This window comes from Dokdonia sp. Dokd-P16 (assembly GCF_003095655.1).
In the GTDB taxonomy this organism is placed as follows: domain Bacteria; phylum Bacteroidota; class Bacteroidia; order Flavobacteriales; family Flavobacteriaceae; genus Dokdonia.
Genome location: NZ_CP029151.1, coordinates 3,053,342 through 3,111,012 on the forward strand (window position 1 = coordinate 3,053,342; position 57,671 = coordinate 3,111,012).

The 57,671-nt window shown below is 36.4% G+C and carries 44 protein-coding genes (1 of these 44 cut by a window edge); 18 read left to right on the forward strand and 26 right to left on the reverse strand.

The window, feature by feature from the left end:
* Positions 1-491: the 5' end (the start) of an acetyl-CoA C-acyltransferase gene (locus DCS32_RS13600; protein ID WP_108878774.1), read on the reverse strand. Its footprint begins 691 nt before the window's first position; only the first 491 of its 1,182 coding nucleotides appear in the window; it begins with the start codon at positions 489-491; the stop codon falls past the left edge of the window.
* A gap of 139 nt (positions 492-630) precedes the next feature.
* On the opposite strand from DCS32_RS13600, the gene DCS32_RS13605 reads away from it, so the two are divergent.
* On the forward strand, positions 631-2,679 hold the full coding sequence (locus DCS32_RS13605; protein WP_108878775.1) for an HD family phosphohydrolase: 2,049 nt from the start codon (positions 631-633) through the stop codon (positions 2,677-2,679).
* 118 nt (positions 2,680-2,797) lie between these two features.
* On the opposite strand, the gene DCS32_RS13610 is transcribed toward DCS32_RS13605, so the two are convergent.
* From DCS32_RS13610 to purL, 8 genes are all read right to left on the reverse strand, one after another.
* Positions 2,798-5,206, reverse strand: a complete 2,409-nt coding sequence (locus DCS32_RS13610) for a thiamine pyrophosphate-dependent enzyme (protein WP_108878776.1) — start codon at positions 5,204-5,206, stop codon at positions 2,798-2,800.
* Between the two features lie 182 nt (positions 5,207-5,388).
* Positions 5,389-8,154 carry a metalloprotease gene (locus DCS32_RS13615; protein WP_239057527.1) on the reverse strand — a complete coding sequence of 922 codons (2,766 nt, stop codon included), beginning with the start codon at positions 8,152-8,154 and terminating at the stop codon, positions 5,389-5,391.
* 171 nt (positions 8,155-8,325) lie between these two features.
* Complete coding sequence (locus tag DCS32_RS13620; protein WP_035337030.1) at positions 8,326-9,015, reverse strand: TIGR00730 family Rossman fold protein; 690 nt, start codon at positions 9,013-9,015, stop codon at positions 8,326-8,328.
* Between the two features lie 48 nt (positions 9,016-9,063).
* A complete protein-coding gene (uvrA, locus tag DCS32_RS13625) occupies positions 9,064-11,895 on the reverse strand; it encodes an excinuclease ABC subunit UvrA (protein WP_108878778.1) in 2,832 nt (943 codons plus the stop codon).
* A 159-nt stretch (positions 11,896-12,054) separates the two neighbouring features.
* Positions 12,055-12,489, reverse strand: coding sequence for a methyltransferase family protein (locus DCS32_RS13630; RefSeq protein WP_108878779.1), 435 nt, complete (start codon positions 12,487-12,489; stop codon positions 12,055-12,057).
* A gap of 75 nt (positions 12,490-12,564) precedes the next feature.
* Positions 12,565-14,334, reverse strand: coding sequence for an AMP-dependent synthetase/ligase (locus DCS32_RS13635; protein WP_108878780.1), 1,770 nt, complete (start codon positions 14,332-14,334; stop codon positions 12,565-12,567).
* 129 nt (positions 14,335-14,463) lie between these two features.
* Positions 14,464-16,851, reverse strand: coding sequence for a M14 family zinc carboxypeptidase (locus DCS32_RS13640; protein WP_108878781.1), 2,388 nt, complete (start codon positions 16,849-16,851; stop codon positions 14,464-14,466).
* A gap of 201 nt (positions 16,852-17,052) precedes the next feature.
* Positions 17,053-20,790, reverse strand: a complete 3,738-nt coding sequence (gene purL, locus DCS32_RS13645; protein WP_108878782.1) for a phosphoribosylformylglycinamidine synthase — start codon at positions 20,788-20,790, stop codon at positions 17,053-17,055.
* A gap of 174 nt (positions 20,791-20,964) precedes the next feature.
* Here purL and DCS32_RS13650 point away from each other — a divergent pair, with 174 nt between their 5' ends.
* A complete protein-coding gene (locus tag DCS32_RS13650; protein ID WP_108878783.1) occupies positions 20,965-23,961 on the forward strand; it encodes a GEVED domain-containing protein in 2,997 nt (998 codons plus the stop codon).
* A gap of 126 nt (positions 23,962-24,087) precedes the next feature.
* Here DCS32_RS13650 and DCS32_RS13655 read toward each other — a convergent pair whose 3' ends face one another.
* On the reverse strand, positions 24,088-25,299 hold the full coding sequence (locus DCS32_RS13655; protein WP_108878784.1) for an RsmB/NOP family class I SAM-dependent RNA methyltransferase: 1,212 nt from the start codon (positions 25,297-25,299) through the stop codon (positions 24,088-24,090).
* Between the two features lie 69 nt (positions 25,300-25,368).
* Between DCS32_RS13655 and DCS32_RS13660 the strand changes: the two genes are divergently transcribed.
* Entirely contained in the window at positions 25,369-26,481 is a 1,113-nt protein-coding gene (locus DCS32_RS13660) for a sialidase family protein (protein WP_108878785.1), read from the forward strand.
* Positions 26,482-26,491: 10 nt separating this feature from the next.
* On the opposite strand, the gene DCS32_RS13665 is transcribed toward DCS32_RS13660, so the two are convergent.
* The 4 genes from DCS32_RS13665 to DCS32_RS13680 form a co-directional block, all read right to left on the reverse strand.
* Complete coding sequence (locus DCS32_RS13665) at positions 26,492-26,959, reverse strand: hypothetical protein (protein ID WP_162533663.1); 468 nt, start codon at positions 26,957-26,959, stop codon at positions 26,492-26,494.
* A 3-nt stretch (positions 26,960-26,962) separates the two neighbouring features.
* Positions 26,963-27,490 carry a hypothetical protein gene (locus tag DCS32_RS13670; RefSeq protein ID WP_108878787.1) on the reverse strand — a complete coding sequence of 176 codons (528 nt, stop codon included), beginning with the start codon at positions 27,488-27,490 and terminating at the stop codon, positions 26,963-26,965.
* A 36-nt stretch (positions 27,491-27,526) separates the two neighbouring features.
* Positions 27,527-28,063, reverse strand: coding sequence for an RNA polymerase sigma factor (locus tag DCS32_RS13675; protein ID WP_108878788.1), 537 nt, complete (start codon positions 28,061-28,063; stop codon positions 27,527-27,529).
* Between the two features lie 345 nt (positions 28,064-28,408).
* Positions 28,409-29,275: an RNA polymerase sigma factor RpoD/SigA gene (locus tag DCS32_RS13680; protein ID WP_013752207.1), complete on the reverse strand. Its 867-nt coding sequence runs from the start codon at positions 29,273-29,275 to the stop codon at positions 28,409-28,411.
* A 239-nt stretch (positions 29,276-29,514) separates the two neighbouring features.
* Here DCS32_RS13680 and DCS32_RS13685 point away from each other — a divergent pair, with 239 nt between their 5' ends.
* Both DCS32_RS13685 and DCS32_RS13690 read left to right on the forward strand, forming a co-directional pair.
* Positions 29,515-29,967 carry a Dabb family protein gene (locus DCS32_RS13685; RefSeq protein WP_108878789.1) on the forward strand — a complete coding sequence of 151 codons (453 nt, stop codon included), beginning with the start codon at positions 29,515-29,517 and terminating at the stop codon, positions 29,965-29,967.
* 84 nt (positions 29,968-30,051) lie between these two features.
* Entirely contained in the window at positions 30,052-31,803 is a 1,752-nt protein-coding gene (locus DCS32_RS13690; protein ID WP_108878790.1) for an ABC transporter ATP-binding protein, read from the forward strand.
* A 78-nt stretch (positions 31,804-31,881) separates the two neighbouring features.
* On the opposite strand, the gene DCS32_RS13695 is transcribed toward DCS32_RS13690, so the two are convergent.
* A complete protein-coding gene (locus DCS32_RS13695; RefSeq protein ID WP_108878791.1) occupies positions 31,882-32,259 on the reverse strand; it encodes a DUF2237 family protein in 378 nt (125 codons plus the stop codon).
* Between the two features lie 134 nt (positions 32,260-32,393).
* On the opposite strand from DCS32_RS13695, the gene DCS32_RS13700 reads away from it, so the two are divergent.
* The gene (locus DCS32_RS13700; protein ID WP_108878792.1) at positions 32,394-32,756 is read left to right on the forward strand and encodes a DoxX family protein; all 363 of its coding nucleotides are present in this window, start codon (positions 32,394-32,396) and stop codon (positions 32,754-32,756) included.
* Here the strand turns inward: DCS32_RS13700 and DCS32_RS13705 are convergent.
* Both DCS32_RS13705 and DCS32_RS13710 read right to left on the reverse strand, forming a co-directional pair.
* Positions 32,749-33,099, reverse strand: coding sequence for a DoxX family protein (locus DCS32_RS13705; protein ID WP_108878793.1), 351 nt, complete (start codon positions 33,097-33,099; stop codon positions 32,749-32,751). The genes DCS32_RS13700 and DCS32_RS13705 overlap by 8 nt on opposite strands.
* Before the next feature lie 87 nt (positions 33,100-33,186).
* Positions 33,187-33,510 (reverse strand): hypothetical protein, encoded by a 324-nt coding sequence (locus tag DCS32_RS13710; RefSeq protein ID WP_108878794.1) that lies wholly within the window; start codon positions 33,508-33,510, stop codon positions 33,187-33,189.
* Positions 33,511-33,819: 309 nt separating this feature from the next.
* Between DCS32_RS13710 and DCS32_RS13715 the strand changes: the two genes are divergently transcribed.
* Positions 33,820-34,266, forward strand: coding sequence for a cold-shock protein (locus DCS32_RS13715; protein WP_013752200.1), 447 nt, complete (start codon positions 33,820-33,822; stop codon positions 34,264-34,266).
* Here the strand turns inward: DCS32_RS13715 and DCS32_RS13720 are convergent.
* From DCS32_RS13720 to DCS32_RS13740, 5 genes are all read right to left on the reverse strand, one after another.
* The gene (locus DCS32_RS13720) at positions 34,263-34,838 is read right to left on the reverse strand and encodes a pseudouridine synthase (protein WP_108878795.1); all 576 of its coding nucleotides are present in this window, start codon (positions 34,836-34,838) and stop codon (positions 34,263-34,265) included. The two genes, DCS32_RS13715 and DCS32_RS13720, sit on opposite strands and share 4 nt — an antisense overlap.
* A 61-nt stretch (positions 34,839-34,899) precedes the next feature.
* The gene (rlmF, locus tag DCS32_RS13725) at positions 34,900-35,784 is read right to left on the reverse strand and encodes a 23S rRNA (adenine(1618)-N(6))-methyltransferase RlmF (protein WP_317047373.1); all 885 of its coding nucleotides are present in this window, start codon (positions 35,782-35,784) and stop codon (positions 34,900-34,902) included.
* 124 nt (positions 35,785-35,908) lie between these two features.
* Positions 35,909-36,193 carry an acetyltransferase gene (locus DCS32_RS13730; protein WP_108878796.1) on the reverse strand — a complete coding sequence of 95 codons (285 nt, stop codon included), beginning with the start codon at positions 36,191-36,193 and terminating at the stop codon, positions 35,909-35,911.
* Between the two features lie 2 nt (positions 36,194-36,195).
* On the reverse strand, positions 36,196-37,596 hold the full coding sequence (locus tag DCS32_RS13735) for an exonuclease domain-containing protein (RefSeq protein WP_108878797.1): 1,401 nt from the start codon (positions 37,594-37,596) through the stop codon (positions 36,196-36,198).
* Between the two features lie 108 nt (positions 37,597-37,704).
* Positions 37,705-37,974, reverse strand: a complete 270-nt coding sequence (locus tag DCS32_RS13740) for an EF-hand domain-containing protein (RefSeq protein ID WP_108878798.1) — start codon at positions 37,972-37,974, stop codon at positions 37,705-37,707.
* A 209-nt stretch (positions 37,975-38,183) separates the two neighbouring features.
* Between DCS32_RS13740 and DCS32_RS13745 the strand changes: the two genes are divergently transcribed.
* The 9 genes from DCS32_RS13745 to DCS32_RS13785 all read left to right on the forward strand — a co-directional run bounded on the left by DCS32_RS13745 (position 38,184) and on the right by DCS32_RS13785 (position 53,658).
* Positions 38,184-39,293 carry an alkene reductase gene (locus DCS32_RS13745; RefSeq protein WP_108878799.1) on the forward strand — a complete coding sequence of 370 codons (1,110 nt, stop codon included), beginning with the start codon at positions 38,184-38,186 and terminating at the stop codon, positions 39,291-39,293.
* 29 nt (positions 39,294-39,322) lie between these two features.
* Positions 39,323-40,279 (forward strand): YihY/virulence factor BrkB family protein, encoded by a 957-nt coding sequence (locus tag DCS32_RS13750; RefSeq protein ID WP_108878800.1) that lies wholly within the window; start codon positions 39,323-39,325, stop codon positions 40,277-40,279.
* A gap of 49 nt (positions 40,280-40,328) precedes the next feature.
* Positions 40,329-41,372 carry an NAD(P)-dependent alcohol dehydrogenase gene (locus DCS32_RS13755; RefSeq protein ID WP_108878801.1) on the forward strand — a complete coding sequence of 348 codons (1,044 nt, stop codon included), beginning with the start codon at positions 40,329-40,331 and terminating at the stop codon, positions 41,370-41,372.
* 147 nt (positions 41,373-41,519) lie between these two features.
* Entirely contained in the window at positions 41,520-42,143 is a 624-nt protein-coding gene (locus tag DCS32_RS13760) for a fasciclin domain-containing protein (RefSeq protein ID WP_108878802.1), read from the forward strand.
* 213 nt (positions 42,144-42,356) lie between these two features.
* Positions 42,357-47,396 carry a translocation/assembly module TamB gene (locus DCS32_RS13765; RefSeq protein ID WP_108878803.1) on the forward strand — a complete coding sequence of 1,680 codons (5,040 nt, stop codon included), beginning with the start codon at positions 42,357-42,359 and terminating at the stop codon, positions 47,394-47,396.
* A 3-nt stretch (positions 47,397-47,399) separates the two neighbouring features.
* Positions 47,400-49,670: a BamA/TamA family outer membrane protein gene (locus tag DCS32_RS13770; RefSeq protein ID WP_108878804.1), complete on the forward strand. Its 2,271-nt coding sequence runs from the start codon at positions 47,400-47,402 to the stop codon at positions 49,668-49,670.
* A 137-nt stretch (positions 49,671-49,807) separates the two neighbouring features.
* Complete coding sequence (locus DCS32_RS13775) at positions 49,808-51,061, forward strand: NAD(P)/FAD-dependent oxidoreductase (RefSeq protein ID WP_108878805.1); 1,254 nt, start codon at positions 49,808-49,810, stop codon at positions 51,059-51,061.
* A gap of 608 nt (positions 51,062-51,669) precedes the next feature.
* Entirely contained in the window at positions 51,670-53,157 is a 1,488-nt protein-coding gene (gene mqo / locus DCS32_RS13780) for a malate dehydrogenase (quinone) (protein ID WP_108878806.1), read from the forward strand.
* The gene (locus DCS32_RS13785) at positions 53,158-53,658 is read left to right on the forward strand and encodes a peptide-methionine (S)-S-oxide reductase (RefSeq protein ID WP_108878807.1); all 501 of its coding nucleotides are present in this window, start codon (positions 53,158-53,160) and stop codon (positions 53,656-53,658) included.
* On the opposite strand, the gene DCS32_RS13790 is transcribed toward DCS32_RS13785, so the two are convergent.
* Together DCS32_RS13790 and DCS32_RS13795 are read right to left on the reverse strand one after the other, a co-directional pair.
* Positions 53,655-54,410 carry an acyl-CoA desaturase gene (locus DCS32_RS13790; RefSeq protein WP_108878808.1) on the reverse strand — a complete coding sequence of 252 codons (756 nt, stop codon included), beginning with the start codon at positions 54,408-54,410 and terminating at the stop codon, positions 53,655-53,657. The two genes, DCS32_RS13785 and DCS32_RS13790, sit on opposite strands and share 4 nt — an antisense overlap.
* A gap of 50 nt (positions 54,411-54,460) precedes the next feature.
* Positions 54,461-55,033, reverse strand: coding sequence for a Crp/Fnr family transcriptional regulator (locus tag DCS32_RS13795; RefSeq protein ID WP_108878809.1), 573 nt, complete (start codon positions 55,031-55,033; stop codon positions 54,461-54,463).
* A 162-nt stretch (positions 55,034-55,195) separates the two neighbouring features.
* Here DCS32_RS13795 and DCS32_RS13800 point away from each other — a divergent pair, with 162 nt between their 5' ends.
* Positions 55,196-56,128, forward strand: a complete 933-nt coding sequence (locus DCS32_RS13800) for an EamA family transporter (protein WP_108878810.1) — start codon at positions 55,196-55,198, stop codon at positions 56,126-56,128.
* Positions 56,129-56,192: 64 nt separating this feature from the next.
* On the opposite strand, the gene DCS32_RS13805 is transcribed toward DCS32_RS13800, so the two are convergent.
* Both DCS32_RS13805 and DCS32_RS13810 read right to left on the reverse strand, forming a co-directional pair.
* Positions 56,193-56,504 (reverse strand): YtxH domain-containing protein, encoded by a 312-nt coding sequence (locus DCS32_RS13805; RefSeq protein ID WP_204161779.1) that lies wholly within the window; start codon positions 56,502-56,504, stop codon positions 56,193-56,195.
* A gap of 215 nt (positions 56,505-56,719) precedes the next feature.
* A complete protein-coding gene (locus tag DCS32_RS13810; protein ID WP_108878811.1) occupies positions 56,720-57,046 on the reverse strand; it encodes a hypothetical protein in 327 nt (108 codons plus the stop codon).
* 422 nt (positions 57,047-57,468) lie between these two features.
* Here DCS32_RS13810 and DCS32_RS13815 point away from each other — a divergent pair, with 422 nt between their 5' ends.
* Positions 57,469-57,660: a cold-shock protein gene (locus DCS32_RS13815; protein WP_108878812.1), complete on the forward strand. Its 192-nt coding sequence runs from the start codon at positions 57,469-57,471 to the stop codon at positions 57,658-57,660.
* The last annotated feature ends 11 nt before the right edge of the window (positions 57,661-57,671 follow it).

Sequence of the window (57,671 nt, forward strand, 5' to 3'; positions counted from 1 at the left end):
CATGCATCTGCACATACACCCATCGCGTTACCATCATAAGCATCTACTAGACCGTCTTTTTGCATACCATCTACCATAGTCTGCGGTCCAAATTTATGTCCATTACGTAACTGAACATAATGAGGAATAAGACTCATATTTTCCATTCCACCAGCAACAACAATATCTGCATCTCCTAGAGCGATGGCTTGTGCGGCCATCATCACAGCTTTCATTCCTGAAGCACATACTTTATTTACAGTAGTACAAGGCACAGTATCTGGAATTCCAGCTCCTAGTGCAGCTTGTCTTGCAGGTGCTTGGCCTACACCAGCTTGTACGACGTTACCCATATATACTTCACTTACAAGTGAAGGGTCAAGGTTAATTTTATCTAAAGCGCCTTTTATAGCGATTGATCCAAGTTTACTAGCAGTAACAGAGGATAAAGCTCCCATGAAGCTCCCTATCGGTGTGCGTGCAGCCGCAACTATAACAACGTTCTTACTCATATATTTGTGTGTTTGAAGTACTAAATTTTTCTCTTGCGAATGTAAGGAAAATTTGAAGATTTTAGAATCTATAGCGACGCTCTAAGTGGTATATCAAGCGATAATAATTTAGTACTTTAGCTTTATACTAAACAACCCTATGAGCAGCACTGCACAAAAGTTTTATAAACATCAAGATCTCATCTACAAGCTCTTGCTTGTCTTTATTTGTGCAGGATTTATTGTTTATTTTTTCCCTAAAAGCGGGAAATTCCAATATGAGATTCAAAAGGGATTTCCATGGCAATATGAAAATCTATATGCAGATGAGGATTTTGCCATTCTAAAGAGTGCTACAGAACTAGAAGAAGAGCGCAGTCAGGTAAAGTCTCAATCTGCAGTGTACTTTAATTACAATCAAGATATTGTAGATAACATCATAGCGTCTTACGATGAAAATTTTGATAAGGTATTTCCTGATAGTATTGATTATCAATTTCCAAAATCAGAACTGAGAAGGTATGGTAGTAATTTGCTTAAAGGAGTATACAAAACTGGGGTTATAAAAAACAAGCCTGTCTATGATTCTGGCCGACTTATCTTCATAAAAAAAGGAAATGAAGTATATGAAATGAGGTTGAACCAAATTTCAGTACTTAACAATGTAACAGATGACCTTACATCTGTCATTGAGAATGGTGCTTACGCAGCATACTCTAATAAATATCTTCAGCTTTATTTTGATGGATTAGAAGCAAACGTTTCGCTAGATGAAGTTCTTACAAAGGAGACGCTTGATATAGAGCTTGGTCAGATTTCAGAAACACGTAATATTGTACCTAAGGGAAGTATTGTAATTGCAAGAGGTGAACTCGTAGAGGGAGATAATCTACAAAAATTACTATCTCTAAAAGCAAAATACGAGTCGCAAAACATAAGTGATTCACGTTATAATTGGGTGCTCTTCGGGTACATTTTATTAGTACTACTAGCACTTGTAATGTTGCTCCTTTTTATACGTACGTATAGGCTTTCTGTATTTTTAAATAATACTAAAGTAACCTTTATATTTTTTAATGTTTTAGTGATGGTGCTTCTTACAACGATAGTTGTAAAGTGGAGTCCTCAGTATGTGTATGCAGTACCTATGTGTATATTACCACTCATTATCAAAGCCTTTTTTGACGCTCGTTTGGGACTTTTTACACATGTAATTGCAATACTATTATTAGGATTTATAGTGCCAGATAGTTTTGAATATTTTTTCTTACAAGTCATTGCAGGTATCGTAACTATTTTAACAATACCGGAATTATATAAAAGAGCAAACTTATTTATTTCTATAGGTCAGATAACACTAATTTATATTCTAGCGTATTTTGCTTTTAATATTATAAGTGAAGGTGGAATGGAGGGGCTGCAGTGGGAAGACTTTGGTATGTTTTTACTCGCTGGTCTAGCAACACTATTTGTACAGCCGCTCATCTATATTTATGAAAAGGTTTTTGGTTTGGTGAGTGATGTATCACTGTTAGAATTATCAGATACTAACTCAAAACTACTTAAGCGTCTTGCAGATGAGGCTCCAGGAACTTTTCACCATAGTCTTAATGTGGCAAACTTATCTGAAGCAGCAGCAAATGAAATAGGTGCAAACGCTATGCTTGTTAGGGTAGGAGCACTTTATCATGATATAGGCAAAATAGAAAATCCTACAGATTTTACAGAAAATCAAGCCACGGGAATTAATAGTCACGATGATTTATCTCCAAAAGAGAGTGCGCGTATTATTATAGATCACGTCATTAATGGAATTGAGCTCGCACGTAAATACAATTTACCAGATCGTGTAATCGATTTTATTCGCACGCATCACGGTACCAGTACAGTACAATATTTTTATTTTAAGGAAAAGGAGATTAATGAAGACACGCTAATCACAGATTTTCAATATCCAGGACCGTTGCCTTTCAGTAAGGAAACTGCGATACTCATGATGGCAGACAGTGTAGAGGCTGCTTCAAAGAGTCTTAAAAATCCAACTTCAACACTTATAGATGCTTTTGTAGAAAAAATTGTCAAGAAACAAATGGATGAAGGGCAGTTTCTAAATGCAAATATTACGTTTAAAGAAATTCAGCAGATTAAGAAAGTACTTAAAAAGAAGCTTAATAACATTTATCACCTCAGGATTGAATATCCAGAGTAGGAGGTAGATTCAAAGTATATGCTAACTAAGTGATATTATTTTGTCACACTTTCGCGAAAGCATAAAAAAAACGAGATACAAATTAATGCATCTCGTTTTATATTTTAAACTAAGTTTCTTATCTTAACTTAGGAAAACTAGAAGGATTAACTTCGTTCATCATACTGTATATTTTCTCAAATATATCATCTGCTGAAGGTTTAGAGAAATAATCTCCATCTGTACCATACGCTGGTCTATGAGCCTTTGCAGTCATGGTTTCTGGCTTGCTATCAAGGTATTTGTAAGCATCTTGCTCATTTAATACCGCATTAAGTAAATAAGCACTCGCTCCACCTGGCATATCTTCATCTATAACGATAAAACGATTTGTCTTTTTGATACTATCAACAACATCGTGATTAAGGTCAAATGGTAATAAGGATTGTGCATCAATTACTTCGATGTTGATACCTACAGTTAGAAGTTCTTTTGCAACTTCCATAACGATACGCAGTGTACTTCCGTAAGACAATACTGTGATATCTGTCCCTTCTTTTACAGTCTCGACAACACCTATTGGAGTTTTAAATTCTCCTATGTTAGTTGGCAAGTTTTCTTTTAAACGGTAACCATTTAAGCATTCTACAACTAGTGCAGGCTCATCACTTTCTAGTAATGTGTTATAAAAACCAGCAGCTTTCACCATGTTACGAGGAGTAAGAATGTACATACCTCTAAGAAGGTGTACGATGGCTCCCATTTGTGATCCACTGTGCCATATTCCTTCTAGTCTGTGACCTCGAGTTCTTACGATAAGTGGTGCTTTTTGTTTACCATGAGTTCTATAACGCAATGTAGCGAGATCATCACTCATAATCTGGATTGCATACAGAATATAATCAAGATATTGAATTTCGGCAATAGGGCGTAAGCCTCTCATGGCCATTCCTATTCCTTGACCAAGTATCGTTGCTTCACGTATTCCTACATCTGCAACTCTATGCTCTCCGTATTTCTCTTGCATTCCTTCTAACCCTTGGTTTACATCACCAATGGCTCCAGCATCTTCTCCAAAAACAAGTGTATTAGGATATTTACTAAAGATAGCATCAAAGTTATCTCTTAAGATAACTCGTCCATCTACAAGGTTTTCTTCTCCATAAGTAGGAGCAACAGCCTCTATTGAAGTCGCACCATTACCATTTTCATTGTATAAGTGCGCGCTATATTGTGGTTGAATCGTTGCAATATAGTTATCAATCCATGTTGCGAGTTCTGTATGCGTATCAGATTGTTCTCCTATGGTAAGGCGTAAAGCTTTACGAGCAGTACTAAGTAAATCACATTTAAGTGATTCCTTGTTTTCTACCAGTTTTTCAAAAAGTGGCTTTATAAAACTACCGTTACTAGAGTTTTTTATAAGTGCTTCTAGTATTGATGTTATTTTTTCTTTTTCGCTTTTAATGGGTCTTAAAAATGCTTCCCAAGCAGCTTTTTTGCCATCTCGCACTTTCTTTTTAAGATCTTTATCTATAATAGTAAGTTCCTCATCTGTAGCTAGACCTTGATCGATAAGCCAGCTTCTGAACTGTACATTACAGTCATTCTCGCGTTCCCATTGCAATCTATCTTGATCTTTATAACGTTCATGAGATCCAGAAGTAGAGTGTCCTTGAGGCTGTGTAAGCTCAACAACATGTACTAAAACTGGTACATGCTCTTCGCGAGCAATTTTTCCAGCACGTTCATATGCATCTACTAGTGCAGGATAATCCCATCCGTTTACTTTTATAATCTCATATCCTTTATCTTCTTCATCTCTCTGGAAGCCAGCAAGAATTTTAGAGATACTCTCTTTTGTAGTTTGGTGTCTAGCGTGAACAGAAATTCCATATTCATCATCCCAAACACTTATTACCATAGGTACTTGAAGTACACCTGCGGCATTTATAGTTTCAAAAAACAAACCTTCACTCGTACTCGCATTACCTATAGTTCCCCAAGCAACTTCATCACCATTATGTGAGAAATTTTCTTTCTGAGTTTCGGCAACGTTTCTATATACTTTTGAAGCTTGTGCGAGTCCTAAAAGTCTAGGCATCTGTCCAGCTGTAGGAGAGATGTCTGAGCTTGAATTCTTTTGAGCTAGTAAATTTTTCCAGTTACCATCATTATCAAGACTATGTGTAGCAAAGTGACCACCCATTTGCTTTCCAGCACTCATAGGGTCAAATGCTATATCAGTATGTGCATATAAACCAGCAAAAAACTCTTCTATGGATAAATGGTCTATAGCCATCATGAACGTTTGATCTCTGTAGTATCCAGATCTAAAGTCACCATTTTTAAAAGCACGGGCCCAGGCTAGCTGTGGCAGCTCTTTTCCATCACCAAAAATTCCAAATTTTGCCTTTCCTGTGAGAACTTCTCTACGTCCTAAAAGACTACATTCTCTACTAGTAACAGCGATTCGATAATCTTCAAGAACGGATTCTTTAAAGTCATCATAAGATAGTGCTGCTTTGGTATTAGAAGTAATTGCCATAAGTTTAAATGATTTGACTGTAAAAATAGCCAAAACAAATCCACAATGCAATACGTGGGTGCGTTAAATACTTATAATTTTCGCATTATAAGTGCTTTTTATACTGTTCATTTTCAAGAAAAGGCAGAATTTTTTGATTTTGTTAAGAATATGATAACTTAAATGGTGTTTTTTGAGAATCTTTAGTACCACTTTCGTGAAAAAAGTCTTATCACCGTATCAAAACTTATTTGTAATTGGAACCTAATTTTCTGATCATAGTTAGGTTGGCCTATTTCCCAACCCAAATTTGAATACAAAGGAAAATATAGCTCGAAGTAGTCATCTAGTAGACTTACTTGTATTCCAGAGTCATAGACAAGTTTTCCATTTGCTCTTTTGTTTTTAAGCACACCTACATCTCCATAAGCATAAAAGTATTTCCAGAGTGTTGTGCTCGCATTTGCCGTAAACATCCATTCATTTGCAAATACCGGTGCCACATCATCAAGTTGTGATTTAAAACCACCTTCGGCTATAATTATTTGTTGAGAGAACAGACCGCTATCTTCAGAGCGGCCATAGTAGTTATAGTCAAATAAATAATCTGTAGGTCGATCTAGCGCAAAGCTAAAAAAGTCGCCATCTGCCTGTGTATTATTATAGGTGAATACACCTCCAAATAAACGCACATTTAATTGTCTATTGTTAAGGAAGAGTCTTCTGTAAAATATATTACCAGAAACTTTCCCAAAGTTTTTTGCAAATTGTACATCTCCAGTAACGTTGAGTGTATGTATTATTCCAGGATTTGATCTAGTGTATCTTAAGTTGAGAACATCGTAGTTAGGAGTAGGTAGTGCCACAAGCGGGTCTTCTTGACGTTGTACACTCACAAATCGTGCAGATGCACTCTGGCGCTTATTTGACCTAAGGTTTGAAGTTCTAAAAGACATATTTACAAACGGTGTAACTCGTGTAAATAGTAAATCTGGAGCATAAGAAAAACGATTTCCAGAAATCCCATACCTCAAGGCATATAAACCTTGATTTTGGTAGTCATGTCTATAAGAAATAGAAGCGCTACCTATTAGTTTTTTTGATTTTAATCCTATCTGAGGCTCTATCTTGTAATTGAGTGCTTTCGTTAGAAGCGTTTTATTATAAAGCTTTACACCTGGTATGAAGCCATCATAAATATTAAACTCTGCAACAGGCATAACAAACAACTGATTCTTGGCAGGATTTTCAAAATCTTGTAAGAATTTGAGCTGTATGGGTTTATCTACACTCAAAAATGCATTAGGTTTCTCGTAGTTGTTTCTCAGGTTATTTTCAGGAATGATATTTTCATAGTTTAAAACAAACCTATCTGCCTCTTCTTTTGAGTATGCAAGTGTTTCTATTTTCTGAGTTCCAGAAACCCAGCGCTTACTTGTAAGGCTATCATTCTTGAAGCTATAGATAGAAATAGGAGAGGAGCGGCGCTCTTTCCTTTTTACATCTACGTAAATAGAATCGCCTTTAACTTTAGAATTTTTTAAAGCGTAATCTATCCGTTTATTAGAAGCTATGTAGTCTTTGAAAAACCAATCTACATCCTCATCAATTTGAGCATTGACTTCTTTCTCAAACTGCGATGATGTGAGTGGTTGAGATTTATACTTTTGATAAAAGTTCTTAATAATCTCATCAAGCTTATTACCTCCTATGTAATCATTCAGGTAATTAAGCCCTACGCCACTTTTGTACGAAGTACCTATATTCTTGTTATATTTAATAAGCTCGTCGTACGGTGTATCTAGCGGCTGGTCAAGATTCAATCTAGATATATGAGTAGATAAAATACTAAACTGATCATTAAATTCAAGTTCTGAAGCATAGAACTGTCGTACTAGCCAGTATTTTTCTAAAGAACCTACGACCTTGAGATCAGGGTAATAAGTGTCCATGTAATTTTGTAACATGTAAACTTTAATACCATCAATGAGCCATCTATCGGCTCTCGGGTTTACTAGAAGTGTGTTGTTTACATAGTTGTTAATCGTTGTCTTAAGAAGCTTAATTTCATATTGAAAACCATCTGGAAACGGACTTATAAAACCAGGTAACTGATTAAGTCCATACACTGGTTGTTCTTTATAGTCAAGATCTGTTACAAGGATTTTATCAAAGGGATACTGACCTAAATTTTTATGCAAATGACCTGCGATGCGATCAGATATTAATGCTCTTAAGGGGGAAGGGATTCTGTAGTCATGCAGATTTGATACAATAGTTACATAATCTGTTTGAACCTCTTCATAATTAGAGTTTTTAAGCAAAAAAATCTTAGCATCTGTGCGACTTTTACCTGTAAGTACAGTGAGTCTCTCACCTTGGATATGTGAACTGCTAATGTCATTTTGCTCAAGGTCTGTGACTAGTTGATATCCTTTTGGAATAGAAAATTGTAAGCGTATATCTGTTTGAGGAAAATAACGATCGTTAAGATTCTTATTGCTATAGTACTCCCAGCCATTATTATATACGGCAGGTGTTACAAACCAATATCTCAAGTTATAATCACCATTTTTAGTAATCCCGTAGTCTGTAAATTTTACATCTGGAAGTACTACAGTATAATCAAGGGTCATTCTTACAGAATCGCCTGGCAATAGCGGTTCGTGTAACAAAACCTTAATGATATCAGGGTGCTTTTTTGGTCTTGTATATTGAAGTATTGTTTCCTGACCTGCAATAGAAGTCATTTTAGTAAAACCACGATCACTATCAGGTGCAAGGTGAAATTTCTTGTCAAAAGACTCAGAAAATCTCTTTGCTAGTGGTGTGGTTTTACTAGAAAAACTATGTGCCCAGTCTGTTAAGTATACATCATTCCACACATCACTAGACGTATTTGTGATAGTGATTGTATGATTGAGATGTATAGCCCTTTCGTCTGGAATTAATTGTGCATTAATTTCCATCGTATGTTGACTCGCGGCTCCTACACTTAAGAGAAGCAATGAGATGAAAGCATACAGAGATTTAAGGGAGTGTCTCAACTAGAAAAGCGATGTGTTAATTTGTAATAGAAAAAGCTGTTTTTATTTTACTGTTATATGTAGTTTTCACGCTTTCGCGAAAGCGTAACACCACTAGAAATTTGGACTTAATTGATATTCATCATAGAAGTTATTAAGCACCTCTATGACCTCATCTGAAGTGTCTACAAGGTGTATAAGATCCATATCTCCAGCACTTATATTCTGGAAACTGTCAAGTAAGGTTGTCTTTACCCAATCCATAAGTCCTCCCCAAAACTCTGTACCAACAAGAATAATAGGAAACTTTTGAATTTTATGTGTTTGGATTAGTGTGATTGCTTCAAAAAGTTCATCAAGCGTACCAAAACCTCCTGGCATTACAACAAATCCCTGTGAATACTTTACAAACATCACTTTACGTACGAAGAAGTAATCAAAGTCTAAACTCTTATCACTATCAATATATGGATTATCGTGTTGCTCAAAAGGAAGTTCAATGTTAAGTCCTACAGATGTCCCTCCTGCAAGGTGTGCTCCTCGATTACCAGCTTCCATGATACCTGGACCACCTCCAGTAATTACACCATAACCGTTATCTGCAATTTTTTCGGCAACTTCGGTAGCTAGTTTGTAATACTTATTATCTGGCTTTGTTCTTGCACTTCCAAAAATGGATACACATGGACCTATACGGCTCATTTTTTCAAATCCATTTACAAATTCTCCCATTATCTTAAAGATAGCCCAAGAATCATTTGTTTTTTTCTCGTTCCAGCCTTTAGGTCTATTTTCGTTGCTCATAATTATATGTTAGTGTTGTTAATTTAAAACCATATTGTAAATATAGTTTTATGCCATTTCCTTCTTTAGGAACTGGGCTGTATATCCTTTATTTTTTTTAATTATTTGTTCTGGAGTACCAATGGCGACTACCTCGCCACCACCTTTTCCACCTTCATATCCAATATCTATGATGTGATCTGCCGTTTTTACAACATCTAGATTATGCTCGATAATGAGGATGGTATTTCCTTTGTCTACAAGACGGTTGAGTACATCCATTAATACTCTAATGTCTTCAAAATGAAGCCCTGTGGTAGGCTCATCTAGTATGTAAAAGGTATTCCCGGTATCTCTCTTACTAAGTTCTGATGCTAGTTTAATACGCTGCGCTTCACCACCAGAGAGCGTAGTGCTCTGTTGTCCCAGTGTAATATAGCCTAATCCTACGTCTTTTATCGTTTTAAGTTTGCGATATATTTTAGGAATAGGTTCAAAAAAGTCTGCTGCCTCGGTCATAGTCATCTCAAGAACATCAGAAATTGATTTTCCTTTATAACGTATTTCTAGCGTTTCTCTATTAAAACGCTTTCCTTGACACGTCTCGCACTCTACATAAACATCTGGTAAGAAGTTCATCTCAATTACTCTTAAACCACCACCTTTACAAGTCTCACAACGACCACCCTTGACATTAAAGCTAAAACGTCCAGGTTTGTAACCTCTTATAAGTGCCTCAGGGGTCTTTGCAAAGAGACTTCTTATTTCATCAAAAGCTTTAGTGTAGGTTGCAGGATTAGACCTAGGTGTACGCCCTATAGGTGTTTGATTGATATCTATTACTTTGTCACATTCGTCTAGTCCTTTGATGCTCTTGTAAGGCATAGGTACTTTTACACCATTAAAATAATGAGCATTCATAATAGGGTAGAGCGTTTCATTAATCAGAGTAGACTTACCACTACCAGAAACTCCTGTAACCGCAATCATTTTGCCTAATGGGATCTTAATAGAAACATTTTTTAGATTGTTTCCTGTAGCTCCTTTAAGCTCTATAAACTTACCATTTCCTTTTCGACGTTGTTTTGGGATGGTAATTTCTTTTTCACCATTCAAGTATTGTGCTGTAAGTGTATGGTGCTTTATTAAATCTTCTGGAGTTCCTTCACTTATTATTTCTCCTCCAAAACGCCCTGCTCTTGGTCCTATATCAATTACGTGATCTGCACGCTCAATCATATCTTTATCATGCTCTACAACGATGACAGAGTTTCCTATATCACGCAGAGAAATAAGCGAATTTATAAGTTTTTCATTATCACGTTGATGTAGTCCAATACTAGGTTCATCTAGTATGTATAATACGCCTACAAGTTGCGATCCTATTTGTGTAGCGAGCCTAATACGTTGTGCCTCTCCACCAGATAAGGACTTAGAGCTTCTGTTTAAATTAAGATAGGTAAGTCCTACATCTACAAGGAATTGTATTCTTGCATTAATTTCTTTAATTATCTCAGATGCAATCTGTAATTGCTTGCTAGATAGTCGTTTTTCTACTGTCTTAAACCATTCTTGTAGCTCAAGAATATCCATAGAAGCAAGGTCTGTTATGCTGCGATCATCAACCTTAAAGTAAAGCGATTCTTTGCGCAATCTTGATCCCTCACAAACGGGACAAGCTACCTTATCCATGTATCCTTTTGCCCAGCGCACGAGTGAGGTAGACTCACTATCATTAAAGGTGTTTTCAATAAAATTTGCTACACCTTCAAAATCAATTTTATAATCTCTAGTAACACCTAATTGCTTTGAAGAAACAGAGAATTTTTCATTTCCGCCATAGAATATAAAATCCATAGCTTCTTCAGAAATCTTTTCAATAGGGTCAGTTAGTTTAAAGTCAAACCTCTCTGCAATAAGTTGAAGTTGTTTAAAGATCCAGTTGTTCTTCTTAGGTCCATGAGGATCTAGTCCGCCAGCGTTAATAGATAGTTTTGGGTCTGGGACTATCTTTTTAGGATTTACTTTATATAGCTCTCCTATACCATTACAGTTAGGGCAAGCGCCCTTAGGTGAGTTAAAGGAGAAGTTATTTGGTTCTGGATTAGGATATGAGATTCCTGTAGAAGGACACATCAAGTTTCGGCTAAAATAACGTACTTCCTGCGTGTCTTGGTCAAGCACCATTAAAACATCATCACCGTGATACATCGCGGTATTTATGCTTTCGCGAAGGCGTTTATCATCGTCATCACCTTTTTTTACGAGCATACGATCTACTACAATCTCAATATCGTGTACTTTGTAACGGTCTACTTTTAATCCTTTTACAATATCCTTGACCTCACCATCTACACGAACCTTAACAAAACCCTGTTTTGCAATTTGTTCAAATAACTCTCTATAATGCCCTTTACGCGAGCGTATGGTAGGAGCGAGGATGTTAATCCTTTTACCTTCAAAACTCTCTGTAATGAGCTTCTGTATTTGTTCGTCATTGTAACTTACCATCTTTTCGCCCGTATTGTAAGAGTAGGCATCTGCCGCTCTCGCATAAAGAAGACGTAAAAAATCATAAATTTCTGTAATAGTTCCTACGGTAGATCGCGGACTTTTACTAGTGGTTTTTTGCTCGATAGCAATAACCGGAGAAAGTCCTAGAATTTGGTCTACATCTGGACGTTCTAATCCTCCTAGAAACTGTCGTGCATATGCAGAAAACGTTTCTATGTAACGACGTTGTCCTTCTGCATAGATAGTATCAAAGGCTAGCGAACTCTTTCCACTTCCAGATAACCCTGTAATTACAACGAGTTTTTCTCTCGGTATCATTACGTCTATATTCTTTAGATTGTGGGCGCGAGCACCGTAAACTTCAATACGTTCTTCGTGATCTATCATACATTTTTACAAAGCAACAAATTTACCGCTTTGCGCCCTAAATAGAAAGCGAGTAGCACTATAAGAGATTGTTAATATTAACGGTATTGATAGTTGTTGTTGTTACGCTTTCGCGAAAGCGTAAATAACCCAAAAATCATTCTCCAACTTCTAGTCATATTAAAATATATACGGAAATATTCTCCACGTACGTGCCTTATAAACTGTGTAGCTCTGACCAAATTTTTCTTTGAGGAAAGCCTCTTCCTTGTATATCTTGAGAATAAGGACTACAATTAATAATAGATAGTAAATCCAGAGAAATAAATGGTCTCCTCTAATAGCCACAGGTAGAAATACTAATAGGATACCTGTGTACATAGGATTTCTTAAAATGTTGAAGATTCCCTTAGTTACAAGAGCCTCGGATTTAACCTCTGGCTGAATATTAAAATTTCCTATCTTAATATTGTAAATACCCCAAAGAGCTATAAATATGCCTAGTAATTGTACACTTAGAGAAGTAAGATCCCACTGTACGATCTGTCCGTTCCATATGATGAGGAAGATTAAGCTAAACTGGGATATTACAAGTGCTAGTGAGTATAGAGACATAAACGGATAGAGCTTATTGATTAGAAACTACGCTAATCAAAAAAGGGTTGCGCAATGCGCAACCCTTTTTAAATGTTATAAGTCGTAAATATCATTATAGAGATGAATATAATTCTCTCTAATAATCTTACGTTTAAGTTTCATAGTAGGAGTGAGGTGTCCACCTTCTACAGTCCAAGCGTCATGCGTAAGACGGAATGCTTTAATTTTCTCCCATTTGGCAAATGTTTCATTTGCTTCGGTTACTTCTTGCTGGTAGCGGTCTTGAACACGCTCTGATGCGAGAAGCTCATCTAAGTTAGAATAGCTTATGTTTTTCATTTTTGCCCATTCTTCTAAGAATTCAAAATTAGGCTGGATTAATGCAGCTGGCATTTTTTGACCTTCTCCTATAACCATGATTTGTTCTATAAATCGTGATTGCTTAAATCTATTTTCTAGAAGTTGAGGAGCAACATATTTTCCTCCAGATGTTTTAAACATCTCTTTTTTACGATCTGTAATCTTCAAGAAACCATCTTCATCTATGTGACCTATATCACCAGTATGGAAATAGCCATTCTTTAATACCTCTTCTGTTTTCTCTTGATCCTTGTAGTAACCTATCATTACGTTAGGTCCTTTTACTAAGATTTCGCCATCTTCTGCGATTTTAACTTCAACTCCTGGCAATAGCTTACCAACAGTGCCTATTCTAAACCCACCATCACGCATATCATTTACAGAACATACAGGAGAGGTCTCAGTAAGGCCGTAACCTTCCATAATACCCATCTCTGCAGCGTTAAATATTCTTGCAAGTCGTGGTTGTAATGCAGCACTTCCAGAAGCTATAAGATCAAGGTTTCCACCTAAGCCTTCTTTCCACTTTGAGAATATAAGTTTACGAGCAAGTGCAAGTTGTTTTTCATACCACCAGCCATTCTGACCATATGGTTCATATTTAAGACCTAAATCTACAGCCCAGAAGAATAATTTCTTCTTTACTCCAGTAAGTGCAGCTCCCTTTGCAATAATCTTGTCATATACTTTCTCAAGTAAACGAGGCACCGCAGTCATAACTTGAGGCTTCACCTCTTTTAAGTTATCACTTATAGTCTCTAGCGATTCTGCAAAGAAAATTGATACACCTTTATATTGATATAAATACATCAACATACGTTCATAAATATGACAAACTGGTAAAAAGCTTAATGCTCTCATTCCTGTTTCGGCAAGAGGAAGGCGGTATGCACTAGCTAGTGCGTTGCTTACAATATTCTCGTGAGAAAGCATTACACCTTTAGGACGTCCAGTAGTACCAGATGTATATATGAGCGTAGCAAGATCTTTAGTAGTTACAGCAGCTTTAAGCGCATCTACTTCTGATTGGTTGGAAGTGTCTGCTCCTAATTCTAGAACCTCAGACCAGTTTTTACAATTATCAATGTCTTCAAAAGAGTACACTTCAATAAGAGAAGGTACTTTATCTTTTATAGACATTACCTTATCACGTACTTCATTACACGACACAAATACATACTTAGACTCAGAGTGATTAAGTACATAAGCGTAGTCCTCCTCAGATATAGTAGGATAAATAGGTACGTTTTGAGCTCCTAATTGTAAGATCCCTATATCGCAAATATTCCACTCTGTGCGATTAGTCATAGAGATGACAGCAATTTTATCATTAGGTTGTACACCTAATCGCAACAGTCCGCGACTTATTGCATTTGCTTGATCGATATATTCTTGAGTAGACGTAGCAACCCATACACCATCTTTCTTGGTATTGAGTGCGTCTGAGAGATTAAATTTTTCCAGTTGATAATAAGGAAAATCAAAAAGTCTGGTAATTTCCATAGATTGCTTTTAAATAGTGTTACAAAATAGGAAAAATTGCACGGTTTTTATTGAGATATTCATAAAATGAGAAAGGATATCTCATAAAAGTGAGATATCCCTTTGATTTTCTTTAAGATGCGCTTTAACTTAATTTTTAACAATTTTTAAAATAGTACTGTTTTTAGATGTTTCAAGCTTTAAAAAATACATTCCTGCAGGTAAAGAAGCGTAGTCTACGCTTGCGTTTCCACTTTGTTGGGCTGCTGGAGTTACATTTTGACCTAGAACATTATACACACTAGTCTCATATGAGCCTAGTGATGTACGTATATTAAGTTGATTTGCAACTGGGTTTGGAAACACATCAAAAGCATTAATAAATTGTTCATTATCTACAGTTAATTGTTCTCCTGAGAGTATAGAAAAAGATAAATCGTCAAAGTAAAAACCATCTCTTGTTACGGCACCATCTGTAACTAAACGGAATCTTGCCTTAATTGTTTCTCCTAGATAATCACTCAAATTAATTTCTTCGAGTATCCAATCATTTTGAACGCCGTCGTATAAAGGCTCACCTTGAGGCTGAAGATTTGTTCCGGTGGTAGTAAAATTACCACACTGTGGCTCCCAAGTGGTACCAGCATCTTTAGAAATCTCAAATTGCACATAATCCCATGTATCTTCAATGTTCCATCTTGCATGGTAGCTTACTGTTGCTGTAGTAGCTTCTGTGAGATCTAAAGATTGTGTTAGTTCAATGATATTACTAGCATTGTCACTATAATTACCAGAAGGCGAATCTGTTATTGAAGAAGAAGGTGATACAAAGCTAGCACTCGTGGTTCCCCAACTTGTAGAATCAAAATCTGTGAGCGAATTACCATCTGCATAAAATATCTCTGTTGTAGTACCGTATATTTTGCTAACGCGAACCTCCCTTTCAAAAAAGCCGTTGTCTATAATTAAATCAAATTCAATAGCGTCGCCCACTTCAACGTTTGTAGATAGGGAATAAGTAATACTTCCAGATTGAGTTTCTAATGGTGCTATATTTGATAATGTAACTGGCGCTCCCTGGTCAATAATATTAGAAGATATGGGAGAAAAAGTAATAGTAAAGTCTCCTGTATTTTCTACAGCAAGTCTCTCTAAATCAAAAGAAGTTGATAAAGAAGCAGACTCACCAGTAAAAGTAGGTGAGGTCTCGGTTAGTTTCCCATAATTACCAGCTATTTGAGCGGCTGTAAGATTGAGGAACATCATGTTTTGCGAAGTGCTAATTATCGAACTTGAAGGCGGCCAAAATGATGTTCCTATTTCTGGGGTGAAAGCAAAAATTTTATCATGAGTTCCCACAGTTCCGTACATAAAATCATCACTGTCTCCAGCAAATGGGAAATCATTAAATGCATTGTAGCCATTTACAGAGGTAAGAGCATCGCCTATCCCTTGAAATAAATCGTCGTCTAGAGTGTCCACATCTGCATATCCAAAAGGATAATAAACTAACTCACCAAAAGAGTGATTATTAAGCGCGATTACAAAATCATGCTGCTCTACAAACCACTTCACTGCTTGAGTCTCTACTTCAGAAAATGGACCCGAACCGTGATATGTTTCATTATTTGTATTTGACGAAGATCCAGGACCGCCCCAGCTACCATCATTAGGATTACCATTAATATGATAGTCATAGTTGCGATTATTATCAACACCATGTCCATTTTTTCTATTCTTACGCCATAGGCCACCACCATCAGGATCTGTTAGCTCATTATATAAGTAACCATCTGGGTTTATAACAGGTATAAAATAAAGCTCCGTATTATTTACAATAGCTTGTACCTCTTCATCAGTATCATAATTTTCAAGCAAATACCACATATAATATACCAGTTGCATAAGTGACATAGGCTCCCTAGCGTGATGTATAGACGTATATAATACTTCTGGCTCAGTTTCTTCGCTTTCAGGGTTGTCGCTTATTTTTAACCAATAAATAGGATTTCCTCCTATGGACGGCGTGACACCATCATCCGGGAGTCCTTCCGTAAGAAAGTTACTTATAGGAGCTCTCGCAGTTATTAAGTCTGGATATTGTTCAGCCATGTCATCAAGTTCATCGAGTAGTTCTTGATACGTCAAGTAGCCACCCATAGTACCAAGATTAAAGTTGGCTGGAGTTTCATAAGTTACAGCATCACTAGAGCTACAAGCGACATTACTAGTGGCAGCGGCGGATCGTGTTGATTGTTCTTTATAGGCTTTTTGTATATCTTCTTCAATGGTTTCATACTGAAAACCTGCATTTCTAATTTTCCCTAGCTCTTGTAATGAAAAATCTGATATGATAAAAGTTCCCTCTTTATGTATACCATGGTCTGCAGCAACACCAGTTTGGTTTAATTGTGCAAGCGTTTGAGTTTGGTTTAAAAATACTTTTACACGTTTATATTGAGGAGTTTCTTGTTGCGCTTTCGCGAAAGCGTAACAGAAAAATAAACATAAAAGGATAGATAGTTTTTTAATGTACATAGGTGTGTCTTACAAAAGAGAATAGCTCTCGCTAAAGATAAAACAAGAAGTAGTCAAAATATCCTACCAGCACAGTAATATATAAATAGATCTTACGATCTGATTATCAGCTGTAAACTGACTTAGCCAAATGAAAAATTTTCCAAAACAAAAATGCCTCACCGTTATGGTGAGGCATTCTGTACATAGAAGTATCTAGTATTATGAGTTTTTCTCAACCCAATTTTTTGCGTTTACAAATGCTTCAACCCAAGGACTCACCTCATCGTTGTTTCCAGCAGGGTAGTGCGCCCAGTTCCATGGGAACGTAGATCGCTCAATATGCGGCATCGTTGCAAGGTGACGGCCTGTAGTATCACAAATCATCGCTGTATTAAAGTCTGATCCGTTAGGGTTTGCAGGGTATCCTTCATAACCATAGGTCGCTACAATATCATATGCATTTGCTCCCATAGGTAGATCAAATCTACCTTCACCATGAGAAATCCATACACCTAAGGTCGTTCCAGCTAGCGTAGAAAGCATCACACTGTTGTTTTCTTCAATCTTTACAGAAGTAAAGTTGCTCTCGTGCTTTCGGCTATTATTGTGTTTTAGTTTAGCTAATTTTTCGTGATCTGGATTTATAAGATCAAGTTCTAAGAACAGTTGTGCACCATTACAGATACCAACAGAGAGTGTGTCTTCACGTGCAAAAAAGTTCTTGATCGCTTTATTTGCCTTCTCATTATATTTTATGGCACCAGCCCATCCTTTGGCAGAACCTAACACATCACTGTTAGAAAATCCTCCTACAGCTCCAAGAAACTGAATATCCTCTAGCGTTTCACGTCCAGATATTAAATCTGTCATGTGTACATCCTTTACGTCAAAGCCAGCGAGATACATCGCATTTGCCATCTCACGCTCAGAGTTACTTCCTTTTTCACGTAAGATTGCAGCTTTAGGTCTAGCTTTGCTAGTATCTAATACTGGTTTTTTTCCTGTAAAGTGTGCAGGGAATGTATATTGTAATGGTTGTACTTTATAATTGTCAAAGCGATCTTTTGCAAGACCATTTGCCGTTTGCTTATTATCTAGTAAATAAGAAGTCTTAAACCAAGTATCACGAAGTGATGCAATGTTAAGACCTAATTCTACGCCACTATTTTTAATTGTTAGTTCTGCGGTGGTTGTTACCGTTCCTATTTTTGAGAATGTAACACCATTATCAGTAAGTATTTTTTCAACAGATGTATCTGCTTGGAAAACTAGTCCTGCATTCTCAGAAAAAAGTAACTTGATAAGATCTTGTTCTCCAAGTGCAGTCAAGTCTAGGTTTGCACCTAAGTTTACATCGGCAAAACAAAGTTCAAGTAGGGTAGTGATAAGTCCGCCACTCGCAACATCGTGACCAGCTTGAATTTTGTCTTCTTTTATGAGTTGTTGAATGGCGTTAAACGCTTTCGCGAAAGCGGTATCACTCAAAACACTTGGCGCTTCATTACCAATAGCGTGACAAACTTGTGCAAAACTAGAACCTCCTAGTTTATGGGTATCTCCAGACATGTTGATATAATAAATAGCACCACCGTCTTTTTGAAGAACTGGCTCTACTACTTTATTAATATCATTACAATTTCCAGCTGCCGAAATAACAACTGTTCCAGGAGCAATTACATCACCATCTGGATATTTTTGTTTCATTGAGAGGCTATCTTTCCCTGTAGGAACGTTGATCCCAAGGTTAATAGCCATTGCAGATATGGCCTCTACAGCCTTATACAAACGTGCATCTTCTCCTTCATTTTTACAAGGCCACATCCAGTTTGCCGAAAGGCTTACAGACTGTAAACCATCTTTAAGAGGTGCCCAAACTATGTTTGTAAGTGCTTCTGCAATACTGTTTTTACTTCCTGCTACGGGATCAATAAGACCAGAAACTGGAGAATGTCCTATAGAAGTAGCAATCCCTTCTGTACTCTTATAATCAAGTGCCATCACACCCACATTGTTAAGTGGTATTTGTAACGGGCCTACACATTGTTGTTTTGCAACGCGACCACCTACGCAGCGGTCTACTTTATTAGTAAGCCAGTCTTTACATGCAACCGCTTCTAGTTGCAATACTTGCTCTAGATAATCGTGGAAGTGCTCCAGTTGATATTCTGGATTTTTATAATTACGAACAACTGTTTTGTCTGTCATTATTGTTTTCGGAGAGCTCCCAAACATATCGTCTAGATGCAAGTCCATAGGGCTCAATCCTGTTGTTTTACTTTTAAAAGTAAAACGGTGATCATTAGTAACATCGCCTACTTCATACATAGGTGAGCGCTCACGATCTGCGATGCGCTGTAGCATATCGATATCCTTTTCACCTATTACAAGACCCATACGTTCTTGTGATTCGTTTCCTATAATTTCCTTTGCAGATAGGGTAGGGTCACCTACGGGTAATTTATCAAGATTGATAAGACCTCCAGTATCTTCTACAAGTTCAGAAAGACAGTTAAGATGTCCTCCAGCACCGTGATCGTGTATAGATACAATTGGGTTTACATCACTTTCTACCATTCCTCGTACTGCATTTGCAGCACGTTTTTGCATTTCTGGGTTAGAACGTTGTACTGCGTTAAGTTCGATTCCAGAGTCAAAAGCTCCGGTATCTGCACTTGAAACTGCAGCACCACCCATTCCTATTCTATAATTCTCACCTCCTAATATGACAATTTTGTCACCTTCTTGCGGAGTATCTTTAAGTGCTTGCTCGCGCTTTCCGTAACCAATACCACCAGCTTGCATAATTACCTTGTCATACCCAAGACGCTGACCGTCTTCTTGATGCTCAAAAGTAAGAACTGACCCTACGATTAAAGGCTGTCCAAATTTATTTCCAAAGTCTGATGCACCATTTGATGCTTTAATAAGAAGGTCTATCGGGTTTTGATAAAGCCATTTGCGGGCATCCATACCATGTTCCCATGGGCGTTCTTTCTCTAATCTTGAATAAGGAGTCATATACACAGCTGTTCCAGCAAGAGGAAGTGATCCTTTACCACCAGCAAGTCTATCGCGTATTTCTCCACCAGAACCGGTAGCAGCTCCGTTAAAAGGCTCTACGGTAGTTGGGAAGTTGTGTGTTTCTGCTTTTAAAGAAATAACAGAGTCAAAATCTTTCTCTGTATAGAAATCTGGCTTATCTGCAGTGTCTGGTGCAAACTGTGTTACTCTAGGTCCTTCTATAAAAGCAACATTATCTTTATATGCAGATACAATGGTACCTGGAGTTACTTTTGAAGTTTCTTTTATTAATTTAAATAGGGAAGAAGGCATCTCTTCTCCATCAATCACAAAAGTTCCATTAAAAATCTTGTGACGACAGTGCTCCGAGTTTACTTGGCTAAAACCAAAAACTTCAGAGTCTGTAAGTGGTCTGCCTATTTTGGCAGCAACACCATCAAGATAAGCAACCTCTTCATCGCTTAACGACAAACCTTCTTGCTCATTATATGCAGCAATATTCTCTATAGATAATATTGGTTCTGGAGTAACGTTAACCGTAAAAATATCCTGATTTAAAGCTGCGTACTCTTGAGAGATCATAGGATCATAATCAGGAGTACTTTCTGTAACTACGCCTGTAGCATCTTCTATAGATGGAAAAGGATTCGTGTTAACTTGTTGTGATGAAGAGTCCGCTTTCGCGAAAGCGTGAAACTCCTCTATCCTTATAATATTTAAAATTCCCATATTCTGGGTAATCTCTACAGCATTAGTACTCCAAGGCGTAATCATGGCTGCTCTTGGGCCAATAAAAAAAGCGTCAATATGAGACGCTTCTATTTTTTGAGAGTTGCCAAAAAGCCATACGAGCTTAGCGGTATCGTCCTGTGTAAATGCTTGTGTGCTTTGTACTGCGTAAACAGTGCCTTGAGGGTTTCCAAAGAAGTGGATCATCCGATTGGTTTTGTTGCGTTGTTTAAGGACGTAAATTTACTACAATATTTATTGATATGATAGGTAGGATAATATCTCTTTGGCTTGTTCTTTTAACGAGTTGTTAACCATTTACTAAGATAAGGGTCTTAAAATGTATTATCTTTAGTAATAAGAATATAAAATCCCCAAATTATGAAGAGTAAATTACTTTTTCTTTTACTGTTTACATTTTCAACGTATCTCACTGCGCAGGAGTTATTACCTCCTACAGAGATCACTAAGGGAAAATTTATAGGTAAAACAGCAGCACTGAGAGATCAACCTATAATTACCTCAAATAAATCTCTAGGAGTATCAGAAATTACGATTGTCCCAAACAATTTACGAGGAAATAGAAAGGTAAATGACCAAGCTTTACCGCTAGGGGCAGACCCAATTGCCCAGTTTACTACAGGGCAATTTATGATGCTGGAAACAGAAGCAAATTTTGGAGGTGGAAACTCCTCTCAATCTAATTTTACACCACCAGATCCTTCTGGAGCGGTAGGTCCTGATCACTATGTACAAGGTGTAAATAGTGTCATTAATATATTTGATAAGCAAGGATCGCTACTCTTAGGGCCTGTAGCATTAGGAGATTTTCTAGGAAATGGACAGAATGAAGGAGATCCTATAGTTATGTATGACCAACTTGCAGATCGATTTTTTGTGAGTCAGTTTCAAACGTCTACCGTTGCTAGTTTAAATAATATTCTTGTTATAGGAGTGTCAGAAACTCCAGATCCTACTGGAGCCTATTTCTTATATCAATTTCAGTTGGATGCTTTTCCAGATTATCCACACTATGCGGTATGGCCAGACGCATATTACTTAACAGCAAATAAAAATCAAGGAAATACAACCTATGCTCTTGATAGAGCAGCGATGCTTGCAGGAGAGGATAACGTTACTTTAGTTGGTTTTAATCTTCCTGGTATTGTGCGTAATCCGGCTACTGTTTTTAGTCCAGAACCAGCAAACCTTACAGGATTTACATTTCCTGAAGATGCACCAGGTTATATTGTTTATTTACAAGATGATGGTTGGGGTGGAGCAATTACAGAAGATCACTTAAAAGTCTGGGAACTAGATGTAGATTTTGACGAGCCTGGAAATTCAACAGTATCTATGCCATTAGAAATACCAGTTGCTCCTTTTGATTCTGTGTTTGGAGAATTTGGAGAAGGAGATCTTGCGCAGCCAGGAACGTCTAGAAAAATAGATATGATAGGAGGCGTTATTTCTTATGCGGCAAATTATAGAAGTTTTGAAGATCATAACTCATGGCTTATCACATTTAATGTAGATGTAGACGGGAATGATAGGTCAGGAATACGATGGACAGAGTTACGTAACAGCGACACAGAACCGTGGAGTGTTTTCCAGCAAGGAACTTATGCTCCTGAGGATGGAAAAAGTCGTTTTATGGGAAGTGGAGCAATGGATGCTCAAGGTAATATAGGCCTTGCATTTAATGTAGGAAGCGCTAGTGATTTTATTGGAATCAGTTATACAGGGCGTTTTGAAGGAGATACTGCTGGTGAGATGACACTGGGTGAAGAGATTATTGTACAAGGTTCTGGAATACAAACTTTTTCTAATCGTTTTGGAGATTACTCACATTTAACAATGGATCCAAATGACTTTTCATTCTGGCATACCGCCGAATATTTCTCGGCAACTAATTTTTGGGATACGCAGATAGCTTCTTTTAGATTATCTGATGGATTTACTAATGATGTAGGTGTAATTGCCATCGACTCTCCAGTAGATGGAATTCTCACAAGTACAGAAGCAGTTCAAGTTACAGTAAGAAACTTTGGGACAGATCCTCAAGTAGATATTCCTATTTCATTATTAATAGATGGGGTGGTGGTAGCAAATGAGGTGATTGCTGGACCTATTGCACCTAACTCTAACAGCTCTTATGAATTTACAACCACAGCAGATTTGTCTACACAAGGGCAATCATATTTAATAGCTGCAGAAACTAGTCTAGTTACAGATCAAGCTCCAGTAAATAATGATGCTGTAAAAACAGTAACACATTTATTTGAAAATGATCTTGGAGTTGTGAGTATTACTTCACCAGAATCGGCTGGAGGGTTGTCACAAGAAACAGTGGTTATTCGTATTAAGAACTTTGGAGCCAATACCCAATCAGATTTTGAAGTACAATACACTATAGATGGAGGAACAGCTGTAGTAGAAACATTTACTGGCGCTATCGCTCCTGGAGCGATTGAAGATTTCTCATTTGCAGTTCAAGCAGATATTACAGTATTTACTACCTATCAGTTAGAAGCAAAAACTAATAGCGTGGGTGATCAAGATCCTTCAAATGACGCTACAACTACAGAAGTAACTAACTCTTGTATGCCTCGTGCTACCGAACCTAATGGTGCAGGTTGTCAAGCAGACGGGATTAAGCAATTTATATTAAACACCATCAATGTAGATGATGGTGGTGATGGATGTAATACAGAACCAACTAACGGTCCTCAAGGTTATGCAGACCGTACAGATCTAGAAACAACACTAAGTAATGTAGCTGGTCAAAATGAATACGTACTTCAAGCGCGTCATAATTATGATGCAGGAGCTGGTATCGAAGTACTCTCAGTATGGATTGATTTTAATGACAATTTTGTTTTTGAAGAGTCGGAACAATTAATTCAAGGTGTTCCTTTTCCAGGAGCAAATACCCTTGATAGTTTTGATCTGGTAATCCCATTAGATGCCCCTTTAGGAAGTCATATACTTCGAGCAAAGGCCATCGATGGAGGAGAACCGGGTGATATTAATAATCCGTGTTCAGATTTCCGTTTTGGAGAAGTGCAGGATTATACGGTTACTATAGATGATACATTAAGCATTGATGATTTTCTAGAAGGGACTACAGATTTAGTTATCACTTCACTAGAAGACAATCAATTTGATGTGCAATTGCCAACAGATTATGATGGTCAAGTGTATGTAGGTGTTTCAAATCTCTTAGGGCAACAATTAACTTATAAAGCTATAGCTAGAGGTAATGATGGGTTTAGAGTATTATTGAATTTAGCTAATCTTTCAACTGGAGTGTACATCGTAACTGTAAATGATCAATCTGGTCGATTTACTAAAACTAAGAAAATTATAGTGCAGTAGATTTTAAATCTTACATAAGATATATGCATATTGAAAAAGCCTTATTATCAATCGATAATAAGGCTTTTTTTAAGTATAATCTCAGAACTCTTCTATAATAAATAAGAGAAGTGGTGAGGTGTTTTTTTATTGCTTTCGCGAAAGCAATGCCATGTAGAATCCGTCGTAACCAGTCTTTGCAGGGCTTACTGTTTCTTCTTTTTCAAGTTGAAACTTTTGACCTTGCTCTGTAGCTAAAAAAGCTTGGATTTGCTCTTGATTCTCTCTAGGTAAGATAGAACAAGTTGCATAAAGCATTTTACCGCCGTCCTTCACAATTTTACTATAGCTCTCTAACAATTCTGCTTGTCTTTGTACCACCTTATCAATAAACTCTGGCTGTAATTTCCATTTTAGATCAGGGTTACGTTTAATAGTTCCTAGTCCAGTACATGGCGCATCGATTAATACGCGGTCTGCTGTATTGTAGAGTTTCTTAAAAATCTTTGTTGAGGTGATTTCTCTCGTCTCAATGTTGTGAGCTCCAGCGCGCTTAGATCTTCTTTTAAGTTCCTTAAGTTTACCCTCATAGATATCCATGGCGATAATCTGCCCTTTATTTTCCATCAAGGCTGCTAGGTGTAATGTTTTTCCTCCAGCTCCTGCACAAGTATCTACTACGCGCATTCCTGGTTGTACATCAAGCATGCGTGCCACTTTTTGAGATGAGGCGTCTTGTACTTCAAAGAAACCGTTTTTGAAAGCTTCTGTTGTAAATACATTCTTACGTTCTACAAGCTCTACAGCATCAGGATAGCCATCTAATAATCGGGTGTCAATATCTTGATCTGCAAGCGTATTTCTTAAGTATTTTGGAGTGGTTTTTAACGTATTTGCTCTAAGTACTACTTGTGCCTGTGTATTTAAAGCAGCAAGCTCTGCGGCCCATTTTTTACCAAGAGCTTTCTCTCCCATTTCGTCCATCCAATCTGGAATAGATTCCTTGAATTTTCTAATTTTTGAAAGCTCATCAAAACGACCTTTTATTCTACGAGTAGGTATAGGTTCCATTTGTTTCCAGTCTGGAACTTCAATACCTCTTAATGTTGCCCAAACGGCAAATAACCTAAATAAATTAGGCCTGCTATATGGTGCTTTTACTTCTGCAATTTCTGAGTATAATCTTTGCCAGCGCACGATATCGTATACTGTCTCTGCAATGAAACCGCGATCACGGGATCCCCATCTTTTGTCAAATTTGAGAACCTTTCTTAAAACCTTATCAGCTTGTTCTCCGTCATTAAATATCATCCCTAATGCATCAACTGCGGCAAAGACTAAATTTCTGTGTAATTTCATACTTTATTTTGAGGGTGTAAAGGTATTGGTTCTTTAGGTAATAGTGCTATTTTTACTAAAATTTTGACAATGCGTTTTCTATCTACTTTTTTCATTTTATTTCTTCTTATCACATCTTGTAAGGATGTAAAAACTAAAGACCAACTTCCTGCGGTTGAGGATGCTCAAGTTTTCACGAAAGTGGATATCGAATTTTTACATCAGGATAGTACCAGCATACGTGCTCTAGAAGTAGCTCACGATGCGGTGATGTATGCTGGTAGCGACGGTCACTATGGTATTTATGAGATTAATCTTGATAAAACCAAATCTACAGATGCTGTGATGGCTTCACAGTTTAAAGAGACTAATAAAGGGAGGATAGATTTCTTGGGTAAAAATCCAGCTTTTAGAAGTATAGCTAGTACTAGTAAGGCTTTTTATATACTCTCTATTGAAAATCCAGCATTGTTATATCGTTATGATAGAACAAGCAAAGAGGTTTCTTTAGTCTACACAGAGCAACAAGATGGTGTTTTTTATGATGCTATGACTTTCTGGAATGAGGAAGAAGGAATCGCGATAGGGGATTCTGTAAACGGTTGTTTATCTGTAATTATCACTAGAGATGGTGGTGCTACTTGGGGAAAGCTAGATTGTGGATCATTGCCTAATCAATTAGAAAAAGAAGGAGCTTTTGCTGCTAGTAATACTAATATTAAAACCATAGGCGATGAGACATGGATAATAACTGGTGGTGGTACGTCTAGACTATACTATTCTGCAAACAAAGGGTTTTCTTGGAGTATTTATAATGTACCAGTAGCTCAAGGAAAAGATACTCAAGGTGCTTATACCATGGATTTTTATAATAATCAAATAGGTATTATATACGGTGGTGATTATACCACACCAGAAGACAATATTGACAATATAGCAATGACAAGCGACGGTGGTAAGTCATGGGTAGTCACTGCTTCTGGTAAAAATGATGGCTATAAAAGTTGTGTACAGTATGTTCCTAACTCAAATGGAAAAGAAATCATAGCAACTGGATTTACAGGTATTTCATACTCAAGCGACTCAGGTGCTTCATGGAAGCAATTATCTGACGCGCCTTTTTTGACGGTAAGATTTGCAAATGATTCTACGGCTTATGCCGGAGGAAAAAATGCACTAGCAAGGCTGAATTTTAAAAGATAAGAGCGTTTTATTAAGGTTCTCTGTGATTGCGCTTTCCTTCTTTATTACCACGAAGTTTGTGTAATAAATCACGTCTAAAATCTCCTTCGGCTTTAAGAAGTACAAGTGTCTTTTTATAGGAGAGCTTGTTTTTTAAATTTACAAATAATGTTTTTCTAGCATCAAGTTTTTGTTGCTCAAAAGACTGAATGTTGTCAAGCGTGTTTTTTGCGCTGCTTTCATCCATAGTATCAAACTGATCTCTGGTTTCCTTAAGTACTCTACGTTCTCTCTTGTAAATTTCAGACATGCGTTCGCCATAGGTATTGTAAATAGGCCAGAACACTTGCGCTTGGTCCGGAGTAAGCGATAGCTTCTCTGTTATATAAGCAACTTTAAGCGCTTGTATTCTTTCTTTTTTTGCATTTCTATCTTCTTCTTGACCTACTGCACTCGCAGTGATCATGATAGTAATTATACATGTTATAAGTAGTCTCATAATTTAATCTAAGTAAAAGTGGTAGCTATCTGTGCGATCATCTAGATAGTCTATAATAGCTGATTCGTCTAAAGCAATATCGTTATGAAGCGCATCAATGTCATCATCAGATAACCAATCGGCAAATTCTATTTGTTCAAGATCACCGGCTTCTCCATCAAGATATTCTGCAATAGCAATACTCTCAATTCCTGTAGTCGTATCTAGTTGTGACCAAACAATACTAGCTAGGAGTAGGAGGGCAGCAGCAACTCCTGCAATTGAATAATAATAGCTCTTAAGAGATATTACTTTAGTAGCAGTAGTTTGAGTTGATGTATTTTCTTCTTCTAGCTTTTGCGAAAGCATAGCAAGCATTTCGTTTTTAGAGTTTTCAAAATATCCATCAGGAATATCATAGCGCTCACTATTTGAGCTAGATACTTTTGCTCTTAAGGTGATTTCATCAAGAATTACTTCTCGACTAGTGTCGAAATAATCTTGAGGAACTTTAAAACCTCTCGTTGACGGTATGTTGTTTGTTTCTTTCACGGTTCTATAAATAAGACTCTTAAAAAATCAAAAGGTTTAATCAGCTTGTAATATGGCGGTTACTTTTTTTGTTGCGATATGGTAAGAGCTTTTGAGAGCTCCTACAGAAGTGCCGAGTATTTCACTCATATCTTCATATTTCATATCTTGATGGTATTTCATCTGGAAGACTAGCTGTTGTTTTTCTGGTAATTGCGCTATTGCCTTTTCTAATGCTAGTTGTATGTCGTCTCCATTAAAATAGACATCACTCTCTAGGTTCTCAACGATGCGCGTTTGAAGCTCTTCATTTGAAATTTGTAAATGTCGAGCACGTTTCTTTAAAAACGTTAGCGATTCATTAGTAGCAATTCTGTATAACCAAGTATAGAGTTTGCTATCTTCTTTGAAGTTTTTAATACTCTTATATACTTTAATAAAGACGTTCTGCAGTACATCATCTGCATCTTCATGATTTTTTACAATGCCTCGTATATGCCAATACAGCGGCTTTTGATATTTATCAATTAATATAGCAAATGATCCATTATTGTAATCTTGCTGTAATGCGAGTATGAGGTCTTGCTCTTCTATGAGATATGTTTTTAACTAACTATAGGACTTCTAATGTACTCAAAGGTTTAATCCAGATATCAACCTGTAGTCTGAATTGGCAGATATTAACATGTATCTAATATTAATATCGATAAAATGCATTTAATCACGATAAAATACACAAATAGCTTGTAGGATTGAATTAAGGGTTTTATATTTGAATCATCATTAAAAGATGGTCAATTAGAATCCCCAAATTCATAAGTTGATTTTACAATAGTTTTTAGTGTCTAGGCCCCAAAGCTAGCATTAATATCTAACCTACTTAACCTAAAAAAGCCCGTAAAAACGGGCTTTTTTTATGTTGTATTGTAAAATTGGAGATTATCCTAAATACTTCATTAAGATTTTACTTTTAGAAGTGTGACGCAATCTCTTGATAGCTTTCTCTCTAATCTGGCGTACACGCTCACGGCTTAGATCAAAAATATCTCCTATCTCTTGAAGTGTCATTGCTGGTTGATTACCAAGACCATAGTTCAAACGTACAACCTCTGCTTCTTTCTCTGTAAGTGTATCAAGTGCTCTGTTAATCTCAATACTTAAAGACTCTTGCATAAGCTCTCTATCTGGACGAGGTGACTCGCTAGAACTTAAAACGTCATATAAGTTGTTATCATTTTCACCTTCGGCGAAAGGAGCATCCATACTTAAACTACGACTTACGTTTTTAAGTGAGATTTTTACTTTTTCCTCAGATATGTCAAGATACTTTGCAATTTCTCCAGAGGTAGGCTTACGCTCGTGTACCTGCTGTAAGTAAACCATTGCTTTGTTAATCTTACTTATCTCACCAATTTTATTGAGAGGAAGACGTACCGTACGTGCATGCTCTGCAATAGCTTGTAAGATAGATTGTCTAATCCACCATACTGCATATGAGATAAACTTGAAACCTCTAGTTTCATCAAAACGTTTTGCTGCTTTTACAAGCCCAACGTTTCCTTCATTAATTAAATCAGAAAGGGATAAACCTTGATTTTGATATTGTTTTGCTACAGATATTACAAAACGAAGATTTGCTCTTGTAAGAGCGTCTAGTGCTCTCTCATCTCCTTTTTGAATACGTTGTGCTAACTCAACCTCTTCTTCGGCAGTAATTAAATCAATCTTGCTCACATCCTGAAGATAGTTATTCAGGGATTTCGTCTCTCTATTAGTAACCTGCTTGGTGATTTTGAGTTGTCTCATGTATTGTCTATGTATTAAGTGAGTATTACCCCATTATAACCTAATTGATTCATAAATGCAAGTATTTAACTAAAACTGTTAAAAAACATGCGATAAGCCCAGTAAAACTGAAATTTGCAAAAATTACGTTATGATAATTTTAAGATATGATAGCGTTATAATAATGGATATATTCTATTATTAAGTATATATAACGTACAAAGGTAAGATTTGTTACATTTAACTCATAATTAAAGGACATGAAAATATCATTACAACTCATTATTCTTATCATTTCCAGCATTTTCATTACTTCTTGTAATCAAAGAGAATCTGCTGCGAGTACTACTGCGATCAAGAGTGATGTCATTATCTCAACAGATAGCGAGACTGTTTTTAATGAAAACTATGCACATGTCGTTTACTTTTGGTTCAAAGATCCTACTAACGAAGAGGATAAGAAACTTTTTGAAAAGTCCCTGCGCACTTTCTTGGATAGTTCGCTATATGCCAAAACACATTTTATAGGCACACCGCCCATCGCAACAAGGGAAGTTGTAGATGACAGCTTTACTTATAATCTAGTGTTGAGTTTTGCATCAGCAGAGGATCAGCAGGCTTATCAAGATGAGGATGCACACAAGACATTTATTGAAGAATGCGCTCATCTTTGGGAAAAGGTAATAGTGTATGATGCCACGAGCATAAGATAATTATTCCTTAGTAACAACTTTCAAATAAAACGACGGTGGTGAGTTACGCTTTCGCGAAAGCGCAATTATAACTAGTTTTGTGTTATGTCAAAAGAACAGAATACGAAGGGTAAAGTAACTATAACATCTGCATTTAAAACCATTATCTGGCCACGTAGAAAGCTAGTATTTATTGGACTCATTCTTATCGTAATAGGTCGTCTGTCGAGTCTCGTGTTGCCATGGAAATCAAAAGCTTTACTAGATGACATTATCCCTAATAAGGACATGGCTGCACTATACGATTTATTGTGGCTCGTAGGGGTTGCGCTTCTTATACAAGCCATTACATCATTTTTACTTACACGTATATTGAGTGTACAAGCACAGTATCTTATCTCAGAGCTTAGAGCTCAGGTACAGAAAAAAGTATTGTCATTACCTATTAGTTTTTTTGATAACACAAAATCCGGAGCGCTTGTATCACGCATCATGAGTGATGTAGAAGGTGTGCGTAATCTTATAGGTACAGGATTAGTACAGCTGGTGGGAGGAACTATAACCGCCTTTATATCACTAGTTCTATTAATACGTATTAATGCGTTAATGACGTTGTTTGTGTTTTTACCAGTAGCCATTTTTGGATATGTTGCCTTACGTGCTTTCAAGTATATCCGTCCTATTTTTAGAAATAGAGGTAAAATAAACGCCGAAGTAAAAGGAAGGCTTACCGAGACACTATCTGGTGTGCGAGTTATAAAAGGATTTGGCGCAGAAGAACAGGAAAATAAATCCTTTGAAGAAGGTGTTGATAGATTGTTTCAAAACGTCAAAAAAAGCCTTACTGCTACAGCGATGATGTCTAGTAGTTCTACATTTTTACTTGGCCTAGCATCTGTTGGAATCATGGGTATAGGTGGTTATTTTATGATACAAGGAGAGATGACTACGGGAGAGTTTCTGTTTTTTACACTCTTGCTAGGTTTTATGATTGCGCCTATCGTACAAATGAGTAATATAGGGAGCCAACTTACAGAAGCATTAGCAGGATTAGACCGTACTGAGGAGTTAATGAATATGACGCCTGAGGATGAAATAGGGAAGCGTGATATAGAGCTAGAAAATTTTAAAGGAGATATAAAATTTGAAAATGTATCCTTCTCTTATGAAAAAGGAAAAGAAGTGATACATAATATTTCATTTGAGGCAAAAGCAGGAACTACGGTAGCACTTGTAGGTAGTTCTGGTTCTGGAAAATCAACTATTGCGGGATTATCTGCAACATTTTTAAATCCTCAACAAGGAGTGGTTTCTGTAGATGGTCAAGATTTATCAAGAGTAAAACTACCTAGTTTTAGAAAGCATTTAGGAGTTGTATTACAAGATGAATTTTTATTTGAGGGAACTATAAGAGACAATATAATGTTCCCTAGACCAGATGCCTCAGAAGAGCGATTACAAGAAGCGGTAAAGGCTGGTTATGTAAATGAGTTTACAGATCGTTTTGAAGACGGACTTGATACACTTATAGGTGAGCGAGGTGTAAAACTATCTGGTGGGCAGCGACAGCGTATTGCGATTGCTAGAGCAATACTTGCTGCTCCTAAGGTGATTATACTGGATGAGGCAACCTCAAATCTAGACACCGAAAGCGAAGCGCTTATTCAAAAGTCCTTATCACAACTTGTAAAGGATAGAACTACTATTGTCATTGCTCACAGACTGAGTACTATAAAAAAGGCTGATCAAATCTTAGTGATAGAAGATGGCCGCATCGCAGAACAGGGAACTCACGATGAACTTATAGATAAAGAAGGAAGATATTTTGATTTATATACGTATCAAGCTAAGATTTAATGATTTTTAAATAGCTCGTAATTAAACGATTCGCTATAATATGTTTACAGTCTAAATGCTATTAAAAACTACTTGTTCTTAATCGTAGGCATATTTTTCAAGCATATCAATGGTAGTGTACTCCAGTGCTTTTTGATCTGTGGCAGCCAGCTTTACCAGTGGTGCAACCCCAGCTTTTTCTGCTTCTAGCCATCTCAAAATGCACAAACACCACCCATCACCAGGTTTAAGCCCCGGAAAATTCCATTGAGGAATAGGAGTAGAGAGGTCATTTCCTTTTAACTTTGTATAAGCAAGGAACTCTTCTGTCATAATAGCACACACTACATGCGTTCCATTATCTATGCTCGCCGTCCTGCAGTATCCATCTCTAAAATATCCTGTCATAGGATCACTACAACAACCTATCAAGGATGAACCTAATATATTTAATACGTGTGTACTATTGTCATTCATGATTTTACTTATGTTTTGTTAAGTAAAGGTTTTAAATCTTAATCTAATGATAAATTTTAACACAGAAACTAATATTTTAAGTAAAATTCACTCAATACATATCTTAAAATCTTAATTTTAAATAAAAAAAACACATGGAATATTTATCGATTGTTTTAAAATGTATCGTTGGCTTAAGCATTCTCAATGTATGGCTATTACGTAAAGGACAATCTTCACCTTGGAGAGGAGGAAATGCAAATTCCTTGAAAGAAGAATTTGCTCATTATGGATTATCAGAAACAGCAATGAAAGCAGTAGGAACCATTAAGTGTTTACTTGCTGTAGGGCTTATAGTTTCTATTTTTGTACCAGTTTTAGAATTTTATAGTGCTTTAGGTATTGCGGTGATGATGGTAGGAGCAATTGCAATGCACTTGAAAGTAGGGGATGCCTTGAAAAAGTCTTTTCCTGCATTTCTGTTTTTAGCACTTTCAGTATTGATTGTTCTTATCTAAGGAAAATCAGATAATAAGCTAGATAAGCATTGAGCACAAAGAATACAAAGGATGGTAAAGCGGCTATAAAGGTATCTTTTATCTTAAGGCGAACACCCCATCCTAATAACATTAGTAGTGAAATCCCCATCAAGGCTGCAATTTGTAACGGCTTGTAGAAGTATCCTATTAAGACTCCTAGTCCACCAATAATTTGTGCGACACCAGTAATTTTTCGTTGTAGTTTAGATAGTCCAAAACGCTCAAATTCGGCGGTCATAAAGTTGGAAGACAAACAACTCACACCGTAATAAAGGAATGAAAAGCCTATTAACCCTATAAGTACTGTATGTGCTATTGTCATTTAATAAAGTTATACTAATTGTAAAGTTAACTTCCATATAAATAAAAAGCGACCGTTTGGTCGCTTTTTATCATTTATTGTAAATGGTTACTTTATATACTGATCACTTTGCTCTTCAAGATTCTCTTTTGATTCTCCACCTTGACTGTATAACATGTTTTCCTCGTCTTTAATTCGGTTTGTAGTCTTCTTACTAGCCGCACTACGTCCCGGAACATCTAGGTCTTTTCCAGAAAAATCAACTTTTTCTACTCTGTTTGTTAATGCTACATCATCTCCACCATCTTGACGAATATTATTTTCAATATCTTGTCCTAACACTTTAAGGTCTTCACTCGTAATATCAGAGTTGTATGATGTATCCTTTTGATCTTCCTTTAACTTGTTGTTGGTATTTGCTTGTGCTTTCATATCTTTTGTTTTTTATAAAGTTAAGGAGATATCATAGTAATAAAATGAGCTTTAACCCATTGATAAGAAAAGGATAACAAATGGTGTTAAATACAAGTCATAGTGGGTTGTGTACATAATTACGCTTTCGCGAAAGCTAAAAAATCACATTATTTTTTGTATCTTTACAAATATTCACGAATACCTTATCAAAAGGTAGGTTACACAGTTCAAAAATCTTTTACAGACTTAATAGTATTTTAAACTGCGTAAACGTGAGCGTTACGAGATATTCTTGTAACGACTTCATTTAATACGAGAAAAGAGTTAATGGCTAGACCACAAGAAACCTTTGGTAAAAAAGAACGAGAAAAGAAAAGGCTTAAGAAAGCCGAAGACAAGCGCAAGAAAAAAGCAGCGCGAAAAGAAAGCGGAGAGAAAGCAAACGAGTTTGTATACGTAAACCACTTAGGACAATTAGTAGATACTCCACCAGATCCAGCTTTAAAGGAAGAGGTAGATGTAGAGGATATTGTTTTAGGGATTCCTAAGAAAGTTGAAGGCGATGAGCCAGATCCAATTAGAACAGGTTTTGTAGAATTCTTTGACTCTTCAAAAGGTTTTGGATTTATCAAAGATGCCGATACTCCAGAAAAGTACTTTGTACACATTTCTGAAGTGCGCGATGGTGAACTTAAAGAAGGCAATAAAGTGTCTTACGAAATAGAAAGAGGACAAAAAGGAATGAACGCAGTACGCGTGAGTAAAGTTGCTTAAAGTAACTCCTTTACCTCAATAACTTGTCTAGGCTCCAGACCCATTAGGGTTTGTGAGCCTATTCTTATTCTTACAAGTCTCAGTGTAGGGAAACCTACAGCACTCGTCATCTTACGTACTTGTCTAAATTTTCCTTCTGTAATAGTAACAGCTATCCACGGTGTAGGCCCATGACGAGCATCTCTTATTTTTTTAGAACGTTCCGGAAGTTTAGGAGCTTCTGTAAGTCTTCTCACTTTGCATGACTTTGTTAGGTATTTCTTGCCATCAAAACCAATCTCAACTCCAGCGGCCATTTGGTCAATGGCGTCGTCAGTAATCATACCATCTACTTGCACATAGTACTCTTTTTCAATACCTGATCGATTGATAGTATCAGACAGTTTACCATCTGTTGTCATGAGTAGTAACCCCTCAGATTTCTCGTCAAGACGGCCTATAGCCATTGTACCCTCAGGAAAATCATGTAGCTCGCTCAAAAACTTCTTCTTTCTGGCCTGTCGCTCATCATTACTAAGCAGCTGACTAATAAAACCATAAGGTTTGAATAATTTGAAGTGAGTATGGCTCATATCTAATTAAAAGAAGAGTAAAATAAATAAAGTTGATTATTAAAATGAGTGATGTTTTGTACTACTCTTTAAATCTCCAAGCTAGAAATCTTGATTTCTTATTACCCTGAGACATATCTACCGTTCTATGCTCTGCATTAAGCTTCTCAAGTTGCTTTTTGATTTTAGGAAGGTGCTCACTTTTTGAAACTAACGTTGTAAACCAATCCACTTGTGATTTAAAGTTTACACTTTCCTTTACCATGCGCTTAATAAATAGTGCTTCTCCACCATTACACCAAAGCTCATTAGATTGTCCTGCAAAGTTACGTTCAACTTCTTTGAGTTTAAGCCCTTTTGATTTCTCCTTAGTTGCTTTAAAAGCATCCTTCTCAGAACTGTAAAAAGGAGGGTTACACATTGTAAAATCGTAATGCTCCCCAGGTAAAATCGCTCCTGTAAAAATATTAGCACGATCTTGTTGATAGGTAGCTGTTAAGAATCCCTTGAGGTGTGTGTTTTTTTCTAATATAGCATTTGCATTTCTAATAGCCTTTGCATCGATATCAACTCCTTTCATTTTCCAATTAAAAACAGAACCTGCTAGCAGTGGGTATACAAAGTTTGCACCAGTTCCTATATCAAGTCCGTGCGCGTCTTCTTTGCCCATAAAATCATTGAGATAGTGCAGATAATCTACGCGTCCTGGGATTGCTGGACACAAATATCCTTCAGGGATTTCATACCAGTTTAGAGAATAATCGCTTAATAAAATAGCACGATTGAGTTCTAAAACCGCTTTAGGATTTGTAAAATCTATTGTTTGAATTCCTCGGTCTGTTTCTAGAACATAAGGAGCAAGCTCTTTATTTGCTTTTCTAAGCTGTTTAAAAAGATAAGGACCTATATTTTTATTATTTGGATGCATAGCTGGATAATTAGTAACGCCCTGATAATATGTTATCACGGCAGTTTTTTAGTCACCTTATATCAAATTAGTATATAAAGTGATTAACGGTGCAAAATTACCAATTATACTTTCCTTAGTAAGAGAAGCAAGCCTTTTTCTTTAGATAGGAAAAAGTATCTGTTTACACTAATTTTCCTCTATATGCTAGTGAAATCATATTATGTGATAAAAGTAAGTTCTTGTCCTTCACATAAGATGAGAGATAAGATATGACTAGTTTTCTTTGATCTGTAGTAAGATGCTTGTATGCTGGCTTAGCAATCTGAGTATCCCACTTTGTACCTATAACATTATCTAGCGCAATACGTAGATAGCAGTGATTTAGAAAATTAAGATCAGGATAATGACTTACTAATAGTTCAGGTAGTTCAAGGTAATAAGTTTTAAAATCTAAGGCTGTGTCCATAATTAAGCAGAAATAGCAAGTGATACAATAAGCGGATTTTTATGTCTACGTAAATAACTTCTCAATATAATGTCTGTATGATACGTACTTTTTTTAGGTAATAAATGTGAGGCTACTTCATCAAAATGACTCACTTGCTCTGTCTCAGGTACAAAGCCAAAACCTTTATAAACGCCTTTATCTATGTATATAAAGGCTGTTTCATCATCTGTACGACCATCTTCTTTTATAATATAACTCTCATTTTCTGCATCAAAGGATTGTAACGCTTCACGAACGCGTAGATTATAATCAGTTACAGATTCGTTATCACTACAGATACCTTTACAATTTTTTAAACTATAATGTGAGCACTCATTAAAGGTTGCCTGTAAACCGCAAAAACGTGGGCATAACTCATACATCTCACAAAGCTCCATGAGTCGCTCTGTAGCTTTGGCTCTAGTAAATACTTTTTGAGTTGCTGTATGTCTATATTTTGTCTTGGCTACCGCGAGTTGTATGATACCTTTTCTATTCTCATACGATATAATAGAGTAGGTGCTTGTGGGTATTTTTTGAGCTCTATTGAACTTTGGGAAATATTGCTGGATATATTCAGATTCTAGTAATAATGCGCAAAGCTCATTTCCAGTAACTTCATAATCTATTTGATAGGTTTCTTGACCTAGTAAATATTCTTTGTTCTTCTTATCGTAAAAATGGGAGAGGACTCTCTTTTTAATATTAATAGCTTTACCTACGTAAATCACTTTACCTGCACGATCTTTAAATAAGTAAATGCCAGCAGTTTCAGGTAACTCTTGTATAATGCGTGACGGCAAGTGCGGTGGTAGTGTAGCTTCTTTAGAGCGCACGTTGAGAAAGGAGCTCATAACTTTACTATGCTCATCAAGGGTGAGTAATCGTTTAAAAAGAATTACAGTAGCATCTGTATCCCCTTCGGCTCTGTGGCGATTATTAAGAGGAATTCCTATAGAGGCACAAAGATTACCTAAAGAATAACAGAAGAGACTAGGTATAAGCTTTCGCGAAAGCCTCACCGTACACAGTTTTTTTCTAGTAAATGAATGACCGAGTCGCTTAAACTCGCTACGCAACACGTTAAAATCAAAAGTGACGTTATGTGCTACAAATATGGCTCCTGAGGATATCTCAATAATTCGATCTGCGATTTCATTAAACAATGGTGCATCTGCCACCATAGCGTCATCTATACCCGTAAGATTAGTAATAAATGGCGGAATGTATTGTTCAGGATTTACTAGTGAAGTAAATTTATCTACTACTTCACCATCTTTGAGGCGTACCGCACATATTTCTGTTATGCGATTGCCATTAATTCCTTTTCCCGTAGTTTCTACGTCTATAACACAATGATATGTAGGCTCTGTCTCATTCATAAATGAGTTACAAAGTTACTCTTTATTTTGAAATATTAGGAATAATTCCTAAAAAATGGAAAATATTATGAATGCTATTTAGAAAAAGTGAATCCTATTGGTAAGATATTAGTGTTTGATTTCGTCAAGTGCCTTTTTAAACTCTTCCCAGCTCACGCTATCATTACCATCCTTACTGTATCCGTCTATCAAGGCAGAGGCAACTATAGACCTTATAAAACCACTTATCTCTGCTTTTTTCAAAAGTTCTTTGATTTCATCTTTTGATAAAGTACCATTGCCATCTTCGTCAAAAAAAGCAAAAGCCTGCTCTGGACTGTCAAACTCTTGAGTAATTAAGATTTGAAGTTTTTTGAGAATCATGTCTTTAGTAGCCATACATTTTTTCTTTTCTAATGAAGTGAGTACGATTTTGACTCGTTTTGAGATATAAAAGTACAACTTCACTTACTTGCATCAAAAAGATTGTTGGTTATCAATTTAATTTTTCACGAAAGTGAAAACCTTATGATAATAAAAACATTGTTTTAACAACGCATTAACCGCGATGAGCGAAAGCATGGACTAATTTTGTAAAAAAAAATTGCATGGAAAATTATAAAGAACTTTTAAGCCCATTAAACACTGAGCATTTTAAATTAAAAAATAAGGTGGTAATGGCGCCTCTTACAAGGTCAAGATCTACTGCGGGGCACATCCCGACAGATATAATGATTCAATATTATGGTGAGCGTGCCGGTGCAGGACTTATTATAACAGAAGGAACGTCGCCATCACTTAATGGTGTGGGATATCCTCGTATCCCAGGTATTTATAGCCGTGAGCAAGTAAAGGCATGGACGCCAGTAGCAACTGCTGTACACAAAAATGGTGGAAAGATATTTATGCAACTTATGCACTCTGGTCGTATATCCCATCCAGATAACATGTCTGATGATGCAGTAGTATTTGCGCCGTCTGCAATTAGACCAGAAGAAACTAAGATGTATGTAGATGGAAAAGGTGAGTTACCTATTCCAGAACCTACAGCGATGAGCGTTGAAGATATAGAACATACCATTGAAGAGTATGTTACGGCAGCAAAAAATGCTATTGAAGCTGGTTTTGACGGAGTAGAAGTTCATAGTGCAAATGGTTATCTTCTTGATCAGTTTTTAAATACTGGAACAAATAAGAGAGATGATAATTACGGTGGTTCTGTAGAAAATAGATGTCGCTTTACACTTGAGGTTACACAGCGAGTTGTTGCAGCATTAGGTAAAGAAAGGGTAGGAATACGTCTATCTCCTAATGGGGCAATGAATGATTTAGGACCTTTTGATAGCCAGAAAGAGACATTTGATTACCTATCTGCAAAATTAGAAGAGATTGCACCAGTTTATATCCACCTCGTTAACCATGAATCAATGGGAGCACCTGGATTACCAGCAGATATTAAGAAAAATATACGTGACCGTTTTAGTGGTTTACTTATTCTTAGTGGTGGGTATGATGCTGCCAAAGCAAATCAAGATCTGATTGATAAGAAAGGAGATTTAGTCGCTTTTGGACGTAATTTTATAGCAAACCCAGATTTAGTAAAACGTTTTAAAGAAAATGCTTCTCTCAATGATCCTAATCCGGATACTTTTTACACTCCTGGAAAAGAAGGTTACATTGATTACCCAACGCTCGAAGAGCAAAAAGATAACGCATAACATTTAAACCCTTGCAAAAGGGTTTTTTTATGGAAGAAACAGATAATTATATGACAGCAGACCAAGGTAGGCGTTCTTTTAAAATTAAGGATGTGCCTCGCCTTATGGTTGATACTTATAAAAAGTGGATGGCATCAGACCCATTCAAGTTAAGTGCTATCGTTGCCTATTATGCCATCTTATCATTGCCTGCACTTGTTGTTATTATTTTAAATATTGTAGGTGCAGTCTGGGGTAGAGATATCGTTCAAGGTGAGTTACTCGCCGAAATTACTAAAGTATTAGGACAGGAAACTGCCGAATCTATACGACTCATGATGGTAGATCGAGGAGATGAAGAAACAGGTTTCTTTACGGCTACTGTGGGTATATTAGTATTATTATACGGTGCAACGGGTGTGTTTTTTCAACTACAGCAGGCGCTAGACACCATATGGGGAGTTAATCTCAATGAGCAAGAAGGTATTTTTAATATTATAAAAAGTAGGGCAAAGGGCTTCGGGTTTATTTTAATTATAGGATTTTTACTTCTTATCAGTTTTATAGCCACGTCATTACTTAGTGCATTTTCAAATAGACTTGCAGAATTTTTACCAGCTTCTTTAATAGAATTTATATTTATAATTGATATAGCGATCTCGCTTATAGTTATTTACACGCTATTTGCAGCACTGTTTAAGTTTTTACCTAGTGTTTATGTGCGTTGGAAAGCAGTACGAGTAGGCGCCGGTCTTACAACCATATTATTTATTTTAGGAGAAGTTGCTATGGCATACTACTTCAATACTATGGAGCCTGGTTCTACTTATGGAGCAGCAGGGTCTATAATCCTCATCATGCTCTGGGTTTCTTATAGCAGCTTAATTTTATTTTTTGGAGCAAATTTTACTAGAGTATATGCAGACGCATATTATAATGAAGCGCACCAATTAAAAACAGGAATAGGTTTCAGAAGATTTCAACATTTTAAAAAAAAAGAAGAATAGTTACGCTTTCGCGAAAACTACCAATTAACAATAAACTAAATAACCAAATATGACAGAAGTAAAAGCGTATGGCGCTCAAGATAAAGAAGCCGATTTAAAAGAAATGACTATAAAACGTCGTGATACACTACCTACAGATGTAAAAATCAAAATTACATATTGTGGTGTTTGTCACAGTGATATACATACCGTAAGAAGTGATTGGGGACCAGCGATGTATCCTGTAGTTCCAGGTCATGAAATTGTAGGAGAAGTAGTAGAAGTAGGATCTGACGTAACTGGATTTAAAAAAGGAGACGTTGTAGGAGTAGGATGCTTAGTAGACTCTTGTCAAGAATGTTCATCATGTAAAAGTGATCTTGAGCAATTCTGTAAAGAAGGTGCTACGTGGACTTACAATAGTAAAGATAAGCATACCGACGGCCATACCTTTGGTGGGTATTCTCAAGAAGTAACTGTGGATCAAAACTTCGTACTTAACATACCAAGTAACTTAGATATTAAAGCCGTAGCACCATTATTATGTGCAGGTATTACAACATTCTCACCGTTGCACCATTGGGGTATCAAGGAAGGAATGAAAGTAGGAATTGTAGGTCTAGGTGGACTTGGTCATATGGGAATTAAGTTTTCTCATGCAATGGGAGCAGAGACAGTAATGATCACTACTTCAAAAGGAAAGGCAGATGACGCAAAACGCCTAGGCGCAGATAGCGTGCTGATCTCTAAGGATGAAGATGCGATGAAAGAGCAACATGGAACTTTTGATTTTATATTAAACACAGTTCCTGTAAGTCACGACATCAATCCATATTTAGCCTTACTTGGCGTAGATGGAACTATGTGTATGGTAGGAGCGATAGAACCTTTACCAGATGTACATGGTGGAAATCTTATTATGGGACGTAAAAGTGTTGCAGGTTCTCTTATAGGAGGAATTAAAGAGACTCAAGAAATGTTAGATTTCTGTGGTAAGCACAATATTGTAAGTGATATCGAAATGATTGATATGAAAAACATTAATGAAGCTTATGAGCGTGTACAGAATAACGACGTAAAATATCGATTTGTAATTGATATGGCTACATTATAATTGTGAGAACATTTATTAAAAAGTTGTAAAAAGCGAGCTATAATGGCTCGCTTTTTATGTTTTTAACGTCTTGTGATTCATTTTTAACGATTACTTAGCGGACATTCTTTTGTGTCCTTGTGATATTTGTAAAAAAAAATATTTACTATGTTTTTAGACAAAACGATACTGTTAGGAGGGTGCATTGCTGCATTCGTTACGCTATCATCTTGTGATAATAAACAGCGAGGTCAACAAATACGCGAGGAAGCGCAACGCGAGATTGTGCAGAAGAAATTATCAGAAAAAGCCTTAAAGGAACAGATAATCAGAGAAGATAATAAGGTGCATGGCCTAGTTTCTAAAATTAACGATACTGAGGAGCTTTCTGAATTTGAATTACAAATTAAGGAACTAGAATTAGATGAATGTTTAGTAAACCAAGGATCTTTTACCATATTTGCCCCAAATAACAAGGCGTTTGATAATAAAAACTTAAGTGTCTTAGATAAGAAATCTAGCGATTATAATAAGGTTGAGGCAAAAAAAGCACTTAAGTACCACGTAATTCAAAATAAGTGGACAGCAGAAAAACTAGAATCAGAAATCGTAAAAAGTGGCGGTTCATTAGAGTTGACTACTCAAAATGGAGCTAGCATCCATGCGACATTAGACAAAACAAACATCATTCTCAATGATGAAAGTGGCCATACTGCTAGAATACTATCTGCAGATATGAGTGCTTCAAACGGCTCTTTATATATTATAGATAGCGTTTTAATGGCTGACTAACTTTTTAAATGTTCCCTTTTGTGAGGAAAGCTAAATAACTCCTATGGAAGTTCGTATATGTTCTTATTACGCTTTCGCGAAAGCGTGACCTATTACAATGTTAAAATTTTAATAGTAGGTTGATACTATTTAACAGAAGATTACGTCGTCAAATTATGTTAAAAACGATTATCGGCGTTAATTTGTTAACGCTTATCAAATCCTCTATTTTCATTGTCTGAAGAACAACAGTCTATCCAAAAAAAGCCTAAGAGAAAATATCGATGGCTCCGCATTATTGGTCGAATCTTATTGACCATACTTCTCATATTATTTTTACTTGTTCTATTTATACGCACTGAGTGGGGGCAGAATATCATAGTTTCTAAAGCAGTTACCTATTTATCTGAAAAGACAAATACTAAAGTTGAACTAGATAGGGTGTTTGTCACCTTTGACGGCGATATAGCAGTAGAGGGGCTTTATATTGAAGACAAGCAAGGTGATACACTTGTTTATAGTAGATCACTAGAGGCAAACATCCCATTTATTCCTATAATACAGGGTTCTGGAATAGGAATCGAGGATGCACAATGGGAAGGAGTTCGAGCAAACATCATAAGAAATGATAGTATCTCTGGATTTAACTTTGACTTTATTGCAGAAGCATTTGCTAGCTCTTCAACTGCAGAGATAGATACCACTGCGACAAAGCCGCTTGATATAATTATAGGAGATATTTCCTTAAAAGATTTTGACATCACTTATAACGATGGTGTGACAGGAATTACCAGTAGTTACGTTTTTGATGTACTAGAAGTAGAGATGGATGTAGTAGACCTCGAAGCAATGAAATTTACAGCTACTAGCGGGTTGATAACAAATGGACGCTTTGATATTTACCAAGTCCCTGTACCTTCAGATCCGAATGCAGAAGAAATTCCGTTGCCATTTCTAGCTTTCGAAGAGTTAACACTTAACAACGTTAGCGGTAATTATACAGGCACAGAAGCAGGAATTGATTTTGACTTCGATTTCAAAGAATTATATACAGAAATCCCAAAAGCAGATTTTAATACGTTTACCATTGATGTAAATACAATCAATATTGCAGATAGCAAATTGGGTATTCATATGACAACTATCGCATCTCCAACAAATAATGAGGCGGTAGCTAGTTCCATTTTTCCAGCTTATAATATTCAAATAAACGAAGCGCTAATAAAAAATACAGATGTTGATTATACAGTAGATGGTGCAACTCCTTCTAAAGGGATATTTAATCCCAATGCTGTTATTCTTGAAGATATCGCCTTTGACGCAAAAAATACATTTTTAAAAGATTTTAAAGCGGGTAGTACTATCGCTCATCTTTCAGGATATGAATTTAGTGGTATTGACTTAAAATCTCTAGCAACTAATTTCCTTGTGTCAGAGCAAAATCTGACTATAGATAATTTGAAGCTTCAGTTAAATAATAGTGCTATAGATGGCAATATATCAATGAATTATCCTTCATTTGAATCACTAACATCACAACCTGAAAAGGTAACTCTTAATGTTTCAATACCAAGCGTTAAATTTAATGTTAAGGATGCTTATCGATTCCAGAAAGACTTATCAAACAATCAATATGCAGGCGCATTAAGCAAGCAATTAATAACTGGATCTGTAAATGCATCAGGATCGTTGGCTTCACTTGATGTTCCATCATTACGTATGAATTGGGGTAAAGAATCAGCGATTTCGGCAAGTGGTTCTCTTAGTAATCTAAACGATGTAGATAAGTTCCACATGAACTTACCAAAGATACAAGCACAAACCACCAAGCGGGATATTTCTAAGTTTGTAAGTACAGATTCACTTTCAATTAATTTACCTGAGAAGTTTAAACTAGTTGGTAATGCAAAAGGTAGTATAGAAGATATAACTGCAAAGGCAGCATTGACTACAAACCAAGGTACAGCAACCATAGTTGGTAGATTTAAAAATGGTAACAACATTGCATTTGAAGCAGATGTAGCTGTGCAGGAATATGCGATGGGAGAATTATTGGGCAATGACCAATTAGGAGCACTCACATTATCGGTTAAAACTAGTGGATCTGGAAGCACCGTAAATACACTTGATGCTAGTCTAGATGCTACCGTAAATAGTTTTCAATATAATAAATATGCTATTAAGGATCTTAACTTTAAAGGTCAAGTCACAAATGGCAAAGGAGCATTTAATTCTACTTATAAAGATGAAAATCTTAATATGACTTTAGATGGTTTAGTAGTGTTAGACTCTATAGCTCCTGAAGCGTCTATAGATCTGGACATAAAAGGAGCAGACCTGCAAGCACTTGGCCTCATGCAAAGAGATGTGCGCACAGGTTTTAAACTAAAAGGAAATTTTAAAGGCAATGCAACAAGCTACGATGTAGCAGCCATAATGGATGATGGTATTGTCGTTTATGATGATCGCTCATATCTTATAGGTAACTTAGGTGGTACTGCGAGGGTTCGTCCAGATAGTACTTCTGTTACTTTTGATAACAAGATCATAAATCTTGATTTAAAATCAAATGCAGATCCAGCGCGTATAGCTACAGCACTTCAGGATCATATTTACAGCTATTTTTATAGAGATGTAGCTGTTGCAGATACTCTCGTAAATCCTGTAAATCTTATTCTTAAAGGAAAAATCAGACAGTCTCCTTTACTTAATGAAGTGTTTTTAGTAAACATGAAAGATCTTGATACGGTATCCATAGATTTAGACTTTGCACAAGCGAAACGTGTCTTAAATGCTTCTATTAAAGCACCACATATTAATTATGGAGGTAACGAGATTGATAGTCTTGCTTTTGTAATGAATACAAATAAGGATGACTTTAATTTCAATCTAGGCTTTAAAGGAATTAAAGCTGGACCACTTGCTATTCAACGTACAGAGATAAGCGGTAATCAAACAAATAACGAGCTAGCTTTAGACTTTCTTGCTTATGCTGGAGGGGATAAACTTATACAAGTCCAATCAGAAATTACAGGAAGTAGAGAGAATCTCCGTTTCCATGTATTGAGAGATAGTTTGATTTTTAATAAAAAGCAATGGGGAATACCTGTTACTAACGAGGTCATCATCACTGATAAAAAATTGTCTTTTAGAGATTTTCGCTTAAAGCGAAAATTACAATCGGTGGAGATTACGGATAAGTTGCCTACCATTGAGAAAGATCATATTGCAATAGACTTTAGGAATTTTAAGATTAGCGAATTCTTAGCTTACTTAAATCCAAATGAGCAACTAGCCACAGGAAATCTTAATGGTGATTTGGTATTGGAGGAGCCATTTGGAGATTTAGGTTTCTTGGCAGATCTATATGTAGAAAAGCTAGGTTTGTTAGGAGAAAATTTAGGTACAGCAGAGCTTACTGGCAGGTCACTCAATGGAGACCGTTATGATTTTAACTTGGGCGTTCAGGGCGGAAGTGTTGATCTTGATTTGACTGGTGATTATGTTGCAGATGTAGATGGTGCATTGATTAACATGGATCTCGATATTAACGAGATTAAAATGGAAGCTATAGATGGTTTTTCTCTTGGAGAGCTTAAAGATGGTTCAGGAAGTCTAGAAGGTAATTTCAAATTAAATGGAGCACTATCAAGTTTAGAATATCAAGGGTTTTTAAGATTTAAGAATGCAGGGTTTGTAGTGTCAAAGCTCAATGCTCCTTTTTCTTTAAAGAACGAAACAATCTCCTTAGATAACGACGGAATCTCGATGTCTGATTTTACAGTACTAGATGAGAAACAAAACACACTTGTAGTTTCTGGGCTCATTGGTACGGAGAGTTTTATTAATCCAACATTTGATTTAACAATCAACGCAAAAGATTTTCAGGCATTGAATGCTAAGCCAGAAGATAATGACTTTATTTACGGCACGGCTGTTTTTGATGCAAAAGCTAGTATTAAAGGAGATTTACAAATTCCAATAGTCACACTTGATGCAACCGTGGGTGGTGCTACAGATGTTACTTATGTGATGCCTACAGCTGCGGCTAATATAGAATCTAGTGACGGAATTGTTGTTTTTGTAAATCGTGAAAACCCAGATGCTATACTTACAAGAACAGAAGAGGAAACTGGAACAATTACAGGTTTTGATTTTAAAGGACTTTTTAAGGTAAATAAAGAAGCGCAAGTAACCGTACTCATTGATAAAGAAACGGGCGATAACCTTAGAATACAAGGAGAGGGCGATTTTAACTTCACATTGCAACCTAATGGTAGAATGACACTTACGGGTGTGTACGATGTAACTGGCGGTCAGTATGAAATGAATCTATACAATTTAGTCAACCGCACATTTAAATTAGATCCCGGTAGTAGAGTAAGCTGGTCTGGTGATCCATTTGATGCAAAACTGGATGTACGTGCGGTATATGAAGTGCAGGCTTCTGCATCACCTTTAATGGCAAGCGCAAATGCGGGAGCAGATCCCGCTCAGGCTAGCAAGTACAGACAGCAGCTACCATTCTTAGTGTATTTAAATATAGATGGCGAATTGCTGAGTCCAAAAATTAATTTTGCTCTTGATTTACCAGAAGATGAACAAGGTGCCATAGGTGGTCAAGTGTATAGTCGTGTGCAGCAAGTAAACCAACAAGAAGGAGAGCTTAATCGTCAAGTATTCTCATTACTGGTGTTAAATAGATTTTATCCAGATTCTAATTCTGATGGAAGTCGCGGTGGCTTCGCAAGTATTGCTAGAGATAACTTGAATGATGCTCTATCTGATCAGCTCAACATTTTTTCAGATAAGCTTTTGGGTAAAACAGGATTCCAACTTGACTTCGGATTAGATAGTTTTACAGATTATCAAGGAACCACACCACAAGAGCGTACCCAGCTAGATATTGCAGCACAGCGTAAGTTTTTTAAAGATAAACTTACAGTGCGCGTAGGTAGTAGTGTAGACGTAGCGGGACAGAGTGCTTCTGGCGAGAGTAATCCGCTTATAGGTAATGTGAGTCTTGAATATGAGCTTACCGAGGATGGTCAATACCGTCTTAAAGGTTTTCGTCGTAGTGAGTTTGAAAATGTAATTGATGGACAAACAATCGTAAGTGGTATTTCTCTTATATTCCAACAAGAGTTCAATAAATTTAGTCAGCTGTGGGATGCTATTTTAAGAAAGAAACAACAGCAGCTTGTAGAAGAGGAAAAAGCTAAGAAAGAAGCGACTCCACCTAAGGAAACTATTGAAAACAATAAAAATAACTAGCACGTGCAATACCGATTATCTACATATTTTTCAGCTCTAGTTTTGATCGCTTTGTGTGCATCTTGTAGTGTTGAAAAGTACATTCCAGAGGGAGAACGCTTATATACTGGCGCCGAAATTATCATAACCCCAGATAGCACCATCACAAATCAAAGTTCGCTACAGACGGAGCTTGAGGGCGTCTTGCGACCTACACCTAATTCTAAAATTTTAGGAGGTTATCCGAATCTAAGTGTTTATTACAAAGCACAACGCGAAAAACCAGGGGTAATGAATAAATGGCTCAATAAAAAGATAGGAGAGGAGCCTGTATATCAATCTGATGTAGAAGAATTTGAAGTAGAATCCTTACTACGTAACAGACTAGAAAACCGAGGATTCTTTTATAGTAGGGTGAGTTCACGCTTTCGCGAAAGCGAGACAAAAAAAAGAGCATCTATTACTTACAACCTCAAAGTACCTACGCCATATCGCATGGAGACGTATCAATTAGATACCTTGTCACCGCCTATTTATAGAGAGATGATAAGTACAGTTGCTTCTTCACCGCTTGAAAAAGGCATGAGATATGACTTGTCTAATCTCAAACTTGAGCGCGATCGTATTGATTATCTTCTTAAAAGAAAAGGATATTACAACTTCAATCCTTCGTTTTTAATATTTGAGATTGATACCAATCAATACAGCAATAAGCGTTTTGATATGTTCTTAAAGATTAAGAAGGATGTGCCTAATAAGGTCATTGTTCCCTATAAAATAAGCAAGATTAATGTGTATCCTAATTATGCGCTTAAGGACTCACTGCATACAGATGTTGTTCGTTATGATAGTTTAAATTTTATCCAAGAAGAGCTTTATTTTAAACCTAAATACCTTGCGCCATTTGTACAACTTGAAGAAGGGCAATTGTATCATCCAGACGTATCCCGCAACACGGCGAGGCGTCTTTCTACGATAGGAGCTTACAAGTTTGTAAATATTCAATATAACGAGATTGATAGCTTGCGCACAGATAGTTTAGGTGTTCTTGAGGCTAATATTTACTTAACACCTTTAAATAAACGAGCCATAAGAGCAGAAGTGCAAGCAGTAACTAAGTCTAATAATTTTGCTGGACCTGGACTAGCACTAACCTATAGTAACAGAAATCTCTTTAATGGTGGGGAGATTCTTAATATTACAGGATCTGCAGGCTATGAAGTTCAACTAGGTGGAGGAGAGTCATTGAGTAGTATAGAACTTGGTCTGGCTAGCGAACTTGTATTTCCAAGAGTGATTTTTCCTTTTGACATCCCAGCAGATTTTTTTGAGTACAACATCCCTAAAACAGTGGCAGCACTAGGTGTAGATTATTTGAGCCGTTCTAGATTATACACATTATTGTCTGGTAATGCTGGATTTGGTTATGTGTGGGATGCAAATAAATATGTCACACACCGTATTAATCCTATTTCTGTGAGCTATACGAGACTCTCTAATACTACGACAGAGTTTGAAGATATACTCACTGCAAATCCCTTGTTAAGACAGAGTTTTGATCAACAATTTATTGCAGGGCTCAATTACAGTTTTACCTATAATGGGATGGTAGACACCCAAAAAACACATCAAATATTTTTCAATTCTAACTTTGAACTTGCAGGTAACGCCATTAGTTTGCTAGGAAAAGACAATCCAGATACACAGAACAAAACATTTATAGGACTAGAATATGCACAGTTTGCTAAGTTAGATGTAGATTTTAGGTATCATTTTAATATGGCAAATGAGCAAAAAATCGCAACGAGACTTTTTGCGGGATATGGGTACGCGTATGGCAACTCAGAGATATTACCGTTTGTAAAGCAATACTACTCTGGTGGTCCATATAGTGTGCGTGCCTTTAGAATACGCTCTTTGGGTCCTGGCACTTCTTCTGGAAATCAATCTAGCGGAAATTTCTTTGATCAAATAGGAAATATAAGGCTTGAAGCAAATGCTGAGTACCGTTTCCCGATTTTTAGTTATCTCAAAGGAGCCTTTTTTGTGGATGCTGGAAATATTTGGAATAGTACAGAAAATGAAGAACTTGAGGGTAAAGATAAGTTTACATCAGATTTTATCAATGAATTAGGAATAGGCGGTGGCTTTGGCCTTAGAGTAGACGTGCAGGGCTTTGTGATTCGTTTTGATCTCGCTGCTCCTTTTCATGACCCATCATTGCCTGAGGGCGAGCGATGGGATTTTAAATTTGATGAACCTATTTTTAACTTTGCTATTGGATATCCATTTTAACGTAAGTTCGCTTTCGCGAAAATGTGAAACAATTTCTTATTAGAATAAAATTACATCACAGCTAGCATATTTTTTATTGTCTAAGAATTATCAAGCCAACAGGCCAAACAATACATACTTACCCTTATTTTTGAGTTATGAATCAAACCAACCAGAAGATTTACATCATAGGCGCTGGAATAAGCGGCCTTGTTGCAGCTATTAACTTAGAAAAGAAAGGCTACGCACCTATAATTCTTGAAGCTACAGATCGCATAGGGGGACGTGTAAAAACAGATATTGTAAAAGGATACCAACTAGATCACGGTTTTCAGGTGTTACTTGAAAGCTACCCAAAAGCCAAAGAGTATCTCGATTACAAAAAGCTAGAGTTACAATCTTTTTTACCTGGAGCTACTATTTACAAAAATAGAAACTCGCAAACTATAGGAGACCCTACACGTAGTCTCAAAATGCTTGTCCCTACTATGAGTTCATCTATAGGTACACTGGGGGATAAGGTCAAAATTTTGAAACTTAATAAAAGTCTTAAGAAGAAATCGCTCGAGGATATTTTTAAAGAGGAAGAAAAGACTACCTTGAAGTATTTGCAAGACAAAGGCTTTAGTAAATCGATGATTACAGATTTCTTTAAGCCGTTCTTTAGTGGGATATTTTTAGAATCTTCACTAGAAACATCTAGCAGGATGTTTGAGTTCGTTTATAAAATGTTTGGTACTGGGATGGCAACATTGCCAAAAGCAGGTATTGGAGCGATACCAAAACAATTGCAAGAGCAGCTAGCTACTACTCAGATTAAACTAGACACCGCTGTAAAAGAAATCTCAGGCCAGACAATAACATTAGAAAATGGCGAGGTTTTAGAGAGTGATTATATCATCATTGCAACAGAGGCGAGTCACATAGTTCCTAACCTCAGAGGTCAGGAAACTCCATGGAAATCATGTGTAAACTTATACTTTGAAGCAGATGCCCCTAAAGACCGTAAGCCGCTCATAGGTCTTGTGGCAGATGAGAATACTAGAATAAACAACATATTCTATCACGACACGCTAGAAACTGTTACAACAGGTGCAAAAAGTTTATTATCTGTTACCGTGGTAGATGATAGCGATTTGAGCATAGAAGCGCTGAGCGCTATGGTATCATCTGAGCTTAGTACATATTGTGGTATTAAAGGAGCTACTTTTCTCAAATCTTATGAAATAAGAAAAGCATTACCTGAGCTTAACAATCTCCGTAACAATTGCGCGCCATCAGAAACGCAGCTTACCAATAACATTTTTCTTGCTGGAGATCATTTATTAAATGGATCATTAAATGCAGCAATGGTTTCTGGAGAAAGAGCAGTAGAAGGTGTAATTGAGAAAATAGAAGGACTTCTAAAGTAACTTCAGATACATAAATTAATACTTGAAAGAGGCGATGATTTTATAATCATCGCCTCTTTTTTGTGCCATACATTGTGGATATAGAGCTAGTAAGTTTCGGAAAATCATAAAGCAAAATGGAGAGCAAAGTGTACTTAATTTTTGAATCCTTCTACTCAATAAATAATACCTGTTTAAGACTTTTGTTTAGCAAATGAGTGCTAAACGAATCTTCAGTAATCATCCACTATAGACGTTATCTATATTACCTTATATATTAAAATAATATATTTTAAATCAATTAGTTGTGAGGTTTATATAAAGTAATAAATTAAGCATAGTTAATAATTATTTAAGATTGGTTTTTGGGATTTTAAGTTAATTTGTGATGATATGTGCATAGTGAAAAGAGTAATCACTTTGAGGATTTTGATTGCTGTATTGGCTTAATTTTTAGACAAGACTAAAAGTATAGGTTCATAATATATGTGAGATTTTTGTGTCGCCTTTTTAAGCTTTCGCGAAAGCGTATTTGTTATCATTTACAATCTTTACCGACTCATTCTTTTTCTTATGTTTTGCTCAAACTCAACGAGCTTATTAATATCTTTAGAGTGTAAAAATTTACTATGACTAGAGTTATCCCAAAACAACATTACGACCTCATTTGTGTAGGAGGAGGAATTATGAGTGCAAATCTGGCATTGCTAGCCAAGATGCTAAAACCAGAATTGAGCATCTTAATTTTAGAACGATTAGGAGATGTAGCTCAAGAAAGTTCGGCGGCATGGAATAATGCTGGAACGGGTCATTCTGCTCTTTGCGAACTCAACTATTGTCCAGAAGAAAGTGATGGGACTGTATCAATTGATAAAGCAATCAAAATTTGCGAACAGTTTGAAATCACAAAACAATTCTGGGCGCATCTTGTAGAAGAAGGTCTTATAGAGGATCCTCAGGCATTTTTAAAGCCTATCCCACATCACAGTTGGGTAACCGGAGAAAAGAACGCAGATTATCTAGAGAAGCGTTATGAGGCGTTTAAAGATCACTTTATGTTTGATACTATTGAGTTTACTCGTAATGTATCAAAAATGAAGGAGTGGTTCCCGCTTATCATGAGGGGGCGCACAGAGGATGAGGTGATGGCAGGGTCGCGTATAGACCGAGGGACAGAAGTAAACTTTGGCGTACTTACAAAGCGATTATATGAGATTCTCGAAACAGAATTTGATACTCCTGTGCATTTCCATAAAGAAGTTAAAGATCTCGATCCGCTTGAAAATGGGAATTGGACAGCAATTACAAATGATTTAAAAACAGGAACTAAGCAATCTATAGAAGCAGATCATATCTTTATAGGTGCTGGTGGTGGTGCTTTACTGCTGCTAGAAACTGTTGAGATAGAAGAGAAAGATGGTTTTGGTGGTTTTCCTGTTAGTGGAGAATGGCTTGTTTGTAAAAACAAAGATATTATAGATCAGCATTATGCAAAGGTGTACAGCAAGGCAGGCGAGGGCGCACCACCTATGAGCATGCCGCATCTAGATACTAGATATGTAGATGGAGAGCGACAATTAATGTTTGGTCCCTTTGCTGGTTTTAGTCCTAAGTTTTTAAAGGAAGGATCTAATTTTGACCTGCTTGATAGTGTTACTTTTAAAAATATACCTTCTATGCTCGGTGCTTTCTGGCACAATCTAGATTTGACTAAGTATTTGATAGGTCAGATCACCATGAATTTTGACGACCGCATGAAAGACTTACGCACTTTTATAAAGGATGCAAAGAATGAAGACTGGCGCATAGAAGTAGCTGGACAGCGAGTACAGACTATAAAACGTGATGAGTTTAAAGGCGGAAAACTTGAATTTGGTACTCAAATTGTAAGCGGTTCTGATGGGAAAATTACTTGTTTACTTGGTGCATCGCCAGGAGCATCTACAGCGCCTCGAATTATGCTAGACGTACTCGAGAAGGCATTTCCGGAGATTATGGAAACTGCTGAGGGCAAACAACGTTTGAGTGAGATTGTACCTAGCTATAAGCAGGAAATAACAAAAGAGCATTTTAACCGTGAGTTAAAACGAACGTCTGCTTTATTGAACCTAGACTAATTGCAAGATAAGGAAATACATAAAATAGGGCTTGGAGGTGGCTGTCACTGGTGCACAGAGGCGGTTTTCCAATCATTGCGTGGTGTTCTGACTGTAGAACAAGGATATATTGCTTCAGAGGGTATAAACGCTTCCTTTTCTGAGGCTGTTATTGTGCATTATGATAGGAACGTTATACCGTTGGAGGTCTTAATTGAAATTCACCTTCTTACACATAAGAGTACAAAGATGCACAGCATGCGAGATACATATCGATCTGCAGTGTATGTTTATAATGATGAGGATACCGCTTTCGCGAAAGCGGTATTAAATACCTTACAAAAAAGCAGCGAAGAGAGGATAATTACTGCCGTAATGCCTTTTAAAGACTTTGATCCTTCAAGAGAAGAGATTACAAATTATTATAAGAAAAACCCAAATAAACCCTTCTGTGAGCGTTACATATCACCTAAGCTGGGGGAACTTAAGAATACGTTTGCTCACAGAATGGTCGATTTTTAATGGTGTGAGTGCACATCTATCGTGATGGGTTTCATTTTTATCACTCCTGTACGGTGCAATACTTTCATAATTACATAAGTAACATCAATCTCATACCAGTGTATCCCTCCAAAGTTAGGCCTAGCCGCAAACTTATGGTGGTTGTTATGATATGCTTCTCCCATCATTAAGAAGTCAAAGCGGAATAAATTCTTAGAAGTGTCTTTAGTTTTGAAATTTGTATACCCTAGAATGTGACCAAACCAGTTGATAATCACTCCGTGTATAGGAGCCATTGCAAAGGCAACAGGTAATAATAACCACTGCCACCACGCTGTTGCAAATACGGCAAAGAAAGCGATATATAAACCTACCCAAAGTAAGCGCGATAAGCGCGAGCTAGCAAAATTGTCAAAACTCTTCCACTGTGGTACGTTTTTCTTAAACTTAGGGTCTACCTCAATACGATCGTTATTTATATCTTGATAAATAGTCTTAGTCTTCCACATCATTGCAAATAGATTTGCATCATAAGAAGGGGAGTGGGGATCTTTTTCTGTATCTGTATAAGCATGATGCATACGATGCATAATCCCATAACCATAAGCACTTAAGTAACTTGGTCCTTGAAAAAGCCAGGTTAATATAAATGTGATTTTTTCTGTGGTTTTAGACATTGTAAATGTCTGGTGAGCTGCATATCTATGTAGAAAGAATGACTGAAAAAATAACCCGCTATACCAGAGGATTACTATAAAGAATATTATAAGCATTTTTTTTTACAAAGGTACTTTCACAAATAATGCCACACAATGAACCTGTATTAACTAATACGTTTGCGTATGCGGCTCAAAGCCTGTGGTGTGACGCCTATGTAAGAGCTTATATATTTAAGAGGAATTTCTTTAAGTAACTGAGGGCGTTCTTTAAAGATGCTCAAATAACGTTCTTCGGCAGTTTGATCTAGGAGTGATTGCAGTCTTTTTGATTTTGTGATAAAAAGATTTTCGGCAGCAAGTCTGCCTATAAGATTACCTATAGCTGTTTTCTCGTAAATTTCTTGTAAATCTTTATGAGAAACACTCAAAATCACGGTATCAACAAGCGCCTGGACAGAGTGATCAGATGGTTCTTGAACTAAAAACGAATCATATGCACTCACAAATTGGTTTTCAAAACAAAAACCAAAGGTGATTTCTTTATCTGATGATTCTTTAGGTATAAACAAACGTACAGAACCCTCTTTGATAAAGGAAATATAGTTTTCTGTTACACCAGCTTTAAGAATGGTTTCTTTCTTTTTGAACGTGCGTTCTACAAGCTTTGATGTAAAAAGTTCCCAATCTATATCAGATACGGGAGCAAACTGGTTTATATAGGTGCGTATTTCGTCCAAGATAGTTTGTAAATAAAAGTAAAGATACTACTCAATAACGCAGTTTACTTGAATTAATCACAAATTCTATTGGTGTTGTTATTTTAAAATAAAGACATACTCCGTGTTCTTAAAATAGTTAAGTTCGTAGCCTATATTTTTTAACCTTTTCAAGATATTACTATGAAGAAGGAAACCTACCTAGCCATTCTTGCTTTTTTCTCAATTTACGTGTTTTGGGGATCTACTTATTTATGGAATAAAATTGTCGTAAGCGAAGTTCCAGCTTTTATGCTTGCGGGTTTGCGCTTTACTACAGCGGGACTGATCATATTCCTTATAGCGGGACTAAGTGGTAAATCACTTAAAATATCAAAAAAGCAGTTGCGCAACTCTGTGCTAGCCGGATTCTTTTTTCTAGTGTATGGGAATGGAGTATTTGTATGGTCACTCAAGTATGTAGACAGCGGATTTGCAGCGCTACTTGCGGCCTTACAGCCATTATCAATTCTTTTATTAATGCGTATAGTTCAGAAAAAAGGCTTAAAGCTCAAATCAATCATAGGGGTCGCCTTAGGGTTAATAGGAATGTACTTACTGGTTTCTCAAAGAGAGATAGCGATGCAAGAAGGAGCAACCCTAGGAATTATAATGATATTTACTTGTATTTTGAGTTGGAGTATAGGAAGCTTGTTTGTAGCCCAAGCAGATTTACCTAAAAATTTCTTTATTACAACCGGTTATCAAATGGTAAGCGCTGGTATTTTATTATGGACGTGGAGTCTTATTATAGGGGAAACATGGAGTTCTCCGGTAGATTGGAGTTCGCGTGCACAGATATCCATGGTGTGCCTTATTATTTTTGGAGGTATCGCAGCATTTACTTCGTTCAATTACTTACTTAAAAATGTCTCAACAGAAAAAGTGGCAACCTCTGCATATATAAATCCCGTTGTTGCTTTATTCTTGGGCTGGTATTTTCTAGATGAAAATATCACTACTCAGTCTATTATTGCAGCATGTGTATTGCTGAGCGGTGTGTATTTTATAAATAGTGTACGCAAAAATGATAAGACGCAAACAAAGAAGATGCGTTTTAGAAGAGGTAGGGTATAACCGAACTTTTAGAAACAAAAAAGTCCCATCGTGTAGATGGGACTTTTTTATAACTGAAATCGTTTTACGACTTTACCGTCTTTTCAATATTCTCTGCAGTAATGTCAATTACATCTTCTGCGTGATCTATATTTCTATTTACAGAGTTCTTAGCTTTTGCTGTCTCGCGCTCTAAAGCATTTTTTAAGCTCGTAAGTTTTTCAGACACTTGGTCTTCAACTTCATTGTAGCTTTCCTTAAGAGTGTCTCCAGCTTTTCTTGCTTTGTCCTTTAAAGCAGCTTTCTCTTCAGGAGACATTTTCTTATATTTATATAATCCTAAAGCTCCTGCTGCTACAGCGATTAGTCCTAATATACCTTTTGTGTTATTATTCATAATTAAGTGGGTTTGATTGTTGTGATATAAAGATAATGACAAATCTGATGAAGCAATAATACTATAATTAGATTGTGTTTTAATTAATACATTTTTGGCAATAAACCCCTGTTTTTTAAGAATTAACAAGTGATCATTGCGTTGATGTATTTTCATGTTACGCTTTCGCGAAAGCGCAAAAAAAAGCGACTCATATGAACCGCTTGGAATTATTATTAAGCTACTGCTGCATTGCTTGCGTAGTAGTGTAGTATATTTTTGTAAAATGCTACGTTACTTGGATTATTACGAACACATGACTTCAAGAATTTTTCTAGGTTATCATATTCAATAGTCACCTCGGCACCTTTGTTTAGTACATCTAGACCTAAACAAACTTTATTAGTATCGATATCTAGAACAACAGATGAGGCATTAAAAAAATGTTTTATCAGTGCAACATGCAGTTGCTGAAAGCTAGTACTACGTTGAAATCTAAAATCTGTTGAATATTCAATTAAATCATTGAGACTTTTTAAGATGTTGTTATTAGTGTGTTGCATAGCTTTTGATGTTTTTGTTTTCGTAAATTTAAAAACCAAAATGTTAACAAAAATCTAAGGCTGAACGTTTTATAAATAGTTTAACGATACATGCAGTAATCGTCTGTTGTCCAGAACTGTTGGAAATCTTTAAAAATCTATAGAATTTAATTTTGTTGAAACGCGTTTTAATTAGTGGTAATTATCTTATTTTAAGATATCTATGTAGGCGTTCATTACGAGTCGTAAATTATCTTATTGCTATCGTGTTTCTTAAAGACTATATTTTTATTTCAAAAAAATATCTTAAAAGAATTGTGTCCTATTATAGTACAGTAAATGGCATTTGATGCATTTTGAGTTATAGGATATAAATAGATGGTTGTAGATTGTGGCACTGTGTTTGCTTAGCACTAATTATTAATAAATTAAATTATAATACAATGAGTAAAGGAACAGTAAAATTTTTCAACGACACTAAAGGTTTTGGATTCATAACAGAAGAAGGAGTTGAAAAAGACCATTTTGTACACATTTCTGGATTAATCGATGAGATTAGAGAAGGTGACGAAGTGGAGTTTGACCTTAAAGAAGGTAACAAAGGATTAAATGCAGTTAACGTAAAAGTTATCTAAGTTATATATAC

Excerpts from the sequence above, each read along its gene's own strand:
- DCS32_RS13605 (WP_108878775.1), top strand. The coding sequence starts at position 631 with ATGAGCAGCACTGCACAAAAGTTTTATAAACATCAAGATCTCATCTAC.
- DCS32_RS13610 (WP_108878776.1), bottom strand. The coding sequence starts at position 5,206 with ATGGCAATTACTTCTAATACCAAAGCAGCACTATCTTATGATGACTTT.
- DCS32_RS13615 (WP_239057527.1), bottom strand. The coding sequence starts at position 8,154 with ATGGAAATTAATGCACAATTAATTCCAGACGAAAGGGCTATACATCTC.
- DCS32_RS13620 (WP_035337030.1), bottom strand. The coding sequence starts at position 9,015 with ATGAGCAACGAAAATAGACCTAAAGGCTGGAACGAGAAAAAAACAAAT.
- uvrA (WP_108878778.1), bottom strand. The coding sequence starts at position 11,895 with ATGATAGATCACGAAGAACGTATTGAAGTTTACGGTGCTCGCGCCCAC.
- DCS32_RS13630 (WP_108878779.1), bottom strand. The coding sequence starts at position 12,489 with ATGTCTCTATACTCACTAGCACTTGTAATATCCCAGTTTAGCTTAATC.
- DCS32_RS13635 (WP_108878780.1), bottom strand. The coding sequence starts at position 14,334 with ATGGAAATTACCAGACTTTTTGATTTTCCTTATTATCAACTGGAAAAA.
- DCS32_RS13640 (WP_108878781.1), bottom strand. The coding sequence starts at position 16,851 with ATGTACATTAAAAAACTATCTATCCTTTTATGTTTATTTTTCTGTTAC.
- purL (WP_108878782.1), bottom strand. The coding sequence starts at position 20,790 with ATGATCCACTTCTTTGGAAACCCTCAAGGCACTGTTTACGCAGTACAA.
- DCS32_RS13650 (WP_108878783.1), top strand. The coding sequence starts at position 20,965 with ATGAAGAGTAAATTACTTTTTCTTTTACTGTTTACATTTTCAACGTAT.
- DCS32_RS13655 (WP_108878784.1), bottom strand. The coding sequence starts at position 25,299 with ATGAAATTACACAGAAATTTAGTCTTTGCCGCAGTTGATGCATTAGGG.
- DCS32_RS13660 (WP_108878785.1), top strand. The coding sequence starts at position 25,369 with ATGCGTTTTCTATCTACTTTTTTCATTTTATTTCTTCTTATCACATCT.
- DCS32_RS13665 (WP_162533663.1), bottom strand. The coding sequence starts at position 26,959 with ATGAGACTACTTATAACATGTATAATTACTATCATGATCACTGCGAGT.
- DCS32_RS13680 (WP_013752207.1), bottom strand. The coding sequence starts at position 29,275 with ATGAGACAACTCAAAATCACCAAGCAGGTTACTAATAGAGAGACGAAA.
- DCS32_RS13685 (WP_108878789.1), top strand. The coding sequence starts at position 29,515 with ATGAAAATATCATTACAACTCATTATTCTTATCATTTCCAGCATTTTC.
- DCS32_RS13690 (WP_108878790.1), top strand. The coding sequence starts at position 30,052 with ATGTCAAAAGAACAGAATACGAAGGGTAAAGTAACTATAACATCTGCA.
- DCS32_RS13695 (WP_108878791.1), bottom strand. The coding sequence starts at position 32,259 with ATGAATGACAATAGTACACACGTATTAAATATATTAGGTTCATCCTTG.
- DCS32_RS13700 (WP_108878792.1), top strand. The coding sequence starts at position 32,394 with ATGGAATATTTATCGATTGTTTTAAAATGTATCGTTGGCTTAAGCATT.
- DCS32_RS13705 (WP_108878793.1), bottom strand. The coding sequence starts at position 33,099 with ATGACAATAGCACATACAGTACTTATAGGGTTAATAGGCTTTTCATTC.
- DCS32_RS13710 (WP_108878794.1), bottom strand. The coding sequence starts at position 33,510 with ATGAAAGCACAAGCAAATACCAACAACAAGTTAAAGGAAGATCAAAAG.
- DCS32_RS13715 (WP_013752200.1), top strand. The coding sequence starts at position 33,820 with ATGGCTAGACCACAAGAAACCTTTGGTAAAAAAGAACGAGAAAAGAAA.
- DCS32_RS13720 (WP_108878795.1), bottom strand. The coding sequence starts at position 34,838 with ATGAGCCATACTCACTTCAAATTATTCAAACCTTATGGTTTTATTAGT.
- DCS32_RS13730 (WP_108878796.1), bottom strand. The coding sequence starts at position 36,193 with ATGGACACAGCCTTAGATTTTAAAACTTATTACCTTGAACTACCTGAA.
- DCS32_RS13735 (WP_108878797.1), bottom strand. The coding sequence starts at position 37,596 with ATGAATGAGACAGAGCCTACATATCATTGTGTTATAGACGTAGAAACT.
- DCS32_RS13740 (WP_108878798.1), bottom strand. The coding sequence starts at position 37,974 with ATGGCTACTAAAGACATGATTCTCAAAAAACTTCAAATCTTAATTACT.
- DCS32_RS13745 (WP_108878799.1), top strand. The coding sequence starts at position 38,184 with ATGGAAAATTATAAAGAACTTTTAAGCCCATTAAACACTGAGCATTTT.
- DCS32_RS13750 (WP_108878800.1), top strand. The coding sequence starts at position 39,323 with ATGGAAGAAACAGATAATTATATGACAGCAGACCAAGGTAGGCGTTCT.
- DCS32_RS13755 (WP_108878801.1), top strand. The coding sequence starts at position 40,329 with ATGACAGAAGTAAAAGCGTATGGCGCTCAAGATAAAGAAGCCGATTTA.
- DCS32_RS13760 (WP_108878802.1), top strand. The coding sequence starts at position 41,520 with ATGTTTTTAGACAAAACGATACTGTTAGGAGGGTGCATTGCTGCATTC.
- DCS32_RS13775 (WP_108878805.1), top strand. The coding sequence starts at position 49,808 with ATGAATCAAACCAACCAGAAGATTTACATCATAGGCGCTGGAATAAGC.
- mqo (WP_108878806.1), top strand. The coding sequence starts at position 51,670 with ATGACTAGAGTTATCCCAAAACAACATTACGACCTCATTTGTGTAGGA.
- DCS32_RS13790 (WP_108878808.1), bottom strand. The coding sequence starts at position 54,410 with ATGCTTATAATATTCTTTATAGTAATCCTCTGGTATAGCGGGTTATTT.
- DCS32_RS13800 (WP_108878810.1), top strand. The coding sequence starts at position 55,196 with ATGAAGAAGGAAACCTACCTAGCCATTCTTGCTTTTTTCTCAATTTAC.
- DCS32_RS13805 (WP_204161779.1), bottom strand. The coding sequence starts at position 56,504 with ATGAATAATAACACAAAAGGTATATTAGGACTAATCGCTGTAGCAGCA.
- DCS32_RS13810 (WP_108878811.1), bottom strand. The coding sequence starts at position 57,046 with ATGCAACACACTAATAACAACATCTTAAAAAGTCTCAATGATTTAATT.
- DCS32_RS13815 (WP_108878812.1), top strand. The coding sequence starts at position 57,469 with ATGAGTAAAGGAACAGTAAAATTTTTCAACGACACTAAAGGTTTTGGA.